General features: G+C 70.9%; 47 protein-coding genes and 2 pseudogenes (1 of these 49 only partly in view). 31 read left to right on the top strand and 18 right to left on the bottom strand.

The annotated features are described in order from the left end of the window. The 9 genes from ACIGXM_RS28750 to ACIGXM_RS28710 form a co-directional block, all read left to right on the top strand. Positions 1 to 573, top strand: partial view of a dihydroorotate dehydrogenase electron transfer subunit gene (locus ACIGXM_RS28750; RefSeq protein ID WP_396565861.1) — the 3' portion only. It extends 285 nt beyond the left edge of the window; 573 of the gene's 858 nt are visible here — the last part of the coding sequence; its start codon lies off the left edge, out of view; it ends in the stop codon at positions 571 to 573. Next, a complete protein-coding gene (locus ACIGXM_RS28745; protein ID WP_396565859.1) occupies positions 570 to 1,538 on the top strand; it encodes a dihydroorotate dehydrogenase in 969 nt (322 codons plus the stop codon). The genes ACIGXM_RS28750 and ACIGXM_RS28745 overlap by 4 nt, the downstream gene beginning before the upstream one ends. Before the next feature lie 17 nt (positions 1,539 to 1,555). Beyond that, positions 1,556 to 2,389 carry an orotidine-5'-phosphate decarboxylase gene (pyrF, locus tag ACIGXM_RS28740; RefSeq protein ID WP_396565857.1) on the top strand — a complete coding sequence of 278 codons (834 nt, stop codon included), beginning with the start codon at positions 1,556 to 1,558 and terminating at the stop codon, positions 2,387 to 2,389. Positions 2,390 to 2,655: 266 nt separating this feature from the next. Further along, positions 2,656 to 2,982, top strand: coding sequence for an integration host factor, actinobacterial type (gene mihF / locus ACIGXM_RS28735; protein WP_396565856.1), 327 nt, complete (start codon positions 2,656 to 2,658; stop codon positions 2,980 to 2,982). Between the two features lie 49 nt (positions 2,983 to 3,031). Then, positions 3,032 to 3,589 carry a guanylate kinase gene (gene gmk / locus ACIGXM_RS28730; RefSeq protein ID WP_396565854.1) on the top strand — a complete coding sequence of 186 codons (558 nt, stop codon included), beginning with the start codon at positions 3,032 to 3,034 and terminating at the stop codon, positions 3,587 to 3,589. Between the two features lie 58 nt (positions 3,590 to 3,647). Continuing rightward, entirely contained in the window at positions 3,648 to 3,914 is a 267-nt protein-coding gene (rpoZ, locus tag ACIGXM_RS28725) for a DNA-directed RNA polymerase subunit omega (RefSeq protein WP_035840778.1), read from the top strand. 141 nt (positions 3,915 to 4,055) lie between these two features. Further along, positions 4,056 to 5,258, top strand: a complete 1,203-nt coding sequence (coaBC, locus tag ACIGXM_RS28720; RefSeq protein WP_396565852.1) for a bifunctional phosphopantothenoylcysteine decarboxylase/phosphopantothenate--cysteine ligase CoaBC — start codon at positions 4,056 to 4,058, stop codon at positions 5,256 to 5,258. A 149-nt stretch (positions 5,259 to 5,407) separates the two neighbouring features. Then, the gene (metK, locus tag ACIGXM_RS28715) at positions 5,408 to 6,619 is read left to right on the top strand and encodes a methionine adenosyltransferase (protein WP_396565850.1); all 1,212 of its coding nucleotides are present in this window, start codon (positions 5,408 to 5,410) and stop codon (positions 6,617 to 6,619) included. Positions 6,620 to 6,774: 155 nt separating this feature from the next. Continuing rightward, positions 6,775 to 8,859, top strand: coding sequence for a primosomal protein N' (locus ACIGXM_RS28710; RefSeq protein ID WP_396565848.1), 2,085 nt, complete (start codon positions 6,775 to 6,777; stop codon positions 8,857 to 8,859). A 70-nt stretch (positions 8,860 to 8,929) separates the two neighbouring features. Here the strand turns inward: ACIGXM_RS28710 and ACIGXM_RS28705 are convergent, their stop codons facing one another. Continuing rightward, positions 8,930 to 9,475, bottom strand: coding sequence for a hypothetical protein (locus tag ACIGXM_RS28705; RefSeq protein WP_396565846.1), 546 nt, complete (start codon positions 9,473 to 9,475; stop codon positions 8,930 to 8,932). A gap of 203 nt (positions 9,476 to 9,678) precedes the next feature. Between ACIGXM_RS28705 and def the strand changes: the two genes are divergently transcribed. The 3 genes from def (at position 9,679) to ACIGXM_RS28690 (ending at position 12,730) form a co-directional block, all read left to right on the top strand. Next, positions 9,679 to 10,224 (top strand): peptide deformylase, encoded by a 546-nt coding sequence (def, locus tag ACIGXM_RS28700; RefSeq protein ID WP_396565966.1) that lies wholly within the window; start codon positions 9,679 to 9,681, stop codon positions 10,222 to 10,224. A 63-nt stretch (positions 10,225 to 10,287) separates the two neighbouring features. After that, the gene (gene fmt / locus ACIGXM_RS28695; protein WP_396565844.1) at positions 10,288 to 11,223 is read left to right on the top strand and encodes a methionyl-tRNA formyltransferase; all 936 of its coding nucleotides are present in this window, start codon (positions 10,288 to 10,290) and stop codon (positions 11,221 to 11,223) included. A gap of 55 nt (positions 11,224 to 11,278) precedes the next feature. After that, positions 11,279 to 12,730, top strand: coding sequence for an RsmB/NOP family class I SAM-dependent RNA methyltransferase (locus ACIGXM_RS28690; RefSeq protein WP_396565842.1), 1,452 nt, complete (start codon positions 11,279 to 11,281; stop codon positions 12,728 to 12,730). 63 nt (positions 12,731 to 12,793) lie between these two features. On the opposite strand, the gene ACIGXM_RS28685 is transcribed toward ACIGXM_RS28690, so the two are convergent. After that, complete coding sequence (locus ACIGXM_RS28685; RefSeq protein ID WP_396565840.1) at positions 12,794 to 13,273, bottom strand: TetR/AcrR family transcriptional regulator C-terminal domain-containing protein; 480 nt, start codon at positions 13,271 to 13,273, stop codon at positions 12,794 to 12,796. A 201-nt stretch (positions 13,274 to 13,474) separates the two neighbouring features. Here ACIGXM_RS28685 and ACIGXM_RS28680 point away from each other — a divergent pair, with 201 nt between their 5' ends. From ACIGXM_RS28680 to ACIGXM_RS28640, 9 genes are all read left to right on the top strand, one after another. Further along, on the top strand, positions 13,475 to 14,086 hold the full coding sequence (locus ACIGXM_RS28680; RefSeq protein ID WP_396565838.1) for an ATP-binding cassette domain-containing protein: 612 nt from the start codon (positions 13,475 to 13,477) through the stop codon (positions 14,084 to 14,086). Then, a complete protein-coding gene (locus ACIGXM_RS28675; protein WP_396565836.1) occupies positions 13,972 to 14,409 on the top strand; it encodes an ABC transporter permease in 438 nt (145 codons plus the stop codon). The genes ACIGXM_RS28680 and ACIGXM_RS28675 overlap by 115 nt, the downstream gene beginning before the upstream one ends. Before the next feature lie 76 nt (positions 14,410 to 14,485). Beyond that, the gene (locus ACIGXM_RS28670; protein WP_396565834.1) at positions 14,486 to 15,457 is read left to right on the top strand and encodes an aldo/keto reductase; all 972 of its coding nucleotides are present in this window, start codon (positions 14,486 to 14,488) and stop codon (positions 15,455 to 15,457) included. A 117-nt stretch (positions 15,458 to 15,574) separates the two neighbouring features. Then, positions 15,575 to 16,381 carry a methyltransferase domain-containing protein gene (locus ACIGXM_RS28665; RefSeq protein ID WP_396565832.1) on the top strand — a complete coding sequence of 269 codons (807 nt, stop codon included), beginning with the start codon at positions 15,575 to 15,577 and terminating at the stop codon, positions 16,379 to 16,381. Positions 16,382 to 16,437: 56 nt separating this feature from the next. After that, entirely contained in the window at positions 16,438 to 17,121 is a 684-nt protein-coding gene (gene rpe, locus ACIGXM_RS28660; RefSeq protein ID WP_396565830.1) for a ribulose-phosphate 3-epimerase, read from the top strand. A 61-nt stretch (positions 17,122 to 17,182) separates the two neighbouring features. Then, positions 17,183 to 18,142 (top strand): pirin family protein, encoded by a 960-nt coding sequence (locus tag ACIGXM_RS28655; RefSeq protein ID WP_396565828.1) that lies wholly within the window; start codon positions 17,183 to 17,185, stop codon positions 18,140 to 18,142. 545 nt (positions 18,143 to 18,687) lie between these two features. Further along, on the top strand, positions 18,688 to 20,658 hold the full coding sequence (locus tag ACIGXM_RS28650) for an ATP-dependent nuclease (protein WP_396565826.1): 1,971 nt from the start codon (positions 18,688 to 18,690) through the stop codon (positions 20,656 to 20,658). After that, a complete protein-coding gene (locus ACIGXM_RS28645) occupies positions 20,655 to 22,409 on the top strand; it encodes a UvrD-helicase domain-containing protein (protein WP_396565825.1) in 1,755 nt (584 codons plus the stop codon). The genes ACIGXM_RS28650 and ACIGXM_RS28645 overlap by 4 nt, the downstream gene beginning before the upstream one ends. A 136-nt stretch (positions 22,410 to 22,545) precedes the next feature. Next, positions 22,546 to 23,994 (top strand): NF041680 family putative transposase, encoded by a 1,449-nt coding sequence (locus tag ACIGXM_RS28640; protein ID WP_396565823.1) that lies wholly within the window; start codon positions 22,546 to 22,548, stop codon positions 23,992 to 23,994. A 639-nt stretch (positions 23,995 to 24,633) separates the two neighbouring features. Here the strand turns inward: ACIGXM_RS28640 and ACIGXM_RS28635 are convergent. Beyond that, positions 24,634 to 26,445, bottom strand: a complete 1,812-nt coding sequence (locus ACIGXM_RS28635) for an AAA family ATPase (RefSeq protein ID WP_396565821.1) — start codon at positions 26,443 to 26,445, stop codon at positions 24,634 to 24,636. Positions 26,446 to 26,805: 360 nt separating this feature from the next. On the opposite strand from ACIGXM_RS28635, the gene ACIGXM_RS28630 reads away from it, so the two are divergent. Then, entirely contained in the window at positions 26,806 to 27,477 is a 672-nt protein-coding gene (locus ACIGXM_RS28630) for a fascin domain-containing protein (RefSeq protein ID WP_396565820.1), read from the top strand. Positions 27,478 to 27,649: 172 nt separating this feature from the next. Here ACIGXM_RS28630 and ACIGXM_RS28625 read toward each other — a convergent pair whose 3' ends face one another. Continuing rightward, the gene (locus tag ACIGXM_RS28625; RefSeq protein ID WP_396565818.1) at positions 27,650 to 28,000 is read right to left on the bottom strand and encodes a hypothetical protein; all 351 of its coding nucleotides are present in this window, start codon (positions 27,998 to 28,000) and stop codon (positions 27,650 to 27,652) included. A gap of 77 nt (positions 28,001 to 28,077) precedes the next feature. Between ACIGXM_RS28625 and ACIGXM_RS28620 the strand changes: the two genes are divergently transcribed. The 3 genes from ACIGXM_RS28620 (at position 28,078) to ACIGXM_RS28610 (ending at position 30,684) form a co-directional block, all read left to right on the top strand. Next, positions 28,078 to 29,031, top strand: coding sequence for an NADP-dependent oxidoreductase (locus tag ACIGXM_RS28620; RefSeq protein ID WP_396565816.1), 954 nt, complete (start codon positions 28,078 to 28,080; stop codon positions 29,029 to 29,031). Between the two features lie 213 nt (positions 29,032 to 29,244). After that, positions 29,245 to 30,096, top strand: a complete 852-nt coding sequence (locus ACIGXM_RS28615) for an IS5 family transposase (protein ID WP_396565814.1) — start codon at positions 29,245 to 29,247, stop codon at positions 30,094 to 30,096. 81 nt (positions 30,097 to 30,177) lie between these two features. Then, entirely contained in the window at positions 30,178 to 30,684 is a 507-nt protein-coding gene (locus tag ACIGXM_RS28610; RefSeq protein ID WP_396565812.1) for a hypothetical protein, read from the top strand. 146 nt (positions 30,685 to 30,830) lie between these two features. Here the strand turns inward: ACIGXM_RS28610 and ACIGXM_RS28605 are convergent, their stop codons facing one another. Next, positions 30,831 to 31,106, bottom strand: coding sequence for a hypothetical protein (locus tag ACIGXM_RS28605; protein ID WP_396565810.1), 276 nt, complete (start codon positions 31,104 to 31,106; stop codon positions 30,831 to 30,833). A gap of 116 nt (positions 31,107 to 31,222) precedes the next feature. Here ACIGXM_RS28605 and ACIGXM_RS28600 point away from each other — a divergent pair, with 116 nt between their 5' ends. Both ACIGXM_RS28600 and ACIGXM_RS28595 read left to right on the top strand, forming a co-directional pair. After that, a complete protein-coding gene (locus ACIGXM_RS28600; RefSeq protein WP_396565808.1) occupies positions 31,223 to 31,834 on the top strand; it encodes a hypothetical protein in 612 nt (203 codons plus the stop codon). After that, positions 31,831 to 32,355: a hypothetical protein gene (locus ACIGXM_RS28595; RefSeq protein WP_396565806.1), complete on the top strand. Its 525-nt coding sequence runs from the start codon at positions 31,831 to 31,833 to the stop codon at positions 32,353 to 32,355. Before ACIGXM_RS28600 ends, ACIGXM_RS28595 begins: the two co-directional genes overlap by 4 nt. A gap of 709 nt (positions 32,356 to 33,064) precedes the next feature. Here the strand turns inward: ACIGXM_RS28595 and ACIGXM_RS28590 are convergent. Beyond that, positions 33,065 to 33,238, bottom strand: a complete 174-nt coding sequence (locus tag ACIGXM_RS28590; RefSeq protein WP_396565805.1) for a thioredoxin family protein — start codon at positions 33,236 to 33,238, stop codon at positions 33,065 to 33,067. A 113-nt stretch (positions 33,239 to 33,351) separates the two neighbouring features. Here ACIGXM_RS28590 and ACIGXM_RS28585 point away from each other — a divergent pair, with 113 nt between their 5' ends. Further along, on the top strand, positions 33,352 to 35,490 hold the full coding sequence (locus ACIGXM_RS28585) for a CHAT domain-containing protein (protein WP_396565803.1): 2,139 nt from the start codon (positions 33,352 to 33,354) through the stop codon (positions 35,488 to 35,490). Positions 35,491 to 35,689: 199 nt separating this feature from the next. Here the strand turns inward: ACIGXM_RS28585 and ACIGXM_RS28580 are convergent, their stop codons facing one another. Beyond that, positions 35,690 to 36,016, bottom strand: a complete 327-nt coding sequence (locus ACIGXM_RS28580; RefSeq protein WP_396565801.1) for a transposase — start codon at positions 36,014 to 36,016, stop codon at positions 35,690 to 35,692. A gap of 185 nt (positions 36,017 to 36,201) precedes the next feature. Between ACIGXM_RS28580 and ACIGXM_RS28575 the strand changes: the two genes are divergently transcribed. Next, on the top strand, positions 36,202 to 36,393 hold the full coding sequence (locus ACIGXM_RS28575; protein WP_396565799.1) for a hypothetical protein: 192 nt from the start codon (positions 36,202 to 36,204) through the stop codon (positions 36,391 to 36,393). A 51-nt stretch (positions 36,394 to 36,444) separates the two neighbouring features. On the opposite strand, the gene ACIGXM_RS28570 is transcribed toward ACIGXM_RS28575, so the two are convergent. Continuing rightward, a complete protein-coding gene (locus ACIGXM_RS28570; RefSeq protein ID WP_396565797.1) occupies positions 36,445 to 37,599 on the bottom strand; it encodes a tyrosine-type recombinase/integrase in 1,155 nt (384 codons plus the stop codon). A gap of 95 nt (positions 37,600 to 37,694) precedes the next feature. On the opposite strand from ACIGXM_RS28570, the pseudogene ACIGXM_RS28565 reads away from it, so the two are divergent. Next, positions 37,695 to 37,859 (top strand): annotated as a pseudogene (locus ACIGXM_RS28565) (pirin family protein); the annotation flags it as partial. Positions 37,860 to 38,568: 709 nt separating this feature from the next. Continuing rightward, on the top strand, positions 38,569 to 38,814 hold the full coding sequence (locus ACIGXM_RS28560; protein WP_396565795.1) for a P-loop NTPase fold protein: 246 nt from the start codon (positions 38,569 to 38,571) through the stop codon (positions 38,812 to 38,814). Between the two features lie 223 nt (positions 38,815 to 39,037). Here the strand turns inward: ACIGXM_RS28560 and ACIGXM_RS28555 are convergent, their stop codons facing one another. The 10 genes and pseudogenes from ACIGXM_RS28555 to ACIGXM_RS28510 all read right to left on the bottom strand — a co-directional run. Further along, positions 39,038 to 40,048 carry a carbohydrate kinase gene (locus ACIGXM_RS28555; RefSeq protein ID WP_396565794.1) on the bottom strand — a complete coding sequence of 337 codons (1,011 nt, stop codon included), beginning with the start codon at positions 40,046 to 40,048 and terminating at the stop codon, positions 39,038 to 39,040. Then, on the bottom strand, positions 40,045 to 41,034 hold the full coding sequence (locus ACIGXM_RS28550) for a zinc-dependent alcohol dehydrogenase family protein (protein WP_396565792.1): 990 nt from the start codon (positions 41,032 to 41,034) through the stop codon (positions 40,045 to 40,047). The genes ACIGXM_RS28555 and ACIGXM_RS28550 overlap by 4 nt, the downstream gene beginning before the upstream one ends. Further along, on the bottom strand, positions 41,031 to 41,867 hold the full coding sequence (locus ACIGXM_RS28545) for a carbohydrate ABC transporter permease (RefSeq protein WP_396565790.1): 837 nt from the start codon (positions 41,865 to 41,867) through the stop codon (positions 41,031 to 41,033). Before ACIGXM_RS28545 ends, ACIGXM_RS28550 begins: the two co-directional genes overlap by 4 nt. Continuing rightward, positions 41,867 to 42,820, bottom strand: coding sequence for a carbohydrate ABC transporter permease (locus tag ACIGXM_RS28540; RefSeq protein ID WP_396565788.1), 954 nt, complete (start codon positions 42,818 to 42,820; stop codon positions 41,867 to 41,869). Before ACIGXM_RS28540 ends, ACIGXM_RS28545 begins: the two co-directional genes overlap by 1 nt. 86 nt (positions 42,821 to 42,906) lie before the next feature. Beyond that, positions 42,907 to 44,253, bottom strand: coding sequence for an ABC transporter substrate-binding protein (locus tag ACIGXM_RS28535; protein WP_396565786.1), 1,347 nt, complete (start codon positions 44,251 to 44,253; stop codon positions 42,907 to 42,909). Positions 44,254 to 44,334: 81 nt separating this feature from the next. Continuing rightward, a complete protein-coding gene (locus ACIGXM_RS28530; protein WP_396565784.1) occupies positions 44,335 to 45,096 on the bottom strand; it encodes a DeoR/GlpR family DNA-binding transcription regulator in 762 nt (253 codons plus the stop codon). A gap of 446 nt (positions 45,097 to 45,542) precedes the next feature. Beyond that, positions 45,543 to 55,631: a hypothetical protein gene (locus tag ACIGXM_RS28525; RefSeq protein WP_396565782.1), complete on the bottom strand. Its 10,089-nt coding sequence runs from the start codon at positions 55,629 to 55,631 to the stop codon at positions 45,543 to 45,545. Then, positions 55,628 to 56,017 carry a WXG100 family type VII secretion target gene (locus ACIGXM_RS28520; RefSeq protein ID WP_396565780.1) on the bottom strand — a complete coding sequence of 130 codons (390 nt, stop codon included), beginning with the start codon at positions 56,015 to 56,017 and terminating at the stop codon, positions 55,628 to 55,630. The genes ACIGXM_RS28525 and ACIGXM_RS28520 overlap by 4 nt, the downstream gene beginning before the upstream one ends. Then, positions 56,010 to 56,444 carry a YbaB/EbfC family nucleoid-associated protein gene (locus tag ACIGXM_RS28515; RefSeq protein ID WP_396565778.1) on the bottom strand — a complete coding sequence of 145 codons (435 nt, stop codon included), beginning with the start codon at positions 56,442 to 56,444 and terminating at the stop codon, positions 56,010 to 56,012. Before ACIGXM_RS28515 ends, ACIGXM_RS28520 begins: the two co-directional genes overlap by 8 nt. A 21-nt stretch (positions 56,445 to 56,465) precedes the next feature. Next, positions 56,466 to 57,429, bottom strand: a pseudogene (locus ACIGXM_RS28510) (hypothetical protein); the annotation flags it as partial.

Below are 57,429 nucleotides of genomic sequence, written 5' to 3'. Positions count from 1 at the left end.
GCCCCGCTCGGCACCCCGTTCCCGCTGCCGGAGGGGCCGGCCACCGCGCTGCTGGTGGCCGGTGGCTACGGCGCCGTACCGCTGCTCGCGCTCGGCGAGGCGGTGCTGCGGCGCGGCGGCCAGGTGGGCGTCATCCTCGGCGCCGCCCGGGCCGACCGGCTGTACGGCGTGGAGCAGGCCCGGGCGCTCACCCGGGACGTGCTGGTGGTCACCGAGGACGGCTCGCTGGGGATGACCGGACGGGTCACCGACCCGCTGGCCCAGGCGATCCGGGCGATCGACGCGACCGTGGTCTACGGCTGCGGCCCGATGCCGATGCTGCGCGAGCTGAGCCGGATCGCACTCGACGCCGGGGTGCGCTGCCAGGTCGCGGTGGAGGAGGCGATGGCCTGCGGCACCGGCATCTGCATGACCTGCGTGCTGCCGGTGGTCGGCGAGGACGGGGTGAGCCGCTTCGTCCGCTCGTGCACCGAGGGGCCGGTCTTCGACGGTGGCCGGGTGCGTTGGGACGACCGGGGACGGGTGCCCGACGACCTGGAGGGGGCCGCCGCGATGGGAGGAGCGGGCCGATGACCACCGAGGCGCTCCGGCCGCAGGACGTCGATCTCAGCGCCCCGCTGGGCTCGCTGACCCTGCCCAACCCGCTGACCACCGCCTCCGGCTGCGCGGGCTACGGGCGGGAGCTGGCGCGGTTCGTGCCGCTGGACGAGCTGGGCACGGTCACCACCAAGACGATCATGCTCCATCCGCGGTCCGGCCTGGCCACCCCGCGGATGGCCGAGACCCCCTCGGGGATGCTCAACGCGATCGGCCTGCAGGGCTCCGGCATCGACGCCTTCGTCCGCACCGAGCTGCCCTGGCTGGCCGAGCGCGGCGCCCGGGTGCTGGTCTCGATCGCGGGGGAGCGGCTGGAGGAGTACACCGCGGTCGCCGAGCGGCTGAACGGGCGGCCGGGAGTGGTCGGGCTGGAGCTCAACATCTCCTGCCCCAACACCGCCGACCGCGGCCTGCTCTTCGCCGCCAATCCCGCGACCTCGTACGACGTGGTCCGGGCGGTGCGCCGGGTGGCCGACCCGGACCTGCCGGTCTACGCCAAGCTCTCGCCCGACGTCGGCTCGATCACCGAGATCGCGGCGGCCTGCGTGCAGGCCGGGGCGGACGGGCTGTCGATGGTCAACGCCCCGCTCGGGATGGCGATCGACCCGGCCACCCTGCGCCCGGCGCTGGCCGGCGGCACCGGCGGGCTCTCCGGCCCGGCGGTGCGCCCGATCGCGGTCCGCTGCGTCTACCAGGTGCACGCGGCGATGCTGGCCGGGCGGATCCCGCAGGTGCCGATCCTCGGCATGGGCGGTGTCCGGACCGGCCGGGACGCCCTGGAACTCACCCTGGCCGGGGCCGGCGGAGTGGCGGTCGGCACCGCGCTCTTCCACGATCCCGCGGCTCCGTCGCGGATCCTCACCGAACTGCGCGCCGAACTCGCGGCCCGCGGCTTCGCCAAGTACACCGACGCGGTGGGGTTCGCCCACCGCCCGCTCTGAGACACGGAAAGGCCCTCATGACGACCACCTTCGGTTCCCGGCTGCGCCACGCGATGGACAGCCGCGGCCAGCTCTGCGTCGGCATCGACCCGCACGCCGCCCTGCTCGCCGCCTGGGGGCTGGGCGACGACCTGGCGGGCCTGGAGACCTTCAGCCGGACCGTGGTCGAGGCACTGGCCGACCGGGTCGCCGTGCTGAAGCCGCAGGCCGCGTTCTTCGAGCGGTTCGGCAGCAGGGGCGTCGCGGTGCTGGAACGGACCGTGGCGGACGCCCGGGCGGCCGGGGCGCTGGTGATCATGGACGCCAAGCGCGGCGACATCGGCTCCACCATGGCCGCCTACGCGGAGGCCTTCCTGGCGCCGGACAGCCCGCTCTTCTCGGACGCCCTGACGGTCAGCCCCTACCTCGGCTTCGGCTCGCTGCAGCCGGCGGTGGACCTGGCCCGGTCCAGCGGCTGCGGGCTCTTCACGCTGGCCCTGACCTCCAACCCGGAGGGCTTCGAGGTGCAGCGGGCGACCGGCCCGGACGGGGTGAGCGTCGCGCAGGGCGTGCTGCGCCGGCTGGCGGCGGAGAACGCGGGTGCCGAGCCGCTCGGTTCGTTCGGCGCGGTGGTTGGCGCGACGCTGGCCGACGCGGGGGTGGACCTGACGATCAACGGGCCGCTGCTGGCCCCGGGGATCGGTGCCCAGGGCGCGACGATGGCCGATCTGCCCCGGGTCTTCGGCGCCGCGGTGCGCGACGTGGTGCCCAGCGTCAGCCGGGACGTGTTGCGGCACGGCCCCTCGGTCACCGCGCTGCGGGAGGCCGCGCAGACCTTCGTCGACGATGTGAGGGCCGTCACATCGGCTTGACGAACGCCGCCCAAACCGGGCCGTTTTCTCCCGAAAAGTCCTGGCCTACCTGTGCTGACCAGGACTTTTCGGCTTCTTTTCCTGACGTGGGCGCGCAATCCGGGTAGTGTCCGGCGGTAGGGGCTCTCAGCAGTGTGTTTCCCGTTGCTCTCGCAGGTCAGAGCGGCTAGGTTCCACTGCGGCCGAAACCAGACCGGCGACGGTGGGCCCCTGGCACCACCAATGTCCTAGCACTTCAACTCCTTCCAGACCCTGAGGTGAACGGCGTGGCTCTTCCGCCCCTTACCCCTGAACAGCGCTCCGCCGCGCTGGCCAAGGCCGCCGAGGCTCGCCGGGAGCGCGCCGAGGTGAAGAACCGGCTCAAGCACTCGAACGCGTCCCTGCACGAGGTGATCAAGGCCGGCAAGTCCGAGAACGAGGTCATCGGCAAGATGAAGGTCTCCGCGCTGCTGGAGAGCCTGCCGGGTGTCGGCAAGGTTCGGGCCAAGCAGATCATGGAGCGCCTCGGGATCAGCGAGAGCCGCCGGGTGCGCGGCCTCGGCAGCAACCAGATCGCCTCGCTGGAGCGGGAGTTCGGCAGCACCGCGTCCTGACGCGGCCCCGGTGGTGCCGGGTCCGTCCAGGATCCGGGATAATCGGTGCATGAGTGAACGTCCGCGGCTGACCGTGCTCTCCGGCCCTTCGGGGGTCGGCAAGAGCACGGTCGTCGCCCATATGAGGCAGCAGCACCCCGAGGTCTGGCTCTCGGTGTCGGTGACCACCCGGCACCCGAGGCCGGGCGAGAAGGACGGGGTCCAGTACCACTTCGTCGACAACGACGAGTTCGACAAGCTGATCGCCAACGGTGAACTGCTGGAGTGGGCGGTCTTCGCCGGCAACCGGTACGGCACCCCGCGGTCCGCCGTGGAGCAGAAGCTGGAGCGGGGCGAGCCGGTCCTGCTGGAGATCGATCTGCAGGGCGCGCGCCAGGTGCGCGAGTCGATGCCCGAGGCGCAGCTGGTCTTCCTGGCGCCGCCGAGCTGGGACGAGCTGGTCCGCCGGCTCACCGGCCGGGGCACCGAGCCGCAGGACGTCATCGATGAGCGGCTGGCAGCGGCCCGGGTCGAGCTGGCCGCCGAGCCGGAGTTCGACAGCACCCTGGTGAACACCTCGGTCGAGCAGGTGGCGACCGAACTGCTAGCCTTGCTCGGTGTAGCCTGATGTGATCTTTGCGATCAGATCAGATTCTTTCTTTTCCACCCTTTCGGAAGGTTTTCGCGTGTCCTCTTCCATGACCGCGCCCGAGGGCATCATCAACCCGCCGATCGACGAGCTGCTTGAGGCCACGGACTCCAAGTACAGCCTGGTGATCTACGCCGCCAAGCGCGCCCGTCAGATCAACGCGTACTACTCGCAGCTGGGCGAGGGTCTCCTGGAGTACGTCGGCCCGCTGGTCGACACCCACGTGCACGAGAAGCCGCTGTCGATCGCGCTGCGCGAGATCAACGCCGGCATGCTCACGGCCGAGGCCGTCGACGCCGCCTGAGGTCTCATCGCAGGGCCCGCCGGACCACCGTCCGGCGGGCCCTGCGGCGTTCGCGCCGACTGTTCCCTTGGTCACGGTGCGCGACCGATCTGAGTGATCGTAGGCTGAACGCGAATCCCAGCGGAGGAGTGAGCGAGCCCCATGAACCAACCCCGTGTCGTCCTCGGAGTGAGCGGCGGGATCGCCGCCTACAAGGCGTGCGAGCTGCTGCGCCGGTTCACCGAGTCCGGCCACCAGGTCACCGTGGTGCCCACCGCGGCGGCGCTGCACTTCGTCGGGGAGGCCACCTGGGCGGCGCTCTCCGGCCGACCGGCGGCCACCGAGACCTGGGAGCGGGTGCACGAGGTCCCGCACGTGCGGATCGGGCAGCAGGCCGACCTGGTGGTGGTCGCGCCCGCCACCGCCGACCTGCTGGCCAAGGCCGCCCACGGGCTGGCCGACGACCTGCTCACCAACACGCTGCTGACCGCCCGCTGTCCGGTGGTCTTCGCGCCCGCGATGCACACCGAGATGTGGGAGCACCCGGCCACCCAGGAGAACGTCGCCACCCTGCGGCGGCGGGGCGCGATCGTGCTGGAGCCGGCGGTGGGCCGGCTCACCGGGGTGGACACCGGCAAGGGCCGGCTGCCCGACCCGGAGGCCATCTTCGAGGCCTGTCGTCGGGTGCTGGCCCGCGGCGCCCTCGCCGCCGACCTGGCCGGCCGGCACGTGGTGGTCTCGGCCGGCGGCACCCGGGAGCCGCTGGACCCGGTGCGCTTCCTGGGCAACCGCTCGTCCGGCAAGCAGGGCTACGCGCTGGCCGTCACCGCCGCCGCGCGCGGCGCCCGGGTCACCCTGCTGGCCGCCAACACCGAGCTGCCCGACCCGGCCGGGGTCGATGTGATCAGGGTCTCGACGGCGCTCGACCTGCGGGAGGCCGCGTTCAAGGCGGCCGCCGACGCGGACGTCGTGGTGATGGCCGCCGCGGTGGCCGATTTCCGGCCAGCCGAGTACGCCGCGGGCAAGATCAAGAAGGTCGAGGGGGTCGAACCGGCGCCGGTCGCCCTGGTCCGCAATCCCGACATCCTGGCCGAGCTCTCGGCGCACCGGGCGCGCCCTGGCCAGCTGGTGGTGGGCTTCGCCGCGGAGACCGACCAGGTGCTCGCCAACGGCCGGGCCAAGCTCGCCCGCAAGGGCTGTGACCTGCTGGTCGTCAACGAGGTGGGAGTCGACAAGGCGTTCGGCGCCGACACCAACGAGGCGGTGCTGCTGGGCGCCGACGGCAGCGAGACGGCCGTACCCGAAGGGCCGAAGGAGGCGCTGGCCGACGTGGTCTGGGACGCCGTCGCCGCTCGACTGGCGTGACCGTAGATTGAGACGGTTCTGCTCGTCGGAGCAGAGGGAGTGTCGAACGCGTATAGCTGACCGTTACACTCCAGGAATCAAGTCTTTCCGGATGCCCCGGCCCGGCCGGGAGCGTTCAGTCAGCAGCCGCTGCAACCCCAGGGAGCGCTGTGTCTCGCCGCCTGTTCACCTCGGAGTCCGTCACCGAGGGACACCCCGACAAGATCGCTGACCAGATCAGCGACACCATCCTCGACGCCCTGCTCAAGGACGACCCGACCTCCCGGGTCGCCGTGGAGACGCTGATCACCACGGGTCTGGTCCACATCGCGGGCGAGGTGACCACCAAGGCCTACGCGCCGATCGCGCAGCTGGTGCGCGAGAAGATCCTGGAGATCGGGTACGACTCCTCGAAGAAGGGCTTCGACGGCGCCTCCTGCGGCGTGTCGGTGTCGATCGGCGCGCAGTCCCCGGACATCGCCCAGGGTGTCGACTTCGCGCACGAGGCCCGCGTCGAGGGCGATGACGACGACCTGGACAAGCAGGGCGCGGGCGACCAGGGCCTGATGTTCGGTTACGCGTGCGACGACACGCCCGAGCTGATGCCGCTGCCGATCACCCTGGCGCACCGGCTCTCCCGCCGGTTGTCGGAGGTCCGTAAGAACGGCACGATCCCCTACCTGCGCCCGGACGGCAAGACCCAGGTCACCATCGAGTACGACGGCGACCAGGCGGTCCGCCTGGACACCGTGGTGATCTCCTCGCAGCACGCGAGCGACATCGACCTGGACTCGCTGCTGGCCCCCGACATCCGCGAGTTCGTGGTGGAGCCCGAGCTCAAGCGGCTGGCCGAGGACGGCATCGAGCTGGAGATCGGTGACTACCGGCTGCTGGTCAACCCGACCGGCCGGTTCGAGGTCGGCGGCCCGATGGGTGACGCCGGTCTGACCGGTCGCAAGATCATCATCGACACCTACGGCGGCATGGCCCGCCACGGCGGCGGTGCCTTCTCCGGCAAGGACCCGTCCAAGGTGGACCGCTCGGCCGCCTACGCGATGCGCTGGGTCGCCAAGAACATCGTCGCCGCCGGCCTGGCCAAGCGGGCCGAGGTCCAGGTCGCCTACGCGATCGGCAAGGCCGAGCCGGTCGGCCTGTTCGTGGAGACCTTCGGCACCGAGACCGCGCCGGTGCTGGAGATCCAGAAGGCCGTCACCAAGGTCTTCGACCTGCGCCCGGCCGCGATCATCCGCGACCTGGACCTGCTCCGCCCGATCTACGCCCAGACCGCCGCCTACGGCCACTTCGGCCGCGAGCTGCCGGACTTCACCTGGGAGCGCACCGACCGCGCCGAGCAGCTGAAGGCCGCCGTCGCGAGCGCCTGATCCGCTGATCGCACGGGCGGCGGTCACCCCTGGTACGGGGTGGCCGCCGCCCGTGCGTGTCGGTGCGGTCTGGTACCACTGGATCCATGAGCAAGACCGGCCGCAGTGAAGGGAGCGCCTCGTCGCCGGCCGGGCCCGGGGGAGGGGACGGTCCGATGAGCGGTGAGCACGACGACGCTCCGGGCGGCCCGCCCGAGCAGCTGGCGCTGATCCGGGAGACGGTCCGCCGGGCCAAGCCGCGCACCTGGCGCGGTGCGCTGCCGGCCGCCGAGCTGCCGGTGGCCCGAGTGCTGGTGGACAAGGGGCTGCTCCACCTGGACCAGTTCTTCGACTACGCGGTGCCCGCCACGATGGCCGAGGACGCCCAGCCCGGCTGCCGGGTCCGGGTGCGTTTCGGGGCGCGCGTGGTGGCCGGGCGGCGCGAGGGTGGTGAACTGCACGACGGCTTCATCGTCGAGCGCCTGGCCGTCAGCGACTACCCCGGCCCGCTCGCCCCGCTGGCCCAGGTGCTCTCGCCGGAGCGGGTGCTCACCCCGGCGCTGCTGCGGCTCAGCCGGACCATCGCCGACCGCTACGCCGGCACGCTGGCCGACGTGCTGCAGCTCGCGGTGCCACCGCGACACGCCAAGGCCGAGGCGGAGCCCTCACCCGACCCGCTGCCGCCGCCGGCGCAGCCGGAGCCGGGCAGCTGGCGGCGCTACCCGCAGGGCCCGGAGTACCTGGCCGCGCTGGCCGCCGGCCACGCCCCGCGCGCGGTCTGGACGGCGCTGCCGGGTCCCGACTGGCCGCAGGAGATCGCCCGGGCGATGGCCGCCACGCTCAGCGCCGGGCGTGGCGCGCTCGCCGTGCTGCCGGACGGGCGGGCAGTGGCCCGCGTCGACCGGGCGCTCGGCGAGCTGCTCGGCCCCGGGCGGCACACCGCGCTCAGCGCCGACCTGGGCCCCAAGGAGCGCTACCGCCGCTGGCTGACCGTCAGCCGTGGCTCGGTACGGGCCGCGATCGGCACCCGGGCGGCGGTCTTCGCGCCGGTCCGCGACCTCGGCCTGCTGGTGGTCTGGTCGGACGGCGACAGCAGCCACAGCGATCCGCGCGCGCCGCACCCGCACGTGCGGGAGGTGGCGCTGCTGCGGGCCGCCGAGGAGGGCGCGGCGGTGCTGCTCGGCGGGCTGGCGATGACCGTCGAGGGTGCTCAGCTGCTGCGCACCGGCTGGGCCCGGCCGCTGGCCGCCGACCGCGCGACGGTCCGGGAGACCGCGCCGCGGGTGCGCACGGTGGGGGACGCCGACCAGGCGCGCGACGAGGCCGCGCAGACCGCCCGGTTGCCGTCGGTGGCCTGGCAGGTGGCTCGGGAGGCGCTGCGCGACGGCCCGGTGCTGGTCCAGGTGCCACGGCGGGGCTACGCGCCGAGGCTGGCCTGCGACCGTTGCCGCACCCCGGCCCGCTGCGCGCGCTGCGTCGGGCCGTTGGAGGCCACGGGCGCCGGGCAGGCGCTGCGCTGCGCCTGGTGCGGGCTGGAGGAGGCGGACTGGCACTGCGTGGAGTGCGGGTCGTTCCGGCTGCGGGCGCAGGTGGTGGGTGCCCGGCGGACGGCGGAGGAGCTTGGCAAGGCCTTTCCGCAGGTGCCGGTGCGCACCTCGGGGCGGGACGCGGTGCTGGCCACCGTGCCGGGGGAGCCGGCGCTGGTGATCTCCACGCCCGGCGCCGAGCCGGTGGCGGAGGGCGGCTACGCGGCGGCGCTGCTGCTGGACGGCTGGGCGCTGCTGAACCGTCCCGACCTGCGGGCCGGCGAGGAGGCGCTGCGGCTCTGGCTGGCGGCGGCCTCGCTGGTCCGGCCGGCCGCTCAGAGTGGCGTGGTGGTGATCGTGGCCGAGCCGGGCGCACGGCCGGTGCAGGCGCTGGTCCGCTGGGACCCGGCCGGGCACGCCGGTCTGGAGCTGGACGAGCGGGCCCAGCTGCGGTTCCCGCCGGTCTCCCGGATGGCCTCGGTGACCGGGTCGCCGGGGGCGGTGGCCGACCTGCTGGCGCTGACCCGGCTGCCGGAGGGGACGGATCTGCTGGGGCCGGTCCCGCTCCCCGCACCCGGGGGGCGCGGTGAGGAACAGGAGCGTGCGCTGCTGCGCGTGCGCCCCGGGCAGGGCGGAGCGCTGGCGGCGGCGCTGAAGGCGGCGCAGATCGCCCGGGTGGCGCTGCGGACCGCGGAGCCGGTCAAGGTGCGGATCGACCCGCCGGACATCGGCTGATCGGCCCTCGACAAGCCGAGTGGGAAGTCGGCCAGGCCGACTTCCCACGTAGCAAAGCCTCGAGCGCTGGTCACCCTCGCAACTGGACCCCCGGCCGGCTGGCCTGCCGGGCGGCCGGGACGGATCGGGCCAGCTGGCCCGCGGCCGGCTCCTCCAACGCGGCGGCGGCGCCGGCCGGCTCCTCGTCCAGGCAGTCGTCGCGCGGCGCGGCGGGCGTCGGGACGGCGCCGGCCAGCGTGTTCCCGCCGGCCCCGAGCAGCTCGGTGGCCGAGCGCCGCATGCCGTAGCGGCGGTGCACCGCCTGCTTGGTGACCCCGAGGGCGGAGCCCACCGAGTCCCAGGAGAAGCCCAGCGCCCGGTCGAACTCGACCGCGGCGGCGACCAGGGTCTCCACGCTCTCGCGCAGCTCCTGGGCCAGCCGCACGGTCGGCGCCGGCGCCCGCCCGTAGACCACGAAGCCGCCGGAACTGCTGGGGCGCCGCGGGCGGTAGACGTTGCCCAGCTGCGCGGTCAGGGTGCGCAGGGCGTCCACCTGGCGGCGGACCCGCTCGATGTCGCGTACCAGCATGTGCAGGCTCGCCCGTGCCCGGGTGTCGTGATTGATCTGCTCGGCCATCGTGCTCAGGCCACCTTCCGTGCAAGTGATGGGGGCCCCGCGCCGGCCCGGTGAAACTCGCGGTCAATCCCACTTGACCAACGCCGAAGCGGCCTCGGGGTCACGCGTCGGGTCGATCCGGGATCTGCCGGATCGGCGGTCGGCCGGGTCCGGCCACGGCATAGACTGACGCTTTGCCCCGCCCGACTGAGGAGCCCGCCACCGTGCCGATCAAACCGATCCGGATCTTCGGTGACCCGGTCCTGCGCGCCAAGGCGCAGCCGGTGACCACCTTCGACAAGGAGTTGCGCGGTCTGGTCAAGGATCTGACCGAGACCATGCTGGCGGCCCCCGGGGCCGGCCTGGCGGCTCCTCAACTCGGCGTCTCGTTGCGGGTGTTCACGTACCACGTGGACGGGGTGACCGGTCACCTGATCAACCCGGACCTGTCGCTCTCCGAGGAGGAGCAGGACGGCCCGGAGGGCTGCCTGTCACTGCCGGGGCTGCGCTTCGACACCAGGCGCGCCTACGGTGTGGTGGCGCGCGGGTTCAACGAGTACGGCGACCCGGTGACCGTCGAGGGCACCCAGCTGCTGGCCCGCTGCATCCAGCACGAGACCGACCACCTGGACGGGATCATCTTCATCGACCGACTGGACCGCGAGGCGCGCAAGGAGGCGCTGCGCGCGATCCGGGAGGCCGACTGGGGCGCCGAGCCGGCCCCCGTGGTGCGGATCTCCCCGCACAGCACCTTCGGTGCGATCCGCTGAGCGGTCCGCCCCGTTCACCCCGACGTCCACTCCCCTCCGCCAGCTGCTGAAAGGTCCTGACCCTTGCGTCTCGTCTTCGCCGGAACCCCCGAGGTCGCCGTCCCCGCGCTGGAGGCGTTGCTCGCCTCCGACCGGCACGAGGTGGTCGCCGTGGTGACCCGCCCCGACGCGCCGGCCGGCCGCGGCCGCCGGCTGGTGGCCAGCCCGGTCGGCCAGCGGGCGGCGGAGGCCGGGATCGAGGTCCTCAAGCCCGCGAAGCCGAGCGAGCCCGAGTTCCTGGCCCGGCTGGCCGAGTTGGCCCCGGACTGCTGCCCGGTGGTCGCGTACGGCGCGCTGCTGCGCGAGCCGGCCCTGGAGATCCCCCGGCACGGCTGGGTCAACCTGCACTTCTCGCTGCTGCCGGCCTGGCGCGGCGCGGCCCCCGTCCAGCACGCGGTGCTGGCCGGCGACGAGGTGACCGGTGCCTCGACCTTCCTGATCGAGCGCGGCCTGGACTCCGGCCCGGTCTTCGGGATCATCACCGAGGACATCCACCCCACCGACACCAGCGGCGAGCTGCTCGACCGGCTGGCCCGGGCCGGCGCGCGGCTGCTCGGCGCGACCATGGACGGCATCGAGGACGGCACCCTGGAGGCCGTCCCGCAGCCCGCCCAGGGGGTCACCCTGGCGCCCAAGATCACCGTCGAGGACGCCAGGATCGAGTGGGCCCACCCCGCGTTGCGGATCGACCGCCTGGTGCGCGGCTGCGCCCCGGCGCCGGGCGCCTGGACCACCTTCCGCGGCGAGCGCCTCAAGCTCTCCGGCCCGGTCCGGCTGCTGACCGACCGTACCGAGCTGGCCCCCGGCGAGCTGGCGGTGGAGAAGAACAGCGTGCGGGCCGGCACCGGCAGCCACGAGATCGAGCTGGGCGAGGTCCAGCCGCAGGGCAAGAAGCCGATGCGCGCGGCAGACTGGGCGCGAGGCGTCCGGATCGAGAGCGGTGAGCGGCTCGGCGCCTGAACTCCCAGTCCGTCCTCCTTTTCCGCCTTTTCCGCAGCACCTTGAGGTAAGTCCCGTGAGCACCCCCAGCGCCTCGCGCACCCCGCGTCCGAAGGGCGCGCCGCGCCCGCACCGCCGTCCGAAGCAGGACCCGGCCCGGATCGTCGCGTTCCGCGCCCTGCGCGCCGTCGACGAGCGCGACGCCTACGCCAACCTGATCCTGCCCTCGCTGCTGCGGGAGGCCGAGCAGAAGCAGAAGCTGGACCGGCGGGACGCCGCGCTCGCCACCGAGCTGGTCTACGGCACGCTGCGGATGCAGGGCAGCTACGACGCGATCATCGCCGCCTGCATCGACCGGCCGCTGCGCGAGGTGGACCCGCCGGTGCTGGACGTCCTCTCGCTCGGTGCCCACCAGCTGCTGGCCACCCGGATCCCCTCGCACGCCGCCGTCTCGGCCACCGTCGAACTGGCCCGGGTGGTGCTCGGCGACGGCCGGGCCAAGTTCGTCAACGCGGTGCTGCGCCGGATCAGCGCCCAGGACCTGGACAGCTGGATCGCCCAGGTCGCCCCGCGGTACGAGGAGGACGCCGAGGACCACCTGGCGGTCGTCCACTCGCACCCGCGTTGGGTGGTCGCCTCGCTCTGGGACGCGCTCGGCCGCTGGCAGCCGGACGCCTCCGGGCGCAGCGCCGTCGAGGAGCTGCTGCGGGCCGACAACGAGCGCCCGGAGGTGACCCTGGTGGCCCGGCCCGGCCGGATCGCCACCGCCGACCTCGCCGCCGCGCTGCCGGACAGCTCGCCCGGCCGCTGGTCCCCGTACGCGGTGCGGCTCGCCGAGGGCGGCGACCCGGGCGAGCTGGCCGCGGTCAAGGAGAACCGGGCCGGTGTGCAGGACGAGGGAAGCCAGCTGGTCGCCGTCGCGCTGGCCAACGCGCCGCTGGACGGGCCGGACCGGCTCTGGTTGGACGGCTGCGCGGGCCCCGGTGGCAAGGCCGCGCTGCTCGGCGCGCTGGCCGCCGAGCGGGGCGCCGCGCTGGTGGCGTCCGAGAAGCAGCCGCACCGGGCCCGCCTGGTGGCCCGGGCGCTGGACGGCAACCCCGGCCCGTACACCGTGATCGCCGCGGACGGCACCAAGCCCGCCTGGCGGCCCGGGAGCTTCGACCGGGTGCTGATGGACGTGCCCTGCTCCGGCCTCGGCGCGCTGCGCCGCCGTCCGGAGGCCCGCTGGCGCCGCCGGCCCGAGGACGTCGCCGGCTTCGGCCCGCTCCAGCGTGACCTGCTGCGCTCGGCTCTCGCGGCGGTCCGGGTCGGCGGGGTGGTCGGGTACGCCACCTGCTCGCCGCACCTGGCCGAGACCCGTGCGGTGGTCGAGGACGTCCTGCGCGGTGCGCCGGAGGTCGAGTGGATCGACGCCCGGCCACTGCTGCCCGGCGTTCCCGCGCTCGGTGCCGGCCCGGACATCCAGCTCTGGCCGCACCTGCACGGCACGGACGCGATGTACCTCGCGCTGCTGCGCCGTACCGCCTGAGCCTGGGAGGGCCCCTCGGGCTTGTCTGACAATTCGCGCCCGGCGGGAATTGTCAGACGAGCCCTAGTTGACCGGGGTGAGCATCGCGGTCAGGATGCGGCGCAGCGAGCGGGCGAAGAGCTGGTCGAGGTCCGCCGGCGCCGCGCGGCCGGCCAGGTTGGCGGCCAGGTGCGGGTACTGGCCGGTGAGAGCGGCCCGGCCCAGGTATTCGGCCAGTTCGCGCTGCGCCTGCAAGCGGTCCTGGCCGGGGGAGACGCCGCCGTGCTCCCACTCGGCGAACTGGCAGACGAAGCCGCTGAACAGCGCCATCGCCTCCAGCTTGGCGCTGCCGTCGAGCTCCGTGGGGGCCAGCACGGCGAGGAAGTGGTCCAGGAAGCGCAGCCCGTTGGGGCCCAGGGTGGGCCGGGTGATGACCAGTGAGAGCGCCCAGCGGTGCCGGCGCAGGATGCCCAGCTGCTGGTGGGCGAGGGCCGTGAGGTCGGCCCGGACGTCCCCGGAGGGTTCGGCGGGCAGCTCGTACTCGGCGACCACCGAGTCCAGCATCAGGTCGAATCGGGCGAGCCGCCACCGGCCGGCGGGGGAGCGGCAGCGGTCCGGCGGGCGGCTGTCCCGTGGGCGGAAGAGTCACTGGACGGCACGAGAAGATCACCTCGGTCCCCATCCTGGTGACGTACGGCGTACGTAGTACTGGCATGGCCCTGCCGCTCTTCTACGTACGCTGTATCTGGAGAATCGAGGGTCGTCATGTCGCGAACACAACTCGTCATCGCTGCCGAGGGGTTGGGCAAGACCTACGGCAGGTCCCGAGCGCTGGACGGCCTGGACCTGGCCGTCCCGGCCGGGACGGTGTACGGCCTGCTCGGTCCGAACGGTGCCGGCAAGACCACGGCCGTCCGGGTGCTGGCCACGCTCGCCGCGCCGGACACCTGCTGGGCCGGGGTGGCCGGCCACGACGTGGTCCGGGAGCTCGACCTGGTCCGGCGCAGCATCGGCCTGGCCGGACAGCACGCGGCGGTGGACGAGGGCCTCACCGGCCGCGAGAACCTGCACCTGGTCGGCCGCTTCCACCGGCTCGGAATCTGGTCGGCGGTACGGGAGTTGACCGACGACGGCAGCACCGTGCTGCTCACCACCCAGTACCTGGACGAGGCCGACCGGCTCGCCGACACGGTGCTGGTGCTCGGCCGCGGCCGGGCCGTCGCCGAGGGGCCGCCGGAGCGGCTCAAGGAGTGGTCGGTGTCGTGGTGCTGCTGCCGCTGGTCGGGGTCGGGCTGCTGGCCGGCTGGCGGATCCACCGCAGGCTGCCCGACGCGCTGGTCGCCTTCGGCTTGTTGGTGCTCTTCCGGTTCGTGCTGACCTGGCTGGGGACCTGCCTGGGGCTGGCTGCCGGTCGGGAGGAGCTGGCGGGCCAACTCGCCGTCCTCACCTTCCCGGTGGCGATGGTCACCAACGTCTTCGTGCCGACCGGCGGGATGCCGGCCTGGCTGCGGCTGGTCGCCGGGTGGAACCCGGTCAGCACGGTGGTCGCGGCTGTCCGGGAGCTGTTCGGCAACCCGGCCGTGGGCGGGTCGACCTGGCCGCTGCACCACCCGGTGCCGGCCACCCTCGGCTGGGCGGTGCTGCTGCTGGCCGTCTGCGCCCCGCTCGCGGTTCGCTCGTACGGCGCAAACGGACGCTAGTCCACCCATCGCCAAAGGTAGTTGATGGCAGGTCAGGCTGGACAAAAGGGCCGGTGCGGGCGGAGGGTGATGCCTTATGGAGTTCACCCACCTCGGCCGCACCGGCCTCCGCGTCTCCCGCTTCTGCCTGGGCACGATGAACTTCGGCCCGCACACGTCCGAGGACGACGCGCACCAGATCATGGACACCGCACACGAGCAGGGCATCAACTTCTTCGACACCGCCAACGTCTACGGCTGGGGCGAGAACAAGGGCCGCACCGAGGAGATCCTCGGCAGCTGGTTCGCCGGTGGTGGCGGCCGCCGCGAGCGGACCGTGCTGGCCACCAAGGTCTACGCCGCGATGGGCGAGTGGCCCAACGAGAGCGGGCTCTCCGCACTCAACATCCGCCGCGCGGTGGATGCCAGCCTGCGCCGACTGCGGACCGACCACATCGACCTCTACCAGATGCACCACGTCGACCGGGCCACGCCGTGGGAGGAGATCTGGCAGGCGATGGAGGTGCTGGTCGCCCAGGGCAAGATCCTCTACGTCGGGTCCAGCAACTTCGCCGGCTGGCACCTCGCGCAGGCCCAGGAGACGGCCAGGGCGCGCAACTTCCTCGGCCTGGTGAGCGAGCAGTCGCTCTACAACCTGCTGGTGCGGGACGTGGAGCTGGAGGTGCTACCGGCCGCCGAGCACTACGGCCTCGGCGTGATCCCGTGGTCCCCGCTGCACGGCGGGCTGCTCGGAGGGGTGCTGCGCAAGGAGCGCGAGGGCGTCCGCCGGGTCACCGGCCGGTCCGCCGAGGCACTGGAGGGCAAGCGCGAGCAGCTCCAGGCGTACGAGGACTTCGCCGCCGAACTCGGTCACGAGCCGGCCGACATCGCGCTGGCCTGGCTGCTCACCCGGCCCGTGGTGACCGCACCGATCGTCGGGCCGCGCACCCTGGAGCAGCTGCACGGGGCGCTGCGGGCGCTGGACGTGGAGCTGGACCAGAAGGCGCTGGACCGGCTGGACGAGATCTTCCCCGGCCACCGGCCCGCGCCGGAGGACTACGCCTGGTGAGCACGGGGTCCGCGAGCGGGCGTTCGTGAGTACGTGAGCGGCGTGCGCCGGGCCGCCCGGCGACGTGCAGGCGGCGCACCGACACCGATGACGTCGAGGAAGGAGCGCGACCGGGAGATGGACGTTCGAGGGACGGGCGTCGTGCACGCCGACCCGCGGCTGGCCGCCGTCTACCAGGCCGGCAACGGGATACCCGCCGAGTCACTGCGCGGCTGGGCCGAGCTGATCGCCGGCTACGCCCCGGCCGGGGCGACCGCGGTGCTGGAGGTCGGTGCCGGAACGGGCGTGTTCTGCGCCGCGCTGGCCCGTGCGCTGCCCGCCGTGCAGGTGGTCGGGGTCGACCCCGCGGCGCCCATGCTGGAGCAGGCCGAGCGGCTCCACGCCCACCCCCGGGTGCGCTACCTACCGGCCCGCGCGGAGGCCCTGCCGCTGCCGGCCGAGGGCTTCGACCTCGCGCTGCTCTCCCGGGTGGTGCACCACCTGTCGGACCGGCCGGCCGCCGCGCGGGAGCTGGTCCGGGTACTGCGGCCCGGCGGCCGGCTGGTGATCCGCACGACCTTCCGCGAGCGGCTGGACGCGCCGGTCTACGACTACTGGCCGCGGCTGCGGGAGACCGACGCCGCGCGCTTCCCCTCCGAGGGCGAGGTGCTGGACGACTTCACGGCCGCCGGCCTGGCGGTCCACCGGATCTGCTCGCACCGCGCGCCGGTCGCCAGCGGCCTCGGGGAGTTCCGGGACCGGCTGGCCCTGCGGGCGGAGTCCAAGTTCGACGCGCTGAGCCCCGCCGAGTTCGCCGCCGGCCTGGACCGGCTCACCGCGGCCGCCCGGGCCCAGCGACCGCCGCGGCCGGTCGAGGAGCGCTACGACCTGGTGGTGCTGGAACGCCCGGCCCGGCGCGGAGGCCGACCGCCGCTCGGGAGATGATGGGGGCCGGGGCGACCGCGGTGGTGGCCCGAGCCAAGTGGTGAAGGTATTCGGAAATGGCACAGATCAACCCCAGCATGCTCTCCGCGGACTTCGCCCGCCTCGCCGAGGAGGCCGAGGCGGTGCGTGGGGCCGACTGGCTGCACGTGGACGTCATGGACAACCACTTCGTGCCCAACCTCACCCTCGGCGTCCCGGTCGTGGAGGCGCTGGCCCGGGCCACCGACATCCCGCTGGACTGCCACCTGATGATCGAGCAGCCGGACCGCTGGGCGCCGCAGTACGTCGAGGCGGGGGCCGGTTCGGTCACCTTCCACGCGGAGGCCGCCGCGGCGCCGGTGCGCCTCGCCCGGGAGATCCGCGCCAAGGGCGCCCGCGCCTCGATGGCGCTCAAGCCCGCCACGCCGATCGAGCCGTACGAGGACCTGCTCTCCGAGCTGGACATGATCCTGATCATGACGGTCGAGCCGGGCTTCGGCGGCCAGGCGTTCCTGGACATCATGCTGCCCAAGATCCGCCGCACCCGGGAGCTGATCGCCAAGCACGGCCTGGAGCTCTGGCTGCAGGTCGACGGCGGAGTCTCGGCCGCCACCATCGAGCGCTGCGCCGAGGCGGGCGCCGACGTCTTCGTGGCCGGCTCGGCGGTGTACGGCGCCGCGGACCCGGCCGAGGCGGTCCGCTCGCTGCGCGCCAGCGCCGAGGCAGCCACCGCCAAGGCACCCTGGGCCTGCGCGCACTGAGCCGTGGGCGGTCCAACACCGCCTTGGGTGGTTCAGCACCGTACTGGGTACCGTGACGATCATGAGCAACCTTGACCTCAAGCCCGTCGCGACCCTCTGCGGCGGCGACGCCAGCACCGGCCCGGTCCGCGAACTGCTGACCGGGCGCACGGTGCGGCTCGGCGAGAGCACCCAGGTCCGCCGGCTGTTGCCCAACCTCGGCCGGCGGATGGTCGGCGCCTGGTGCTTCGTCGACCACTACGGCCCGGACGACATCGCCGACGAGCCGGGCATGCAGGTCCCGCCGCACCCGCACATGGGCCTGCAGACCGTCAGCTGGCTGCACGAAGGCGAGGTGCTGCACCGCGACAGCCTGGGCAGCCTGCAGACCGTCCGCCCGCGCGAACTCGGCCTGATGACCTCGGGCCGGGCCATCTCGCACTCCGAGGAGTCCCCGCGCGAGCACGCCCGGCTGCTGCACGGCGCCCAGCTCTGGGTCGCCCTGCCGGACGCCCACCGGCACACCGCCCCCACCTTCGAGCACCACCCCGTCCTCCCCGAGGTCACCGCCGCCGGCCTGCACGGCACGGTGATCCTCGGCGAACTGGACGGCGCCACCTCTCCCGGCACCACGCACACCCCACTCGTCGGCGTGGACCTCACCCTCACCGAGGGCAGCACGACCGCACTCCCCGTCGAGCCCGCCTTCGAGTACGCGGCCCTCGCCATGACCGGCTCCATCGAGGTCGACGGCGTCCGGGTGGAGCCCGGCTCGCTCCTCTACCTCGGCTGCGGCCGCCGCGACCTGTCCCTGCACGCCCGCACCGACGGCTCCCTGCTCCTCCTCGGCGGTGAACCGTTCGAGGAGCGGATCGTCATGTGGTGGAACTTCATCGGACGCTCGACGGAGGAGATCGTACAGGCACGATCTGACTGGATGGAAGGGTCCAGGTTCGGCGAGGTACTCGGCTACGACGGGGAGCGGCTGTCCGCACCCACGCTGCCCTCGGTGCCGATGAAGCCGCGGGGAAGGGCTGGCTGACCTGGGCTTATGTTCCTATGGCCCTGGTTCACGGCGCTCTCCATGGAGGCGGGTCGGATGCGGTGGAGCCTCACAAGGGGGCTTCACTGCGAAGGACCTGCAGGCCGCTCGAGAGTCGGCTCGCCGCAGTGCGGGAGTCGTGAGTACGGCTATCTGTCACAGGGTTTAGTCAGACCAATGCTGACCAATGCTGACCTTCCTGATGATGCGTCAGCTAAATAGGTTTAGACCACTGGGCGCGGCTGCTCCGATGTTTGGCACCAGCCTGGCTTGGAGTCAGTGGTGACCGACAGTAGTGGCTGGTTGGGCTTGGGGGCTGATGGAAGCAGCCGTCGCGGCGGGTTCACGGCCACGGGCATACGGGGGCTCTCGGTGGCTGCGGCTCAACCATGTCGTCGGCCTCCGGTTGTCGTGATTGGCCGTCAGGGTCACAAGCCGCTCGACTGCACCTTTGTTCTTGGCAAACCTGCTGCGGAGAGCAGCGGAGTGTGCCAGCCTGCTTCTCCTGAGACTCATCGGGAACATGAGTACGGAGGAGAGTCTTGGTGGACGCTACCGGCATGTTCGTGAGCAGGTTGACGGTCAAGAACTTCCGTTCATGCCGCGACCTCACAGTCGAGCTGCAACCGGACATCACCCTTCTGGTAGGGGAGAACAACTCGGGGAAGTCGAACGTCATTGAGGCGTTGCGCCTGGCTACCACACCACTCAACCCGAGGAGCGGTCGCTGGTTTGATGAGGCGGACCGCGCACATGGCCGCGAGGACCATGATGTCGAGTTCGGTGTCGAGCTTGACGGGCTCACGACGATGCAGCAATCCCAGTACATCGCGGCGCTCGACGTCCCGACGAAGCGCGCCTACCTTGGCACCACGTTTCGATCCAGCGGTTCCGGGATCCGGCAGAGACGCCCGATATTCACTGCCGGTTTCACTCAGGGGCCCGACGCGGAGCCCGAGCTTCGTGAACACATCACTCACGTCTACCTCGCTCCTCTACGCGACGCACAGCGTGAGCTCGGTTCGGCTGACGGTAGCCGGCTCGTCCGAGTGATACAGCAGTTGACCAACGACGACGAGCAGGCACAGTTCCTCTCAAAGGCCAACATCGCCTTCAAGGAACTGCGTGATGACCCGGTTCTCGCGAAGACGTCTCAGGCGATCCAGGGGCATCTGAGCGGGCTGACGCAGGCCGTGCGAGGGCAGTTTGTTGATGTCAGCTTCCACGACTACGAGCTCAGCAGACTGACCCGCTCCCTTCGCGTCAAGATGGCCGAGCACGGCATCGATCCGGCAGACCTGGCTGACTCGGGACTTGGCTACGCCAACCTGCTGTACATTGCCACAGTCATCTTGGAGCTCTCCAAGGCCAAGGACTCGGAACTCACGCTGTTCCTCGTTGAGGAACCGGAGGCCCACCTTCACCCGCAGTTGCAGGCGGTCCTATTGGACTACTTGCAGGAGCAAGCCCGCTACTCGGCTCGTGACGACACCCAGGGTCGGGCTGGCCGCATCCAGGTCGTCGCGACCACGCACTCCTCCCACCTGGCGAGCGCAGTGGGCATCGACAATGTAGTGGCCCTTCGGACACAGGTCGCTGTCGACGAGACGACAACTGACTCTGGCGCTGTGAGCATCAGGCGCAACACCACTCAGGCGATTCCCCTGCGCCGACTCCCGTTGGACGAAGATAGCCGACGTAAGATCGACCAATACCTCGACGCGACCCGGGCAGGAATCCTCTTCGCTCGCAAGGTCATACTCGTGGAGGGAATCGCCGAGGCTGTTCTCCTGCCAGTGATCGCCAAGCAGTGCCTCTACAAGGGCGACGATCCGCAGTCCAGGAGTAGACGGCGTGACTTCCAGGCGGTCACGATCGTCAATGTTGGCAGCGTCGACTTCCGCCCGTACATTGCTCTCCTCCTGGGCGAGGTCAACGGCTGTCGACTGCTGGATCAACTGATCGTTGTTACCGACGCAGACCCGGAGATCCCCGGCGAACTCGAGGCAGCTGCCGACGTTCGCATATCACCAGACGGGGCGGAAACGCCGAGAGATGCCGAGAGTGACGGAGGAACTTCCGAAGCCAACGACCGAGACGACGACTCCATCGCGTACAACCGACGTGCAGATCTGGAGGGCATGGCGCTCGAACTCGGTGCCGCGGACCGGCTGATCGTGGCCGAGGCAAGCCACACCCTGGAGGCCGACCTTCTCGCTCCGGCGGGGAACGACATCATCCTCGGCGAGGCGTATCTCAAGCAGCACCCACGATCCAAGAAGCACTGGGACGCCATCATGGCGGAGGAAGACCCGGTGTTCGCCTTCTACAAGAGGCTGAAGGCCAAGACCAAGAGTAAGAACAAGAAGCCCTTCATCAGTAAGGGCGAGTTCGCCCACGACGTCGCCCTGCTGCTGAAGGACGGCAAGCCCTTTACGACGCCGGCGTACCTGAAAGAGGCAATCGACCGCGTGGTCTCGAACCCCGGCGGTCCGGCCGGTGGAGCCGACCAATGACCCTCACCGACCAGCAGCAAGAGTTGGTTGATGCAGTAGCCGAGAGCACGTTCGTCACGGCATGCCCGGGGGCTGGCAAGACGCGCGCCGTCGTCGCGCGCTACGTTCGACGCACCCGTGAGGAGCCGCGCAAGGGCGTCGCACTGGTGTCGTTCACCAACGCGGCGATCGACGAGGTACACCGCCGCTGTGCGGACCAGCGCGAGGCCACCCAAGCCCCACACTTTGTGGGAACCTTCGACAGCTTCGTGAGCCGTTTCCTCGTGGCCCCGCTATACCGCACGGTGTTCGGCGTGAGCCCGCGCCTGATCCAGTCCTGGAATGACGTCAATGCGTCCCGCTTCCGTTTGGCCGGCAACGCCCAGGTACCTGACGTTCAGCTCTCCTGGTTCGACTTCGACGTTGAAGGGCACGCCACCCTGTGTCCGGACAGGGTCCCAACCCGGGCGGGAAACGCACTGATCGGACTCCTCACCACGACTCGACGCCAGGAAGCAGAGAACCGTGCGGGCGCCATATACCGGGCGCTTATCGAAGCGGGCACCGTCAGCTGCGACGCCGCACGCTTCCTGGCACGCTCCTGGATCACGGATCCCACGATGAGAGGGATGATCGAAGCACTCGTCGCCAACCGCTTTGCCGAGGTAATCGTTGACGAGGCTCAGGATTGCGGGGAGGAGGAACTCGTTGTCCTCCAGTTCTTGATGGGCTGTGGCGTTCCAGTCCTCATGATCGGCGACCTGGATCAAGCTATCTATGAATTCCGACGCGCCATGCCTGAAATGGTGAAGACGTTCGCTGGCCAGCTGCCACGCCAGCTCTCACTGAGCGACAACTTCCGTAGCACTCCGGCGATCTGTGCACTCAATGCAAGCTTGAGAGCTGGTGACCAACTCGACATCGCCCGGGGACCATGGGCAAGCAGCGAACTGGCTATCCAGGTAATCGGCTATCGCCAGTCGACTGACATCGCATCGCAGGTCCGCGCAACAGCTGAGGAGTACGGGTTTACCGCAGAGCTGACCATCACGCTCTCCCACGGCAGCGCCGATGCCATGCGTGCCGTAGGAGTAAGTACGGTTGACGCGGTCGGTAACAACCGCGTCGCCGCGATTGTCGACGCTGGCCAAAAGCTCAGAGCCAACACGGACGGAAGCCTCCGGGTTGCAGCATTGGAACGAGTTGAGCGTGACCTCGTCGAGGCCGCGGTCGGGACCTTTGGCCCTTACTCGCTTGATGCTGTCCTGGAGCGCCACGGCATTGACCGCCGCTGGCTGCGCGACACCACTGTTCGCCTATGCCAAGTTCTGGATCCGGAACAGATGACGGCCTCCCAGTTCAGCGCGACCGTTAGATCGCGCCTGGCGGAGCTTGCCTGGCCCTCCAATCTGACAATCAACACTGCTCTGTTCAGGGCACCGACAGCCAGTGACTGGGTGGCCCTGAAGGGTGCCGGCGCGCCGAGCGTGCTGCCCCACTCCACCGTGCACGGTGTAAAGGGACTCGAATTCCCAGTGGTGGCGCTGACACTCCCAGCGAAGCTGCGGAAACACGAGGCAACAGGCCGCACAGTCCTCGACGACTGGGAATACGGCTTCGCTACCGAGGCGAGGCGAGTGCTCTACGTTGGGGCCTCTAGAGCAGAGCAGTTGCTGATGCTCGTGGTGCCTAACGGCCAACTCGAGCGGGTCACGAAGTTGCTCTCTCGGGATGCGGTGCCTTACCAGGTCAGGCCCCGATCGACTGCATAGCAGCAGCTTAGCTTGGCGTTTAACCTCGCGCGTCACTCGACCGGCTGAGGTCTCCGGGATCCGGGCGCACGTGGCGCGGCCGTTCTTCACGCTTCGAGATGTCGAGTAACGAAGCTTGAAGGAACGGCCGCTGCGTATGAGTCTCCCAGCCGAGGTGCCCGCAGGTGGGGCATTGGACCTCTTGTCCCGCTTTCGGGTTGAGCTTTACGACTGCCTGTACGCCCGCCAGGACGCGCTCTTCGAGCTCGCTGATGCGGTGTTGTGCGCGGACGGGCCGGTGAAGACGCTGGTCGAGCTGTCGCTGGCGTTTGAGCACCGGCGCGGGCACGGTGCCCTGTACGCCGCCCTGGACCGGGGCTGGTGCGAACCGAGGCGCTTGCGCCGCACTCTGGCCGCCCTGCCGCTGCCGAAGGCGGCCGATGGGCGGATCGTGCTGGCCGTGGACGTGAGCAACTGGCTCCGCCCCGACGCTGCGACCAGCGACGACCGGCTGTTCTGCCATGTCTACGGACGTGGGGACCGCAAGACGGACCAGTTCGTGCCCGGCTGGCCGTACTCCTTCGTCGCCGCGCTGGAGTCCGGCCGCACCTCGTGGTGCGCGCTGCTGGACGCCGTGCGCCTGGGCCCCGCGGACGACGCGACCGCCGTTACCGCCGCCCAACTGCGCGACGTCGTCGAGCGGTTGACGCAAGCCGAGCACTGGCGGCCGGGTGATCCCGAGATCCTGATCGTGATGGACTCCGGTTACGACGTCGCCTACCTCTCCCACGCCCTGGCCGACCTCCCGGTGGTGCTGGTCGGGCGCTTGCGCTCGGACCGCGTCATGCTCCGCGACGCCGGACCCGCCCGATCCGGCCCGAAGGGCGGCCGCCCCCGCCGCCACGGCGGTGTCCTGACCTTCGCCAAGCCCGACACCTGGCACCAGCCCGACGTCACCACGGCCACGGACACCACCCGCTACGGCAAGGCCGAGGCGATCGCCTGGGACCGCATGCACCCCCGACTCGTCCACCGCGGCCCCTGGCTGGACCACGCGGAAGAAGAACTACCCATCCTGCACGGCACGTTGATCCGCCTCAAGGTCGAACACCTGCCGGGCGACCGCGACCCGAAACCGGTCTGGCTGTGGTGCTCGGCCACCGGCGCGGCGCCCGGCGACGTGGACCGCTGGTGGCAGTCGTTCCTCCGCAGATTCGACCTGGAGCACACGTTCAGGCTGATGAAGCAGACGCTCGGCTGGACGGCCCCGAAGGTCCGCCACGCAGACACCGCCGACCTGTGGACCTGGCTGATCATTGCCGCCCACACCCAGCTCCGCCTCGCCCGCCCCCTCGCCGAGGACCTCCGCCGCCCCTGGGAGCGGCCGGCGGCCGAACCCCGCCGCCTCACCCCCGCCCGAGTGCGGCGCGGGTTTCACAACATCCGCGTGACGGCGGCCTGCCCGGCGGCCGTGCCGAAACGATCCCGGCCGGGCCCCGGACGGCCTCCCGGCTCGAAGAACAAGCACCGGGCCAAGCGCCACGCCGTCGGCAAGACGGTCAAACGCGCCGAGTCGATCAAGGAACACCAAGCCCGCCGACCTTAAACGTCAAGCTTAGAAGCCGTTGTCGTACCGAACTTGATCGGCGGGTTTCCGCAGTTCAGGCATGATGCCGACATGGCGAGGCATGCTCGGGCGTTGGGTTGTCTCGTTGGTGGAGGTGCCGGGATGGCGTCGGTGGTGGGTCTCCTGGAGGAGCGGGAGCTGGCCGCGCGTGAGCGCGTGGAGGAGCTTCGGGAGGTGGCGGACCGGGTACTCGCTGAGCTCGCCGAAGCGGAGACGGCCTGGCACGAGTGGCTGATCGCCCGGCAGCGCGTTGGCGAGGTTCTGTCCGGGCCGCGGCCCGGACAGGCAGGTGAAGCTGGCCCGGGAGCCGGTGAGTCTTCCGGGTCGGAGCCCGCGACGAACGCGCCCGCCGAGGTTCCCCTACGCGGGCCGCGCGATCGGGCTCGATCGTCCCGGTGTGGCGTCCCGCGCTTTCCATGGACGCGCTCGCTCCCCACTACCAGCACATCCTCGCCACTCTCACCGAACAAGCATCCGGCGGGAAGCCAGTGATGTCCTGTCAGGAGATCGCTGCCGTACTCGGACTGGAGCCGTTTCCGGCAAGTGTGGAAGGAGTTCGGTCGAAGATGAAGCGGCTGGCCGACCGGGGCTGGGCCGACGAGCCCACCCCGGGACGGTTCACGCTCGCCACCGGGCCAGCCGGCGGCTCATGAGTATCGTCATCGAACACAGCACCATCTGCTCATGCAGGGCGGGGCAGCTCGTCCTCGCGTGATCGCCAACGAAAGAGCAACCGATGCAACCGATTGTCCTATTCGACCTAGACGGCCTTTTGGCCCGGGCGTACGGGTCGGTCAGCGCGTCGGTGGCCTGCACCAGGCGGTGCCGGGCCGCACCGATGTCGACCTGTAACTCGTCCGCGCCCAACTCCAGCAGCAGCGGGCCGCGTTCCTTGACCGACATCGGTTCGCGCAGGGCGCGGCGCAGATAGGTCACGGTGACCTCCGGTGCCCCTCGGCCGCGGGTTGCCCGCGCCGCCTCCCGCAGGACGTCCACCCGCCAGGCCTCACCGTCGGGTTCGGCCAGCAGCAGATGGGCCGCCACCAGAGCGTGGGGCGCCCCCTCGCGCCGGAGAAGTTCGGCCGTCTGGGCGTGTCCGTCGGCCAACTCCATCGGCCCGAAGAGGGTTTCGGCGATCGCGGCGCCGACCAGGGGATGCGCGAACCGCGCCGGTTCACCGGGCGCCAGCACCCCGATCCGCTGCAACCGGCGGCCGAGCTCCCGGGCCCTCGCCTCCCCCAACCCCGCCAGCTCGGCCGCGACCTGCCAGCCGGCGCCGTCCCCCAGCACCACCAGGGCGCGGACCAGCAGGCGGACCGGCTCCGGCTCGCCCGCCAGGCGCTTGACGACGGTGCCCGCCAGGATCCGGCCCCGGTACTCCTCCACCACGGAGGCCTGATCGCCGGTCGGCCCGACCCCGCTGTCGGCCAGCGTCCGCAGCAGCTCGCGCAGCAGCAGGGGATTGCCCCGGGTCGCCTCGGCGCAGGCGGCGGCGAACCGCGGATCGGCGTCCCCGCCCAGCCGGGCCCGCACCAGCGAGGCCACACTGTCGGCGGCGAGGGCCGGCAGCTCGACGGGCCGGCAGTGCGGCTGGGCGGCGATCTGCTCCAGCAGCGGCTCGGCCCGGGTGCCGCTGTCCGGGCGGGCGGCCAGCACCACCAGTAACGGCAGACCGCGCACCCGCCGGGCCAGGTACTCCAGCCATCGCACCGACGGCACGTCCGCCCAGTGCGCGTCGTCGACCACCAGGGCGAGCGGCCCGTCGTCGGCGACGTGCACCATCAGCCAGTACAGGCTGTGCAGGACACCCAGCGACGCCTCCGGCGACAGCCCCGGCCCCCCGTCGACGCCGGCCACCCGCAAGGCGTACGAGGCCAACTCCGCCGGCCCCGACAGCAGCCGCTCCCGCCCGGCGGAACCGGCCCGGGCCAGCAGCGGTTCGACCAGCTGCCGTAACACCGAGAAGGCGAAGTCCTGCTCCAGCTCGCCGCCGTCGGCCCGCACCACCCGCATCCCACCGGCCTGTTCGGCGCCCGCCCAGGCGTTCAGCAGCGAGGTCTTCCCCATCCCCGCACCGGCCCGCACCAGCACCACCGCGCCCCGGCCGGCCCGCGCCTCAGCGGCCGCGCGCTCCACCACGGCGAGCTGCTCGGTCCGGTCGAGCAGCACGGCCGCATCCCGGCCTCGGTCGGCCGGCGGGTCCGCCGGCTGCCCGGCTCGACGGGCCGCCAGCAGCGCGTCGGCAGCGGTCCCCACCAGCCCCAGGGCCGACACCAGTTGCTCCACCGTGCGGCGCTGCGGGCGCCCGCGACGGCCCCGCTCCAGATCCCTGACCGACCGGGCGGACAGTCCCGCCGCCTCGGCGAGCTCCTCCTGGGTCAGCCCGGCCGTCCGACGACACTCCCGCAGCATCTCGCCGAACTCGCTCAACGGTCCACCGCCGCACGCGCCCGGCGCGACCTCCGTTGTCCGACCAACACACCCTCCCCTGGTGTCCAGACGTCACAACAAGTCCCGCACCCGGAAAGGCACCCGGCAGGGCAGGAGTGTCGAAACACCGAACCCTACCCGTCAGTAGGGCGGCCGGGCGACCCCTCCGCGATCTTCGGGCCGGACGTCGGTCCTTCCGGTGGGACGCGGGTCTTTCCGGTCCTTCGTCCCGCTGTTCTTCCTGGTGCACGAACCGGCTCAATGGTCTGCTCTTGTGGCAGCTGAACCGGTGGGCCGACAGCTCCACGCCCGTCGGCGCGGTCCGTGCTCCCAACACCCCAACGTCCAAGAGGAGTCAATATGTTGCGAAGCATCGCGCTCAGGATGTCCACCACCACCGGCGCCGCCCTCGCGGCGCTCGGCCTCTCGGTGGCCGGCCTCGCCGTCCTGCCGCCGGCACCGGCCTTCGCGGCCACCGCCACCCACACCACCGGAGGACCCACCTCCAGCCTGGGCCAGGTGATAGCCCAACTGCGGTCCCAGCGCCCCCAGCACGTGACCCGCTCCCTCCAGCCCGCGGACTCCAACAACGGGATCGTCTGCTCCACGCACAACACAACCATCCGCTCGGTGCAGAACGGCCAGTACGTCACCACGCAACTCGACTACACCGGTGACCAGTACGGCATGCTCCGCGCCCACATCGGCACCCCCGGCCCCTGGGAGCAGTTCAACATCTGCCTCAACACCACCACCAACACCTACACCATCCGCTCGGTGCAGAACGGCCAGTACGTCACCACGCAACTCGACTACACCGGTACCCAGTACGGCATGCTCCGCGCCCACATCGCCACCCCCGGCCCCTGGGAGCAGTTCACCTTCGCGCCGACCGGAAACGGCTACTCCATCCGCTCAGTGGCCAACGGAAACTACGTGACGGCCCAGATGGGCTTCTCCGGCAACCAGTACGCCGAGCTCACCGCCACCGACACCGCCGCCGACCCCGGCTCCTGGGAACAGTTCCAGTAGCCGCACCGCCGGGCGGGGGCCGGTGACCCGACCGGCCCCCGCTGATTCCGGGAACCGTGGCACCCGCTCCGACCCGGGCCGGAGCGGGTGCCACGGCGGACGAACCGGCCCGTACGCCGACAGACGCGGGAAGGACTCTTGGGCGGTCGCGGTCTCGACCGAGCCGAGCCCTTCACGCTCGGCGAGCAGGCTGGAAGTCCTCATCCCCGCTCAGGAACGCAACGGTCGCCGCGGTGAAGGCTTTCGGCTCGGCATGGTGGATCAGATGCCCAGCCGGGATGATGATGATTCGCCCTCCGGGGATGAACAGTCGCCAGGTGTCGGCGGTGTCCACGGTGATGCCGTAGCCGACGGCCGGCGCGGTGGGGCGGGTGCTGTACCGGTCGGCGCGGACGACCTGGCCGTCGGTGTCCGCTTCCGCGAGCGCGGTCAGCAGCGCCTGCTCGACCTGCGCGGTCGCTACCTTCCCCCCGCTCAGCTCCGGCAGCGGCTGGGGCGCCAGCCGCTCGTCCGGACCGGCCACCGGTGCGACGCCGGAGGCCCCGGACACTATCCAGAACGTCGCACCCGCGTCCTTGACCCGCTTCCGCGCCGGGCATCATGCGCACGGTGCGCTTCCACGAGAACGGCGAGCCCGTCGACGTCCTGCGCCTGGAGACCGTCCCCGTGCCCGAACCGGGGCCCGGCCGCATCCGTGTCGCCGTGCACGCGTGCGGACTGGCCCCGGCCGACTGGGCGCTGTGCCGCGGACTCTTCCCCGGGAGCCTGCCGCGCGGCATCGGCTGCGAAGTCTCGGGCACCGTCGAGGCCGTCGGCGCAGGCGTCACGGACGTGGCCGTCGGCGACCGCGTGTTCGGTACCGCCGACTTCGCCGGCCAGCCGAGCGCCGGCGCGGCGGACCGCGCCGTGCTGGACCACTGGTTCGCCGTGCCCGAGGGCCTGGACCTCACCCGGGCCGCCGCGCTCCCGATGGCGCTGAGCACCGCATCCTGGCACCTCGCGCGACTCGGCTTGGCCGCGGACCGCACGATCCTGGTCAACGGTGCCGGAACCACCATCGGCTACGCGGCCGTGCAGATCGCCCTCGTCCGCGGGGCGCGGGTGATCGCGACCGCCGGGGAGACCTACACCGAGCAGTTGCGCTCCCTCGGAGCCACGGTGGTCGGCTACGGCGAAGGCATGGCCGAGCGGGTCAAGGACCTCGGCGTCGGCCAGGTCGACCTCGCCTTCGACACCGCGCCGCCCAATGGCGCCCTGCCCGAACTCGTCGAGATCGTCGGCGGCGATCCCAAGCGTGTGCTGACCTGCTCCGACCTCGCCGCGGCACCGGAGATCGGGGTGCGCGACACCTTTCACGAAGACCCCGCGAAGCGGACCGACGACGAACTCTTCGGCGTCTTCCCCGAGTTCGCCCAACTGGCCGCCGAAGGCAGGTTCACCGTGCCGGTCGCCGCAACCTTCCCCCTCGCGGACTGGCGCAAGGCCCTTGAGATCAGCCTGACCGGGCACGCCCGCGGGAAGCTCCTGCTCCTGCCCGCCGTCGGCGCCGACTAACCGGAGAGACCACCCGGGCTCGAGACATTCACCGCACTCAGAGCGAGCCCGACCGCAGGCCGACCCAATGGGCGGGTCGCCGCCCGAGAATACGACGCCCCCGGAACAAGACCGACCGGCGATGGGCACTGAAGGGCTGGGGCGGGCAGCAACGGGCACGCGGCCCTACGCGATCATGGAGTTCTCTACGTTCTGTGACCCCGAAGGACAGCCGTGCCCGCGCTGCCATCCTGCCTACTCGAACCCCTCTGGGACCAATTCGCCGCACTGCTGCCCACACGACCGGAGTTCGCTGCGGGCCACCCACTCGGCTGCCACCGCCGCAGAGTCCCCGACCGAACCGTGTTCGAACACGTGGTGCTCGCACTGGTCCACGGTTCGGGCTACGAGCGCCTCGCCAGCCACGGATGCTCGGACCGCACCATCCGTCGAAGACTCAAAGAGTGGGCGGAGCAAGGCATTTCCGAGGCCGTCCACGCTCTCGCGCTCCAGGCGTACGACCGCATGATCGGCCTGGAACTGTCTGAGATATCCGTCGACGGCTGCATCACCAAGGCCCCGTGCGGCGGCGAGCGTGCGGGCCGGTCCCCGGTCGACCGCGGGAAGCAGGGCCTGAAACGCTCGATCGCCACCGAGGCCCACGGCGTCCCGCTCGGCCTGGTCGCCGCAGGGGCCAACCGCCACGACTCGCCTCTTCTCGGGCCGACCCTCGAGGCCGCCATCGGGCAGGTCGGGCCCCTGCCTCAGGACGTGAATGTCAACCTCGACCGGGGCTACGACAACAACAAGTCCCGAACTCTGCTTCAGGAGTTGGGCTTCACCGGTGAGATCGCCCGTTTGGGCGTACCCGCCCCCATCCAGGCCGACAAGCGGTGGATCGTGGAACGAACGCACTCGTGGATGAACGGCTACGGCAAGCTGCGGCGCTGTACCGAGAGGAACGGCGCGGTCGTCGAGTTCTATCTCCACCTGGCCGCCGCACTCGTGGCGCTCCGCATGCTGATCCGCCGCGCCACCACCCGCTATCGGTTGGGCGGCCGCCCCACCACACGGCGCCTCAAGTGAGCCATTTGCCGGTCGATCTAATTAGCCCCCAGTGGGCTCGATGTTGTGCTCGTCGCCCGTTGGGCTGCGGCGTGTCGCTGTTTGACCTCGACCACCGGGGGCACGATCGACGGCATGACGAGGAAGAAGGGCCCGCAGAAGCCGGAAGCAGCCGTCATCGACCGCAACACGGCACTGTGGCGGGTGGCGAAGGCGTACCGCGACCGGACCCACTTCATCGCCACGGTTTCCCCGGGGATGGCTGGCGAGGTCGCCCAGCGGCTGGAGGGCCTGCGCGGGTGGGAGATGCTGTTGGACAGCGGGGGCGGCGCGATCCTGGCCACTTCCTCCTCGGGGTTGGTGGAGGTCACGGACAAGCTCAGCGCCGTGGAGAGCGCGGGAGTCGTCCTGGCCTCGAAGAGCGTCGATTCGGCGGAGCTGGGTGACCGGCTCGGCCAGGAGATCCCCGAGGGCAAAGACCTGTTCGTCATCGGCGATGCCGACGACGGCGAGCTGATGGTGTGGCCGACCCTATTCGTGGATGCGCTCGATCTGGTCGACCCGGTGGCCGCAGCGCAGATGCGGGCGCAGATGACGCCTCTCGACTGACCACCCTGCGCCACCACAAGCATCCCGGCCGTCCTTGAACGGCCAGTCGGCCATCCAATGGGGTGTTCCGGGACGGCTGGGAACTGTGCTGGCGGCGTAGCTCGCTGAGGTCGCCCCGACGTGAAGGCGCGGCTGATACCAGTAGCTCACCCCCGCTTTAGCGCTTCCTCGCACCCCCGGCACCGCCTGTCCTCCAGCTCCGGCGGGTACCACGGCTCCCGGAATCCGGCCCGGTAGTGGGAGTGCACCAGGGGATCGGTAGAGATCCCGCACAGCGTGGCCGGCAACGGGTCCTCGGGCACCTCGGGATCTGAAGCTGCGGCGTGGACGGCCCGGAAGAAGGCGGAGTCCAGGTCGTCAGCGTCGAACCCCTCCTCGACCTCCAGCAGCACGATCAGGCCCATGCCTCGACGGTCCGCCATCACCACCGAGATTGCATCCGGGAAATCCCTCGCCGCGGTGTGCGGCCGGTCTCGATACTGGGCCGATGTCACCACGCCGACCGAAGAGCGAGACCACCGGGTTCCAGTGGCTCGCGGTGCCCGAGAGCTACCGGGCTCTGGTGGTCCGGAACCGGGTCGATCAGCAGTTCCTCGCCATCCAGCAGCAGCATGAGCGGCTTCAGGACTACTGCGGCCGGGCCAGCGGTCGCGGCCTGTCGCAGCTGTCCGGGGCGCAGATCGCGCTCGGCACCGCCGACGTGGAGTTCTTCCTGGCGGCCGTCCGGAAGATGCGGCGGGTCTGCGAACTTGTACGGAAGAGCCGGCTGTTGATCGGGGAAACCTTGAAGGCGCCACTCAAGGCGTTCTGCGACGTGGCGGACCACGTGACCAATGTCCGGAACCTCCAGGACCACATGGACGAAGCCGCCGCGAGAGGGGAAGGCGGGGTCGGATACGGGATCACCGGGGACCGCATGACCATCTCGCACAACGGGGTCGTGGTCGACACGCTGACGCTCTACCAGGCTGCCGAGCAGCTGCACGCGGCGATCCGGGCGGTGGTCGATCCGATCGCCGCGCTCGATGTCCACGGCGGCTATCCGATCATCGACCTGACCGGCGGACAACCGCCAAGAGGGCCAGGAACGACCGAGTCGGAGGGTTCGTTCCACTCGCAGCAGCCGGACCATGGGAAAGCAGGCCGATGAGTAGCGCGCGCGAAGTCCTCGACGGACTCACCTTCTCGAAGGAGCCGTCAGGCCAGGTGGAGCCGGACGGAAGCGATGCCTTCTGCTTCCGTAACGAGCTGTGGCGGCTTAAGGGATGGGCGTACGAAGAAGGACCCGAGTGGGACCGGTTCCCGGACTGGATCGACCCTGACGATTGCAAGGCCGTCGTACAGCGCGCCGCACTTACCGAGATCTGGCTGGACGAGGCCGGCGCCTTCGAGCGGCTGAGCCGGGAGAGCCACCCTGGGATGGCCCTGTTTCGCCTTGTGCAGCGCGCGGACGGCGCCAAGGGGGACCACGTCGCGTACGCGTCCTCGGTCCCGCTGATCGGCCGCTTCTGGGACGCTACCGGCCGCTGGGGCGGTGGCCCCTGCTGGCCGCTGCACACCCCTGCGTACTTGCAGCGCTTCGACGTGAGGATCGTCGCGGTGTTGGTGGACGAGAACCAGGAGCCGCACCAGCCCAACCAGTACCCCCGCTACTCCCCGGGCCAACGGTAGGCGCCAGACTTTCCATCTGGACCGCAAGGCGTACCCGACCCCCGGGGCGATCATCCCCAACAGCGCCATCGGCAGCACCGCAGGCGCGGAGTAACGCACTCGGCGGAGTTCGACGCGCCTATTGAGCCGCCGCAGCCTACCGTGACCTGGTCCGATTTCGTGACGGATATCGAGCTGGAACGGGACACCCTGCGTCGAGCGCTGCCGCTCGTCCCGTTGACGGCCACAGGCGAGATGGCGTGGCCAGCCTTTTGGGCGCGCTGATGGTCGATGCGCCAGTTCCAGCGGTTGAGCGCGAAGACCACGTCGTCGGCCAGGCCCTCCCGCCAGCCCCACCAGGGGATGATCTGCTGCCCGGGGATGTTGGGGTCGGGCTCGGTCAGCTTGGAGAGGTGGAGGTGGAGTATTTCGCGCTCCACTGGCCCTGGACGTGATCACAGACGAGTTCGCACGCTTGCAAGCCCTGCCGAACCCCGGCTGACCAGCGACAACGACCTACCCGACGAGCACCCGCCATTTTCCGGAGCCGTGGAACCCGGCGCCCACCCGACGCGACAGCCGGGCCCTCGCCATGCCTGTCGGCGGAACGCCGAGCCCGGCCAAGCAGAAACGGCCCGCCAGCCATGCTGACGAGCCGTCATGCAGGATCGAGGCTAGACAAACCCTATCGTCCCAGCTCAGAAGCACTCTCTTGCGCTCTGGTGAGCAGTCAGATCATCACCTCGCGAGAGCCAGAGGCTAGAGGTAAGTGCCACAGTGCGATCTGGCGCCCCGGTCCACACCAGGCGGCCCAGAAGTCGACAAGGACGTGCTTGTCCCTGGCAAGTACGGCGGAGGCGAAGGTCTCGTCAGTGGCAGCGAGGGTGGCTCCAGGATTTCGCACGCCCGACGGTGTGGTCGCCCGGGCCCATAGGCGGAGGCAGCTTCCTTGGACGTCCAGGGCGCCCTTCAAGAACAGCCCACAGCGGGCAGCCGACCTTCAGTAGGCTCACAAGCGTGACGACCGAGGACCTCCCCCATCCCCCGCCCCAGTTCCTATACGCGGTGGTTTTCGAACGTCACCCGGACGCTCGCACCCCCGAGAATCCTCCGATTACGGTCGACCAACTTGCGACCGATGACCGGGCGGTCGTTCCGCATGGCCTTGCCCGCGATGCGGCTCGGGCTCTGCCGGGCCTGTGGTACTGCCTGCACCTGCCAGGGTCTCCAGCTGATCTGCGTAAGCTGGCCGCTTGGCAGGTTCAAGGCCTGTATCAACTGGCCCGCGGCCACAACATCGTGCTCCTCACCTTGAAGATGTTCGAGAAACACCAGTTCTCCCGGACTTGGCGGCCAATGCTGGCCGTCTGCCCGGATGACCTCGCGAACAGGACCCGCCAGCGCGCTGAGGCGCTGGGCTTCGAACTGCCCACCGCCACGTTCTCCGAATTGTCGGACGACTCGCTCGCCGCCCACTGGAACGGCATTCACCAGGCAGTCTCACCCGACAGTGCCATGCCCGGTGGGGCACCGGCCCTGACGCGGCGCCTCGACCTGGCCGCGACGGAACTCCCGCAGCGACTGCTGGCCCGGCAGGCCGGCTGGCCAAGCGAGCAACCGACCGATGAGGATCAGCTGACGCTGGTTCGGCAGGCCCGTGAAGGCCGCGCGACGATGGCTGTCACGGCGCGACTTGAACTTGACGGCAACGACAGCGCGGCCGACGCCCTCCTTCCTCGACTTGCCGCAGAAGCTGCACAGCTGGGCCTGCCGGTGACGCTGGCCCTGCCCGGCGTCGCCCCCGCCTACACGCGTGGGGCATACGATCCCCGCCTTCGCGCCCAGATCCGGCCAACCCCTGAGGTGGATGCCGCGGACGTCTGGGCGCCCGACATGACTGATCGTCCGAACGCCCTGATCGAGCGGGCCGCGATTGAGTTTCTGACGACGAGCCGGAGCGTCGCTGACGGCGGAATAGGGCTGACGCTGCGTTCGGTCCCGCCGTCCGCGTTCACGGCACTGGCCGAGCTGGAGAAGCACTTCGTCGCCGCGAAGTCGGACCAGCCCTCTTCGGTGCGTAAGCTGCTCAGCCGGCTGAACGCCGCAGTACGGCCACTGCTCACCGAACCAGTCATCGAAGCCATCAAGTGCGCCTCCCATCTGACCATCTTCACCAACTTTCCGCTGGGAGTCGTCACTCTGCCGGGAGACACAGCTCCTCTTGCGGCACGGCTGCCCGTCACGTACGAGCCACTGCTCCCGCTGACCCGCGCGCTCCAAAGGGACTTCACCGCGCCCAGCAACCTCGACTGGAGCAACGGGATCCGCGTCTTGATCGCCGAGTGCATCCCGGACAGCGACCCCGTGGGGCGCGCATCACGGATCGGCTGGCGCGACGCCCAGAACTCGCTCCGCACCGCCCAGAACGTGAAGATCGTCGTACGGGAGACCCCATCCGTGGAAGCTCTTCGCCAGGCCGTGGACGAGCACGCCCCCGACATGCTGATCCTGAGCGCCCACGGCCGAGTGCGTGACAACGCCGCGGGCCTGATGATTGGCGAGCAGTCCCACCTCACCCTGGGCCTAGAGCGGCCGCCGGCGGTCATCGCGCTCAGCGCCTGCCACGTGGCCCCGCGGGGCGCCGGAACCGTCAGCGTCACCGACTTCCTACTCCACGAAGGGGCCTGCGCGGTCCTGGGCACCCAGGTTCCCGTGGACGTCCGCCGCAACGCTGTCTTGATGTCGCGCTTCCTCGGGCACATCGAGGAAGGCATCACCGACCGGCGCTACGCCACCCTGCTGAACCTCTGGCACAACGTCCAGATGAGTAGCACGCTGAGCGACATCATCATGAGCACACCGTCCCTCACCAAGTGGGCCACCACCCCGGGCCCCAGCGGGGTACCTCCAGTCAACGAGTTCATGAACCGGTCACCGCGCCGACTGCGCGCCCCGCACATCTACCAAGACAGCGAACAGCTCCTCGGGGAGATCGCCGACGAGGCGGGGTGCGGTCCGCAGGTTCGTAACTGGTTCCGACGCCCCGGCTACGTACCGGAGTCGCTGTTCTATCTCTTCGCCGGCCGTCCGGAGCGGATCCACATCTCGCCGCTCCTCGAGCGCATCCCTGGTGTGAACCGATCACCAGGACTCTAACCTCGCGCTTTCACGAAGCTGACTGTCCGGCAGGTGGTCAGCAAAGCGGAAAGTGCGAGGCTAAGGAGCTACGGGTGATCTCGGCATAGCCCGGAAGCCGGGCGCGGCTTGCCCCGTGCCTGCCCCTCCTCTTGCCCGCGGCGAAAGTCCCTGGTCACTGCCGGGGCGGTGTCGGCCGTGCGCACCGACTGCGAGTCGATCAGCCCCGCGCCCGGCGCGGCACTGCGGCCGTCGGCCTCGCGGAGCCGGCCGCGCAGCGCGTCGTGGATGCGCTGGACGGTGCCGTCGTCGTGCCACCACGTGAAGCACCAGTACACGGTGGGCCAGGGGGGAAGTCCTTGGGTAACTGCCGCCAGGCGCACCCGGTCCGCACCACGTAGAAGATCGCGTCCACGATCCGCCGCCGCGGGAGCTTCTCCCGCCGCACGCCCTTCGGCCCCACCCGAGCCGCAGGCAGTAGCGGCTCCACCAGAACCCACTGCTCATACGTCAGATCCAACAGATACCCGCCCCCGGAACCACTCACATGAGGCTAAACGACCCCACCAGCCCAGGGATACGGCAGATCTCAAACACGGTCTGAGATGGTGGCGGTAGTGGCCTGCAGAAGCGCTCCCTTGAATTGCCTTACCACGTGATGACGGTCTGGCCAAACCGCTTGCTCTCGCTTATATGAGTCTCCGCTCAATTTCGGTTATGAGGAGGTGCTCCATGGCTGAGCAGTTCATGAGCGTCAAGCAGACGGCTGTGAACCTGAACATGTCTGTTGCGTGGGTGTATCGCGAGGCGCCGCGAGTGGGGCTCATCGCCTATCGGTTCGGTAGCGGTCGGAATGCGAAGCTGCAGTTCAAGGTGGCCGAGGTACAGTCATGGGTCAGGCAGCAGCGTCTGTCCGGCAATTAGGATCTTGATGGTTGTCCTGGGGGCCGCCGCAGGGCAGCCCCCAGCACGTGCCTATGCGGCGAGGCCGAGGTCAAGAACCTCAGCGGCGCGGCTGATGGAGCCCGGCATCAGATGGCGGTAAGTCTTGAAGGTGACGTCGACGCTGCGGCGGCCCATCCATTCGGCGACGTCGGTGATGGGGATGTTGTGGCTGAGGCAGTTCGAGGCGAAGAAGTGGCGCAGGCTGTAGAGGACCATGCCGTCGGGGACGTCGAGTGCGCCGGCCCTCTTGATGCGTTGCCACTGGTTGTCGAGGTAGTAGTGCGGGAAGGCCTTGCTGAGGTCATTCGGATGGCGGAGGAGGTAGCCGTCGGCAGTGCCGTACTTGTCGGCGTAGCACTCGATGGTGTGCTTGACGCGGGCCGGTAGTGGCACGTCTCGGTACTCGTTGGGCTTGCGGTGCTTGAGCGGTCCGTAGGTCTTGGTGGTCTGGTTGACCTGTTCGGTGATGCGGTAGACGTCGTCGGCGACGATGTTGTTGATGTTGACCGCGAATGCTTCGCCGTTGCGGAGGCCGCAGCCGCTCATGAGGTCGGCGATGAGGAGGAGGATGTCGTCGCCGGCGGTGCGGATGGTTTGAAGCTGTTCCAGTGAAGGGATGACGGCGCGCTTCGGGTCGTACTGCGGCGGCTTGACGCCGTCCAGCGGGTTCTCGTCGTAGATGCCGAGCCGGTGGGCGTCGAGGAGGATCGCCTTGAGCTTGTCGAAGGTGTTCGCCTGGGTGGCCAGGCCGACGCCGTTGCGCTCCAGGCCCTGAATGAAGGCGTCGACGACTTTGTGGTCGAAGGTGCCCATCCGGCGGCTGCGGAAGGCCGGAAGCAGATGGTGCTCCAGGAGCGAGTCGAGATGGCGCACCGAGGACTCGGCGAGATCCCGTTGGCCGGCCTTCCATTCTGCGGCGTACTGCTCAAACTGCATCGTGCCGTACTTCTGGATGCGCTCGGCCCTGCGGAGGCTCTGCGGTGCGGTTTTCTTCTCGTTGTAAATCTCGGTCAGGCGGGCGATGGCCCGATCCTGGGTGGTGAAGCCGGACTCCTCCACCTGTCGTCCGATCACGCTCCGGTACCGAATCTTGTACTCGTGAGGGCACTTGGACCACCGCGACGGGTGGTGCTCGCACTCCTTGAAGAAGGCGCCCATGCCGTAGGCGAGCTGCTTGGTTGCCATGGTCTCGTTGACCCCCGGATGCCAATGCTGACGGTTTGCTGACCGTCGAGCATCCGATGGGGTCCTGACCTGCGAAGAAACGGCAGATCCGTGATATGTGGTGGAACTTCATCGCCCGGACTGATGAGGATGTCAGGCAAGCGCGGGAGGACTGGATGACCGGCACCCGCTTCGGCGAGGTGCACGGCTACGATGGCGATCGACTAGCTGCTCCCGAGGTTCCCCAACTGCCCCTGAAGCCACGGGGAAGAGTGCGCTGAGCCGCGACGATGCACCCAAGAAGCAGTGCGCTGAGTTGCGGTTGATCGCGGTCCGGATGGTCAGCGATCAACCGCTCTGAGGAGACGTTCGTGTCGCCGAACGATGGCTCCGATGGTCGACCGTGAGTCTCGGGTGTGGCCATCTGTAACCGGGTTTAGTCAGACCAGTGCTGACTCAATGCTGACTTGGCTGATTGTCAGTCAGTTCTGAGTCAGTGATCACGCGCTCGACGCGGCGCTACCTCGGCCGAGGCGAGCGTCGGCCGACACGCGCCAGGCGGGGATGCTGCCACCGAGCCGCAGGCGGTGGGGAAGCTGCGGATGAGAGTGGCTGGTGCCGTACGGCGGATTTGTATGTTGTCTACAACCATCAGGGCGAGGGTGGCGGGTGACCTGCGCCAGTCGTAGCCGTGCTCGTGGCTGTGCACCCCGAATGAGCGGTGGAGCTTCTCTTGGCAGACGCGCCCTCTCCTTCAAGAGCAACTCAGCGAACCGCCGTCCGTCATGACCAGGATGCACGAGGATATCCGGCATGCTTCCCTGTCCTTCTTCAGCGATGACCCTGTGAACGGTTCGCCCTCCTCTCCGGATCTGTTGGGACGCCGGGCCTACGCCCGCAGTGCCGCCGGTCTCGTGCGCCGGGCCCGCGAACAGAGCGAGTCGAGCGTCCTGGCCCTGGTCGGGGCCTGGGATCTGGAAAGTCCTCCGTGTGATCATCGACGCGCTCCGCGACGAAGCCCAGAAGACCGAGTCTTGGCTGATCGCGGAGGTCAATCCGTGGCTGTACGCAGACCTGGACTCACTGACAACAGGGCTTTTCGCCGAGATCCGTGCCGCGCCGCCCAAGCACAAACGGTGGTCGACGACCCGCGAGCGCATCGGCAACTTCGTCCAGAACATCGCCCCGTTGGGCTCGGTTGGCGTTCTGTGGGGCCTGAACGCGGGGCGCCCATGAGCAGCTGATGACCAGCCAGGCACCCAGTAACGCGAGGCGTACCTGTTGCAGGCCCGTCAGTACGAGACCGTCACCATCCCCGGGCAGCCCCAGGCCCGAGGGACCGACGAACCCGCGGCATTGCGCTGAGCCACAGCGGGGGCGGGAGCGCAGACTTGTTCCCTGTTCGTCAAGTCGCGCTGGTTCCTGGTGCCCGCACAGCGGGCAGCGGGCCGGACGGTCGTCAGCGAGCCCGTCCGGTTCTGGCGCCGATCGACGGCGTCAACGCCGCCAACTCGGCGCGGGTCGGCGGTTCCGCGCTGAAGCGGGCGCAGGTGAGCGCCGCCGTGCGACCGGCGCGCTCCATGGCGGTCACCAGCGCCTCGGCCGGCTGCCGCGCGCTCGTCGCGCTGACGAGCCCGGAACGCCCCGCGCCCAGCAGCCCGCTCTCCAGGAGCCCGCTGATCAGGCCGGACATGAAGGCGTCACCGGCCCCGATGGTGTCGACGACCTCGACCCGGGTGGCGGCCAGGTCGTGGCGCCCGTGCCGCCAGTAGGCGCTCGCCCCCTTCGCGCCCTCCGTCAGCACCACCAGCAGGGGCCCGCGATGCGTCCAGGAGGCGGCGACGGCGTGGGCGTCGGCCCCCGGATACAGCCAGTCCAGGTCCTCGTCGCTGACCTTGACCACGTCGCTGAGTGCCACCAGCCCCTCCACCCGGGGCCGCTCCTGCTCCGGACCGCCCAGCAGCGCCGGCCGTAGGTTGGGATCGTAGGAGATGGTGGCGGTCGCCGGAGCACCGTGGACCACGGCCCGCACCCGGGCGGCCCCGGGGGCGAGCAGGGCGGCGACAGAACCGGTGTGCAGATGCCCGAAGGGTCGCTCGCCGTTCTGATCACCGGTCAGCCCGGTGGGTGGCGATGGCAGGTCCCAGTGGACGTCGAAGGTGTACGTCGCCCTGCCCTCGCCGTCGATGACGGCCGTCGCGGTGGAGGTCCGCCCCTCGCCGACCGAGCCGGGGGTGAGCGACACGCCCGCGCGTCCCAGGTGGTCGCGGATCATGGACCCGTACTCGTCGTCGCCCAGTCGCGTGGCGAGCTGGACGTGGTGGCCGAGCCTGGCCAGGCCCAGGGCGGTGTTGGCGGGACTGCCGCCCGGATGGGTGCGCCTGCCGCCCGGGGAGTCGACCACGTCGACAAGCGCTTCGCCGACGACCAGGACGGGCGGGGACGGGGCGGACGAGGTGTGCTCGATCACGGCGTGACCAGGATCTTCCGGCCCAGGCCCGCCTGGAAGCGCTGGAGGGCTGTGGCGTAGTCGGCGAGGGGGTGGCGGTCGCTGATGAAGACCTGCGGGTCCAGCACCCCGGCGGCGAAGAGCGCGGCCGCGCGTTCGTAGCTGTGCAGCACGGCCATGGAGCCGGTGATGGTGATCTCCTGGTTGTAGATCCGGTACGGCTCGATGACGGCACGGGCCGCGTAGGCGGCGACGCCGAACTGCAGGTAGGTGCCGCCCCGGCCGACCCGGCCGAGCGCGTCCTGGATCGCGTGCTCGTTGCCGGTGGCGTCGATGACCACGTCCCAGCCACGCGGCTGGTCGAACTCCGCGGCGCTGGCGGCTGTGCGGGTGCAGCCGAGCTGGCGGGCCGTGGCCAGGCGCTCGCTGTTGAGGTCCACGACGTCCACCGAGGCCGCCCCGGTGCGCTTGGCGAGTTCCAGCATCATCAGGCCCATGGTGCCGGAGCCGTAGACGAGTACGCTGGACCCGATCCGGCTGCGCAGTACGTCGTAGCCGCGCACCGCGCACGAGAGCGGCTCGATGAGTGCGGCGTCCTCGACGTTGACGTGCTCGGGCAGGCGGACGCAGTTGGCGGCGGGGGCGACGGCGTACTCCGCCGCGGCGCCCGCGGTGGTGACGCCGATGGCGGCGTACCGCTCGCAGAGGTTGTCCCGGCCGAGGCGGCAGTAGTGGCATTCGTGGCAGTACAGCGAGGGGTCGACGGCGACCCGGTCGCCTATCGTCAGGCCACTCACCCCGGCGCCGAGCGCGACGATCTCCCCGGCGAACTCGTGGCCGGGTACCACCGGCAGGCTGGGCGCGAACTCGCCCTCCAGGATGTGCAGATCGGTGCCGCACAGGCCGCAGGCCGCGACCTTCACCACCACCTCGCCGGGGCCGGGCGCCGGGTCGTCCACGCTCTCGATGTCGATCACGCCGGGGGAGCTGATGACGACTGCCTTCACTTGACGGCTCCAAGGGAGAGGCCCTGGACGAGCTTGTCCTGGGCGGCGAAGCCGGCGGCGAGCACCGGCAGGGAGACACAGACGGCGGCTGCGCAGACCTTGGCCAGGAAGAGCCCCTGGCTGGTGACGAAGCCGGTGAGGAAGACGGGCGCGGTGCCGGCGACCACGCCGGTCAGGACTCGGGCGAACAGCAACTCGTTCCAGCTGAAGATGAAGGAGATGAGAGCGGTCGCCGCGATGCCGGGAGCGGCCACCGGTGCCAGGACGCGAAGCAGCACCGCCGGTAGGCCCGCACCGTCGATGGCGGCCGCCTCCAGGATCTCCTTGGGCACCTCCGCGAGGAAGGACCGCATCATCCACACCGCGATCGGCAGGTTCATCGAGGTGTAGAGGATGACGAGCAGCCAGATGTTGTCCAGCAGACCGGTGTTCTGCGCGATCAGGTAGACGGGCAGCAGCCCCGCCACCGCGGGGAGCATCTTGGTGCTCAGGAAGAAGAACAGGGTGTTGGTCCACTTGCGGACCGGCCTGATGGACAGCGCGTACGCGGCCGGCGTGGACAGCGCCAGCACCAGGACGGTGGACAGCACGCTCGCGGTCATCGAGTTGATCAGGGGAGGCCAGGGGCTCACTCCCGTGCCGGCACCGAAGAAGTCACGGTACCCCTGCAGGGTCAGCGGGGCGGCCAGGCTCGGCGGGTTGGTCGCGGCGGCCTGTTCGCTGTGCAGCGAGGTGAGCACCATCCAGGCGAACGGGAGCAGGAACAGCAGGCCGACGAGCCAGGCGGCCAGGCCGAGCAGGCTGTTGGTGCGGCGCACCCGCGTGGTGGTCATCAGCGGTTCTCCTCTCGGAACAGGGACAGCACGGTCCGCAGCGCCAGGGTCGCGATGACCGTGGTCAACGCGACCACGATCACGCCGTCCGCCGACGCCTGGCCGTAGTCGTGCCCCTCGTAGAACGTCCGGTAGACGGTGTACGGCAGGTTGGCGGTGCCCAGGCCGCCGGAGGTCAGGGTGAAGACCGCGTCGAAGTTCTGCACCACGTAGATGCTGCCGAGCAGGGCGGCCAGCTCCAGGTAGCGGCGCAGATGCGGCAGGGTGATGTAGCGGAAGACCTGCCAGGCGTTCGCACCGTCCACTCGTGCCGCCTCGACGGCGTCCAGCGGGCGGCTCTGCAGCCCGGCCAGCAGGATCAGCATCATGAACGGTGTCCACTGCCACACCAGGGAGGCCTCCACCGACAGCAGCGGCAGGCTGGACAGCCAGTCCGGCTGCGGTGCACCGCTGCCGCCCACCGCCCTGAGCAGGCCGTCGAACAGCCCGTAGGAGGCGTTGTACAGCGCGTGCTTCCACAGCAGCGCCGAGGCCACCGGCACCACCAGGAACGGTGTGATCAGCATCGTGCGCACCAGGCCGCGGCCTGGGAAGCGGCGGTCGAGCAGCAGCGCCGTGCCCAACCCCAGCAGCAGGCTGACGGCGACGACCGTGGCGGTCAGTTCGACGGTGGTGAGGATGGACGTGCGCAGCGCCGGGTCGCTCAGCGCGTGGGAGTAGTTGGTGAGCCCGCCGAACCCGCGATCCGCCGGGTCCAGGGCGTTCCAGCGCATGAAGGAGATCGCCAGGGTGCCCACGAACGGCAGCTGGGTGACCACGATCATGAAGACCAGGGCGGGGAGCAGTGGCGCGCGGCGCGCCCAGGTCCCGCGCGGGCGCCGCTCGGTGGGCTCGGTGCGGCCGCGGCCGAACACGGATGCTTTCACGGAGTCGGGTAGGGAGGCTGTGCTCATGTGAGTCCCTGGAGGTGCGGGAAGCCACCGGCTGCGAGGCAGGATCAGCCGGGGGCCGCCGGGTGGGGGCCGTTGCCTGGCGGCCGTTACTTGGCGTGCGTGGTGCCGACCTTCTCGGCGAGGCTCTGGCCGGTGGTCAGCGCCTGGTCCACGCTGGTCCGGCCCGCGATGGCGGAGCTGATCTGCTGGGACACCTGGGTGCCCAGGTCCTCGAACTCGGGGATGCCGACGAACTGGATGCCGGGGGCGGGGCGGGGCTGGACACCGGGGTTGTCCGGATCGGCCGACTTCAGGGCGTCGAGCGTGGGTTGGGCGAAGGCCGATGCCGAAGCCAGGTACTGGGGATCGGAGTAGGTGGAGGTCCGCTTGCCGGCCGGTACCCGGGACCAGCCCAGCTGGGTGCCGACCAGTTGTTCGTACTGCTTGCCGGAGGCCCAGGAGATGAACTTCCAGGCGTCGTCCTGGTGCCGGCTGGCCTTCTGCAGCCCCCAGGCCCAGGTGTACAGCCAGCCGGAGTCGGCCGTCTGGTCCACCGGGGCCGGTACGTAGCCGATCTTCCCCGCGACCGGTGAGCCCGACGCCTCCAGCGCGCCGGCGGCCGAGGTCGCGTCGTACCACATGGCGGTCTTGCCCTGCTCCACGTCGTTGAGGCACTCGGTGAAGCCGGCCTCGGGCGCGCCGGCCTCACCGTGGGAGCGCACCAGGTCCACGTAGAACGATGTGGCCTGCTCGAAGGCCGGGCTGGTCAGTTGGGCGTGCCAGTCCTTGTCGAACCAGGTGCCGCCCATGGTGTTCACCACGGTGGTGAGCGGGGCGATCAGCTCGCCCCAACCGGGCTGGCCCCGCAGGCAGATCCCCTTCATGCCCGGCTGGGCGCCGTCCACCTGCGCGGCCAGTGCGGCGACCTGCTGCCAGGTGGGGTTGCTAGGCATGGTCAACTGCTTGGCCGCGAAGACGTCCTTGCGGTACATCAGGAAGGACGACTCGCCGTAGAACGGCTCCGCGTACATCTGGCCGTCGACCGTGAGCGACTTGCGGATGCTGGGCAGGATGTCGTTCTGGTCGAAGGCCGAGTCGGCGTTCGCATACGGGGTCAGCGACGCCAGCCAGCCGTTCTTGGTGAAGAACGGCGTCTCGTAGTTGCTGATGGTCGCCACGTCGTACTGGCCGGACTGGCTGGAGAAGTCCTGCGTGATCTTGTCGCGGACGTCGTTCTCCGGCAGCACCGTGAAGTTGACTTTGATGCCGGTGGACCTGGTGAAGTACTGGGCCGTCAGTTTCTCCAGATCGACCATCTGCGGGTTGTTCACCATCAGCACGTTGATCGAGTGCGCGCCGTCGGCTCCGCCCGCCCCGCCGGCCCCGCTGCAGGCGGATGTGACGGTGATGCTCAGCAGGGCGGCGCCGACCGCGAGGGTGCGTCTGGGGATCATGGGTGCTCCTCTTTCGAGATCATGCCGGAACGGTCGGCCGGCGGCGTGCGCGCAGCCGTGAGGAGAGGGAGTGAGTGGGGGTCAGGCCCGGATGACCTTGGGGCCGAGCAGGGCGTAGCGCTGCGCCTCGACACCGGGCAGCCCGGTGTCCGTGACGATCGCCTCGAAGTCACCGACACCGGCGAACCGGCAGAAGCTGCTGGCGCCGAACTTGGTGTGCACGCCCATGAACACCCGCCGACGGGAGACCTGGAGCGCCTTGGCCTTGACATCGGCTACGACCGGGTCGGGCGTGGTCAGCCCCGTCTCCCGGGAGATGCCGTTCGCGCCGACGAACGCGAGGTCGATGACGAAGCCGCTCAGCATGGTGCAGGCCCAGGAGCCGACCGTGGCGAGCGTTCGGGACCGGACCCGGCCGCCGAGGAGCAGCACCGTCAGGTTGGTGGACTCGGCCACTGCGGCGGCGGTGGTCAGCGAGGCGGTCACCACGGTCAGCGGCCGGCTGGCCGGCAGCAGTGACGCCAGGAGTTGCGGGGTGTAGCCCTCATCGATGAACACCGTCTCCGCCTCGCCCAGCAGCGTGACGGCGGTGGCCGCGATGCGGCGCTTCTGGTCGACGTTGAGGGTGGTGCGTCGCGCCAGATCCGTTTCGAACCCCGCGCTCTCGACCGGGTACGCCCCGCCGTGGGTGCGGTGGAGCAGGCCCCGGTCCTCCAGCACGCGCAGGTCACGGCGGACGGTCTCCTGCGCGACGCCCAGGTCCTCGGCGATGCGGGTGACCTCGATCCGGCCCTGTTGGCGCGCCAGGGCGAGGATCCGGTGCTTCCTCTCTTCCCCGCGCATCGCAGGCCCCCTCGTCAGTGTCTTCGTGGCGGACCGTTCGGGCGTGGTGAGCCCGATTGGTGTCTGTTCGAGATTTATACCGGTCCCGCGCAGTACCCGGAGTGCCCGAATCCACGTACAAACTGTCCGATGATTGCCCGCCTGTAGATCGTTTGGCCTGGTCAAAGCCGGAGCGGTGCCCGAACAGGCGACTTGACTGCCCGAATGGTGTTGGCTTGCCCGATAGCGGGCGGAGTGGCGAGAGACGTGGCTCCGGGAGCCCCTGTCGGGACCGTTCGGTCGTTCAGGGGTTCAACGTCCCTTGGGGGCTCTTGCGGGAATACGTTGAAGGCCTGAACCAGGACTGACTCCTGGACACGATCGGACGCCTGAGGGGTGGGGGCGCGGGCAGGGCGGTGCCCGCCACCGCCCCCCACAAGTCGCCTGCCGGGATCGGCTGGAGGGCGTCAAGGCCTGGTCGGATCCGGCGTGGCGGGGGCTTCGGGAGGTGGTGGGGCCGGGTGCTGAGGGGTGGGGGGCGGCAGTGTGACGACGGCGTGGTTCGCACCTGCGGGGGAGGGCCCGCGGGTGAGCGGGACCGGGGCGATGGTGAGGCCGCCGGAGGCAAGCAGGATCGGCCCGTCCGCCGGTAGCTCCGGCTCCGCGGGATGGCCGGCCGGCGCGGTGCCCTCTGCGTCGGTGACCGGCTGAGCCCGGTCCGCACCGAGTTGCGGGGATTGGCCGGAGTTTGACTCGCCGTCCTCGGTGCCACCGCCTCGCCCGGTGACGGTTACCCGCAGCGGCCGACCACCGGTGGGCGCGGCCGCCGGTTCGGGCCCGGCGATCCGGGCCGGCGGGGATTCCACGGCCGCGAACTGCCCCGGGCTCAGCACGGCCGGGGCCGGGACGAACACGGAGCCGTCCGTGGCCGGCGGCTCCGGCGAGGATGAGTGCTGCGGTGCGGCGGGCGTGGTGAGACTGCCCAGGATGGAGACGCGGGAGCCGAAGGGGTCGTGGGGGCCGGTGGAGACGGGAGACACCGGCGACAGCTGGGAGAGGTCCGACAGGATCGAGCCGTGCAGGCTCGACACCTCGGAGGCGGCGTCGGAGGGTGCTTGGCGGGCGGAGGGGGCTGCGGGAGTGGGCCCGGGGTGTGGGCCGGTGTCGACCGTGATGGGGGGTTTGGCGGGGCCGTTGGCGGTGGCGGGCGTTGTGGTGGTGTCGGTGGTGTGCGTTTCGGGGGGCGCGGCCGGCGGCTGGTGGACGGTCGGGGCTGCGGAGGTGGGCGCGGGGTTCTTCGGGGCGCTGGGAGGTGGCGCGGTGGTGTTGTCGGCCGCCTCAGGGGCGTTTGGGGGGCTGCTGGTAGCGGGGGCCGTGGGTGTGGCCTTCGTGGTGGTGGAAGTGGGTGCGGTGGTGTTGTTGCTGGTCGCGGGTGCGGTCGCGGGTTCGCTGGTAGTGGCGGGGCGTGTGGTGGTGGGGGGTGTTCCGCTGTCGCCGGTGGTGGATGCGGGAGCGGTTGCCGGGTTGCCGGTGGCGGGGGCCGCGGCTGTGGGACGCGCGGTGGCGGGAGGCGTGGCGCCGGAGCCACCGGTCGCGGGTGCGGGCACCGCGCCGCTGGTGCCCGCGGGGGCGTCCGCAGGCGCGGCTGTCGGGGCGGAGTCGGGGTCCGGGCGCTTCTCCGACCAGTAGTACAGGTCGCCGTCGGTCGGCACGGCCTCGCCGTACGGCCCGTTCCTGTCGGCCTTCTGCGTGGTGAACCGCACCGGCTGGCTCATGAGCGCCTGCGGGCCCTTGAGTTCGGCCTTGCCCGCCTCGGTCGGCTCCTTGCCGTGCGGGATGCCGCCCACCGGCAGGGGGCGGCTGGGCACTTCAGGGGCGTGGGTGACCGGGGTGGTGCGATCGCCGCTGCCCTGTCCGGCCAGACTGACAGGACTGAAGGGGATGTTCACCAGTGGCTTGTTGGTCAACACGGAGAGGTCCGCTGGGTTGCCGCTCCAGGTGTAGCCCTTGGTCGCGCTGGTGCTGGAGGCGTCCTCGGCTTTGCTGGTGAGCTCGTCCTTCCCCTTCTCGCGGCTGTTGAACTCCTGGGCCGGCCCGGTCGGGTCCATCCTGACCACCAGGTGCGTTCGGCCATCCGTGCTGAGTGGGACGGTGTGGTAGGCGGATCCGGGGGTGTTGAGCTCGTGGAAGACGGCCGGTAGGGACTGCGGGGAGAACACCTGGCGGACCGCCGCCTGCTGGGCCGCCGGCAGCGGCTGCTCCTGCTTCAGCTGGTCGCCGTCCGGCAGACGCGGGTCGTGGCTGTGGGACTGGTGGAACCGGTGAACGGTGTTGTACGCCGACTGCGGCAGGACGGCGTGTGCCGTTTTGCTCGCGGCCGAACCGAGCAGCCCCGCGCCCGCGCCGATGGCGGTGGACACCGCCGCACCCGTCCGGCCCACGACGCCGTCGCCCCACGGGCGTGGCGTGTTCAGCGCGTGGACGGCGTTGTCCGCCAGCCGGCTGGAGTTGCTGAAGCCGACCATGTCATGGCCATCGGCGAGTTGCTGCCGCCAGTTGCTGACGTCGGCCCCGTGCGGGCCCACCGGCTGGAGCGCGATGCCGTCCCCCGGGTGGGAGCCCGCCGCGCCACCGGCCGGTTGCGGTGCCTGTGGCTGCGGTGCGTGCGGCTGTTCACCGGGCGCCGGCCGGACGGCGGGCGGATCGTGTTCCGCTCCGGGCTTCACGGTCAGCGGTTCGGGCACCCAGGTCTCCGTCCGCCAGCTCGGGTTGACCGGTGCGGGGTCTGCCTTGAGATTGGCGAACCGTCCGTTGATGTTCCGGCTGACCGACACCTGGAACCGCACGTTGTTGGAGAACTTGTGGTTGGTGCCGAAGCCGGAGGTCTTGTGGCTGATCTCGGTCTTCATCCCCGACTTGGCGCTGGTGGTGAGGTTGGCCTCGCCACCCGATGACGGGTTCCAGCCGAAGTTGTTCAGGTGGCGGAAGGTCTGCGGTGTGCGAAGGGAGAAGCGCCCGTTGACGTCAGCGCCCAGCGAGCTCGAGCGGCCGGAGCTACCGGTGACGGTCCGTGAGGAGGTGACCTCGCGGCTGATCTCGCCGTCCGACTCCACCTGGTCGTCGTGCCAGTCGGCTCCCGGCACCCCGCGCACCAGCGCCGTGGTCACCACGCGGTTGAAGCGGCTCTCGTCCACGTGGCTCCCGAGGATGCCCTTGCCCATCAGGTCGTCGAAGTTGGCGCCCAGGTTGTGCGGGGAGTAGGTGTCCGCGAAGGGCAGCGCCGCCTCCGGCACGGCACCCTCCGGCTGCGGACCGCGCAGCTGTTTGTCGATCTCGGTCAGGATCTCGTCACTACCGGGGAGGTGCGCGAACGCGCTGCCGCCGATGCCCTGGTTGAGCAGCGTAGCGGTGCGTGGGTCGGACGGCTCCGGATGCTCGGCGCCGCCGTCCAGCGCGCGTACGTCGCCATCGGAGAGCAGTACCTGCACGGTGTGCTCGCTGCGCTGCGGGTCGCCGTAGCTGGTCGCGCCCTTGTTGTCGGTGACCCGTCCGATGGTGGTGATGTCCGCCTTGGCCTGGTAGACGTGCCAGGTGCCCTTGGGAGTGGCGAACGTGCGTGTGGTCGAAGCCTCGTGCTTGACCGCGTCGCCGCCGCTGCGCGAGTGGTTGCCCTTGACCTTGAAGCCGCCCCTGACCTGGTAGGTGGACTCGTGGGTGTTCTGTGGTGTCTCGGGGAACTTGCCGAAATCCGGGCCGGCTCCGCCCTTCAGGCCACCGCTCCACTTGTCCTCGACGGCCGTGGAGGTCTTGGAGGTGCTCTCGATCGTGAGCTTGCCCTCGCCGGACAGGGTCTCCTGGTAGTGGAAGTCGCTCAGCCGGGTCCGTGTGGACAACCCGACGGTGCCCTGGTCGAGCAACCAGCCCACGTGCTCGTCGCCGGTGTTCGCCCAGCCGCCGTGCGACGCGTGGACGGCGCCGCGCAGTTGGCCCGGTCCGCTGAGCGCGTCCACCACCTCGGAGAGGTCGGACGGGGCGGCATCGCCGAGAACGCCGCGCCGCACCGACTCCGGGAGCCCGGGACGCTGGTTGAAGGCGCTGCGCAGCGCCTGGTCGACGCTCCTCTGGAAGCCCGGCTGATTGTCGACGTGCCGGATGAAGTTCGCCTGCGGCAGCGAAGCGGGTGCCGGATGCTGGGGTGGCGGGGTGTCGGACGGGGGTGCGGGCGGGTGCTGTTCCACGCGCAGCTGCCCGCTGTTCGGCTGGACGGTCCGGGTCTGCCCGGCGTGCGGGGAGCCCGCGCCGGTGTTCAGCACCGTGGTGGGGTTCTTGGGGTCCTCGCGGCCGATCATCACGTGATAGGTGGCCGGGTAGTCGAACTGGTCGGCCGGCCCCTCCAGACTGAACTCGTGCTTGGTCTCGGTGGACGCGGCAGTGGTGCTCTGGTGGCTCGTTCCGTAGGAGCCGTCGGCGTTGAAGTTGACGAAGGCCCGGTTGGTGTCGGGGTGGTTCTCCGAGGCGCGCAGGTTGATGCTGCCGGAGACCGTGTGCTTGCCGCCGTCGGTGGACACGTGGTCCCCGCCTGGGGTGCGGCTGATGCTGTTCTTCGTCGTGGAGGTCCGCGACCCCGTGTGCGCCCCCGGCCCCAGGTCGGCCTTGATCAGGATCTCGTGCGTCTTCGCGCCGAAACCCGGCAGGTGCGAGCTGTCCAGGGTGATCCGGAAGGCGCCGTCGATGAGATCGGGCCCGCCGCGGACCAGGGCGGACGGGGTGATCTGCTGGTGCAGGTCGTCGAGGTTCTTGATCGCCTGCGGGGTGACCCGGGCGTGGTCCGCGCCCGGGGAAGCGGCCGCACCCCTCGGCGGAGGCAGGAGACCGGGAGCCTGCCGGTGCAGCTCGGTGACGATGTGCTGCTCCAGCTCCGCCGAGCCGGGCACGCGCAGGTACGAGGTGCGGTGGCTGTCCAGTGGGCTCCGCAGCCCGGCGGCGTCCGGGGCGGGGGGTGGCGCCGGCTGGGTGAGTGCGGGCGGCGGGTCCGCGTGGACGGAGCGCGAACCGGCTTGCGTCGGGTGCTGGCCGGTCTGGGCCGAGTGCTCGCCCGTTCGGGCCGGGTGCTCGGTGCCTGGGCCGCCGAGCGGTTCGATGGGGATGTGGGTGGGGGGGTGGTTGGTGGGGGTGGGGGTGGCCGAGCTGGACCCGGCAGTGGCGTGGGCGGGGGCTTGGTCCAGGGTCCCGGCGTCGGTCGGGGCGGCCTCGGTCGGGGGATGCGGGACCACCCGGAGGGCCTGACCGGTGATCGGGTGGTCGATGGTGATCACGATGTCGCCGTCGTGCGGCTCCGCCGGCGGTTCGCTCCGGTCGACCCGGGCGCCGATCCGCTGGTCCTTCGTGTTGTGGAGGCCGTCGGCACCGGGGGAGAAGTGCTGCTTCGTCACGGTGATGTGGAAGTGCACGTCGGTGGCCACGATGTCGGCCTTGCCCTTGTGCTCGTGGCTGTTCGCCACCTTCACGGTGTGGCTGCTCTTGTCCTCGCGGTCGTGGCTGCCGCTGTAGGAGTAGCCCCCCGAACCGCCCAGCCACCTGGACTCCTTGTCGCCCGGGTGGGGCGACTTCCAGACCTGGCCCGTGGCACCGGCGCCCAAGCCGAAGCCCCGGGACGTCTTGTCCGCCTGGCTTCCCTTGTGCTCGGTCGAGGTGTTGGAGCCGAGTTCGACCTTGTGGTCGACGGTGTCCAGCACGGTGGAGCCGTGGGGTTCCAGGGTGAGGTGCAGATGGCCCGTACTGCCGTCGGAGAACCGCACCGGGGGCGAGGTCATGCCCCAACTCGACGCGTGCTCGAACTCGTTGACCACGTTCTCCTGCGTGAAGAAGTCGTTGATGGCCTGGTGCGCGGCGCCGTCGGGGTGCTTTTCCTTGGGAAGGGCGTTGAAGACCGCGTCCCGGGCCTCGCCGAGTCCGGTGACGGTGAGCGGTTGCCCGTGGGGGTGCGCACCGGGCCGCGGGGCGGGGGCGTGGTCCGCCGCGCCCCGGGGTGCCGGGTCCCAGCCCTCCCAGTTCTGTGGAGTGGTCCCTTCGGGTGCCCCACGGTGGGGGATCTCGGCGGTCACCGACGCCACGACCGGTGGTCGCTTGCCGCCGCCCAGCGACTCGCCTTCGTTGTCCACCACATCGACGTGGTAGTCGAACCGCGCGATGTGCGGGGCGGTCGGCCCGGTCAGTGTCAGCTTGTTGGACGTCTCGGTGGTCGACGTGACCGTGGTCTCGATCTCGTGGTTCGCCCCGCCCACGGTGACCGAGGGCGAAACCGTCGCCAGCAGGTGCGGATTGACCGGATGCGTGTAGGACGGCGCGATGCTGAGCCCGGACTGGGTGTAGTTGGCCTGGGTCTTGCGCGGCTCCGGCGTGTAGCTGGACTTCGCAGTCGACTCGATGTCGGTTTTGCCGTCGTTCTCGCTCTGCTCCTTGGTGGGCACATGCTGGGTCGGCTCCCAGGCGTGCGGCTGGACGGAGAGCTGCACCTCGTACGGCCGCCCCTTGACGGTGATCGGGAACCGCCAGCCGCCGCCGTCCGCCATCTGCGGATGCCGGGTGCGGAAGTTGCCTGGCGTGAGCTGGGAGTCCAGCCCCAGCACCACCGACCTCTCGTTGCGGTGGTCGCCGAGCAGCTCGTTGATCCGGCTCCGCACGGCCTCCGGGCCGGGCTCGCCGGTGATCTTCAGCCCGGCGAGGGAGCGGGTGTGCCGTTCGTCGACCGTGGCGGGCGGTGGCATGGCGGCGGGCTGCACAGTTTGCCGGGGCTGCGTGGGCTGGGACTGCGTGGGCTCGGGGTGTGTGGTGGGTGGGGGTGCCGGCTGGTGCTGGGTGCGGTTCTGCTGGGTGGTCTCCTGGGCAGTGGACGGCTGGTGCTGCTGTGCGGGTTCCTGGGGTGGGGTGTCGTGGGCTGTGGGTTGCTGGTTGTTCTGATGGGTGGGGCCCTGGGGCGTGGTCTGGTGGGCGGCCGGTTGCTGGGTGGGTTCCTGCGGCGTGGTTCGGGCCGCGGTGTCGTGAGGTGCGGGTGTCCGGCTGTTCTGGGCTGCGGGTTGCTGGTGCTGCTGGGTCGGCTCGTGGGAGGTGGACTCCTGGGCCGCCGTCGTCTGCGGTTGCGGGCGATCCTGCGGCGCCTGGTTCCGGTGGTTGGGGTTCTGCGCGGCGGCTGGGTGGTGTTGCTGTGCGGGTCCTTGGGGCGCGGGGTGAGACGTGGAGCCCTGAGCCGCCGGTGCCGGGTACGGACTCTCCAGGACGGGCGCGCGCTCCTGGGTGGGAGCGGTGCGCGGATACCGGGTCCGGGTGGGGTCGGAGACCGGGTCCACCCAGGTGTGCTGGTGCGACGTCGAGCGGGCCTGTGCGCGGGCGCGCTGCCAGCCCGGATCGTCCTCGACGGGGCGGGGGCCGGTGGTGCCGTCCGAAGCCGGTGCCACCGTGGTGCCGGCCCCCCTCTCAGGGCCCGCGGCTCCTGACGCGCCCGCGCCGGAGGCGGCCGATGCCTCGGGCAGCTGCCGCGGCGGCTGGTCGTGCGGGGTTGTGGCGTCCGAGGGCTTGGGTGCCGCATCGCCCGGGGCGTGACCGACCTCTGCCGGATGGGCGCCGGGGGCACGGACCGGCGGCTCGCCCGGCGGGTGGCGGGGGTCGTCGTGGCCGGCGGTCAGTGCGCCGAGCAGCAGCAAGTGGCGGTCGCGCAGACCGCCCTGGTCGAGACCGGGGTCGGTGGGTGGCTTCCGGAAGTCGCCGAGCAGGCTGCCGGGGACGTCGGCGCGATTCGGGTTCGAGGGATCCTGGGACTCGTCCCGGAGGCCCAGCTGGTGGGCGATCTCGTGCGCATACCTGGCCGGTGGGGCGCCGACCGGCCAGGCGCGCTGGTCCATCGGGCCGTTGCGGTCGGTCAGTTGCACGGTGAGGTGCGGCTTCCCCTCCGGGCCGACGGGCTCGACCGTGACGTGCAGCCGGTCGCGGTTGGGCAGTTGGTGGTTCGGGTCGTTGAAGTGCTGCTGGACACCCTGCTGGACGCTGGTGACGGTGTCGGCGACGTCCTTCGGACTGCCGCCCTGGAACGCCACCCGTACGGTCAGGTCGGTGTAGGCCGTGCCGCCGAACGTGAAGCGGCGCTGGTCGAAGCCGGAGCTCACGAAGAAGCGCGGCGCGGGGTTCCTGGTCGGACGGGAGCCCACCGGCCCCTGCCCGCCCGGCCCGGCGGGCGGGGGCGTGGTGGTCGGGTCGGCGGGCCGGGTGGTCGGATCGGTGGGGGTGACCGGTGCCTGGGCGGTCGCGGGTTCGTGCGGCGGTGCGGCCGGTGCGGGGTGTGGCGCTTGGGCGGCTGCCTCGGGGGGCGGCGCGACCGTCGACGGGGACACCGACCGGTGTGCTGCAGCTGGCGTGCCGATCTCCGTATCCGGCCCGGTGGTGTGCGCACTGGCAGTGCCCGGGGAGCCCGTTGTGCCGTTGTTCAGTGATGGGCGGGTGGGGGTGACCGGTGCGCCGGTGGGCCGCGGGCGAGCGGGTTGGGCAGGTTGGGCGGTGGGATCGGGTGTGGTGGTGCGGCCCGCTCCTGCCTGGGCGGGCTCCTGCGGGCGAGCCGGTGCCCCGGCGGGGCTGGGCGTTGCGGCGGACTCGCCCGGTCCGGGGCAGGCGGCTACCGGTGTACTGGTGGGCTGGGTGTTCCGGGCCGGTTCCTGGGTGTGGGCTGATGCCTGGCCGGGGGCCGGCGCGGTGGGTTCGACGGCCGGTTCGTGTGGGGCCGGCTGTGGCTCGGCGCTGTGCGCCAGGGGGGCGGACCGGGTGGGTGGGGCCTGCCGGGCCGGTTCGCCGGGTGCGTCCTGGGCGTGCGTGACCGGTGTGCGGCCGGGCGAGGCGGCAGCCGAAGGCGCGGTGCTGTGTGATTCCGTCGGGGCGGCCCCGGTGTTGCCGTTGTGCGGGGCTGGCGCGGTGGGTGTGGCGCTGTGGCTGACGGGCGGCGCGGCCGGCGCAGTGCTGGCCGGGGGCGCCGACGCCTGGGTGGCGGGCGGGCGCGCGCTGGTGGAGATCGGGGCGTGCGGCTCGGTGGGCGTTGCTGCGGCCTCACCATCGGCTTCGTGCCAGCCGGGTGCGCGTGGCGCCACGGCCGCGCCGCCGAGCCAGGTGCTGGACCAGGAGGGGACGGACCCGCTCCGCGTGGTCTGCCGGGCGGGCGGACCGGCGACGGTCGCCGTGCTCGGCACCTCCGGTGCCGGTTGCTCGCTGCGCGAGGTGGAGCCGGTGGCTGGTCGGTCTCCGGTGAGTGTGGTCTCGAAGCCGGCCAGCCCCGACGGCGTCTGCGACGGTTCGGCCGGTGAGGCCGCCTCCGGTTCGGTCGGGAGCTGTGGGGCGGGGTCGTCGCTGGCGGTACGGACCGTGGTGTTCTCGGGCGAGGAGTCGAAGGCACCGCCGGTGGCCGGCGGGGCGGATGACCCGAACGGGACGGCGTGGTCGTCGGTCGGCCCCGTGCGGGCGTCCTGGCCGGTGGTGACGGCCGGATTGTCCGCCGGCCCGGCGGAGTCGGGCTGGGAGCCGCCGCTCCCCGCACTTCGATCGCTGCCCGGTTCGTGTTCGCCGAGGCCGCCGGTCCCGTTCGCGCCGAAGCCATCTGGCCCGTGGGTGCCGAGGCCGCCCGGCTCCTTCACACCGAAGCCGGACGGGTTGTCGGCGCCTTCGGGCAGGTGCAGGCCCGGAGGGAGATGTACGTCGATCGGGCCCACTGAAGGCTTGGCACCGCCGCCGCCGCGGCCCTTGCCACCGCCCAGCGCCCCGCTGATCGCTCCGCCGGCGCCCGCCAGGGCGAAGTCGTTCGGCCCGCCGAAGATGCCGGACAGCACCGTGCTGCCGGCCATGCCGCCGGCTCCGCCGATGACGGCCTTGCCGATCAGCGAGTTCGCCGCTTTCTTGCTGATCGCGCCCGCTCCCGCGCCGATCCCCCCGCCGGTTCCCCCGCCGATCGCGCCGCTCTCCGCCGAGGACGCCACGGAGGACCAGTCCCACGTGGTGCGGTCGTGCATCAGGTGCTGGATCGCCTGGATCCCGAAGTCCATGCCGGCCATGAACGCCGCTCCGGCGGCGATGGAGGTCAGCAGCCGGCGCGCGATCATCGTGATCGCGACCCGTGCCGAGGTGACCGCGGCCGGGATCGCCTCCGGCGCCCAGAAGGACAGGTCGGCGATCTCGTTCGCCAGCCACACCAGCTGAGCGAGGATCATCAGTTTGGCGTGCTGGAGCTGTACTCCGGTGTTGCGTGCGGCCTGGGCCAACTGGCCTGCGGCACCGCCGATGTCAGGGGTGCTGGACTCCAGGCTCTGGGTGAACTGCTTGAACATGTCGGCGACCTGGCCGCCGATGTGCGCCAGCACGGCACGACCGGCGTCGCCGATCTGCTCGGTGAGCTCGATCAGCCGCCGCTCGGCGTCCTCCCAGGCCTCCGCCACGGCGGCCATGGCGTCCTCGTCGCCCTTGGGCCAGTGCGAGCCGGCCGCCAGGGAGGCGACCCAGGAGAGCGCGGGAGGGAGTTCGATGCTCACGGCTTCGCCGGCTTGCTCTCGTGCCCGCCGCCCTCGCTTCCTCCGGTGGGGAGGTGGTTGTCGCCGCCGCTGTTGAGGGACTGCGCGTGGGCGATGTTCTGGTCCTCCAGCGCGCGGTAGTTCCTGGACATGGTGTCGATGCCGTCGGCCGTCTGGTTCACGAGCTCGGAGGCCGCCGAGAAGCCCTGGAGGAGTTCGTCGCGGGGGCCGCCGTACACCTCGTAGAACTGCCGGCCGGACTCGTCGTCGCCCCAGCAGGGGCCGATGGCCGCCAGCCTGGAGGTGAGGCCGGTGCCGATGCCCTGGAAGTCCGAGGCGATCTCCCGGATGCGGGCCAGTGGCTCGCGCAGGCCCTCCGGGTCCACGGAGAAGGTCTGGTCACCCACGGATACCTCCGGCGTCGAGTCCGTTGTCGATGTAGTCGCGCACCTCGTCCGGCATGCCCGGGGTCTCGGGCAGCAGCGTCCGGGGATCGCCCCTGCCCTGCAGCAGATCGGCGACGCACGTGCCCGACGGCAGCTGGAGCCCGGAGAGCTGGGACACCTGCTCCAGCGCGTCGCGCCGGGCCTCGGCGATGGTCTTCAGCAGGGCCTCGGAGAGCTCCTTCGGGGTCAGCCGCCGGAACGCGCCCGTGGGAAAGTCGATCCCGGTGACGTCGCCCTGGGCGCTGACCGTCACCTTCACGGTCTGCCGGGGGGCGGTCGCCGTGCCGGTGACCTCGTTGATCCTGCGCCGGGTCTCGGCCGCGCCCTCGCGCTGCCGCTGGTACAGCGCGAGGAGCTCCTCGATCTCCTGGTCGTACTTCGAGCTCATGGTCCCTTCCCTGGCCGTGGGTCAGATGATGGCGCCGAGACCCTCGGAGTCCGAACTGCCCCAGAGATCGCGCTCCTGGACGAGCAGATCGGCGGCACCGCGGGCCGGGGCCTCCTCGTCCGCCGATTCGGCGGGCGGCTCCTCCTCCGGGTCGGGTGGGATGTCGTCGGTGGCGCAGGCGAGTGTGGCGCCGGCGAGGGCGGCGGCGGCCGGGCTGGCGGCGGCCTCGCCGGCGCGGTTGGGCTGCCAGGTGGTGAACGAGGGCTTGTTCGAAGCCGGTATCCCCCAGGTGTCCTCGTCAGCCGTGGCGGGGCCGTCCGCGGTGACGTCCGCCTCGTCCTCGGTGGAGGCCGCCCACAGCAGCGGCGCGAAGGCCGCGCCCGCGACGTCCCAGGCGACGGTCGAGTCGTCGTCACCAGCAGTGGGCGGAAGGGCGATTGCGGCGGCGTGCTCGGAGGCGTGCTCCCTCTCCGTCGGCTCCTCGGCCTCGGCCGCGTGCCCGGAGTCGCTCTCGGCCTGGACGGCGGCGGCCTCCTCCACGCTCTGGGAGCCGACGGTGGCCGTCCTCCGGTGCCTGGCGTGCTCCCCCTCGGGTAGGAACGGGCCGGGGAAGAAGGGCAGGGTGAGGCCCTCGCCGCCGGCGGTGGTGCCCGTTTCGGCGGTTTCGCCGTCGGCTTCGCCGGTCCAGGGTTCGGTGGTGTGCTCCAGGAGGCCGGAGGCGTCGCTGCGTTCGCCGCCCGGGGTGGGTGTCTGGGCGGCGGTGCCGCCGCCCGTGCCGGGAAGGTAGGGCATGCCCTCGCCGGCGGTGGCGGTCTCGCCGGTGAGGGCGCTCTCGGGGGCGGTGCTCTCGATGGGGAGGGTGAGGCCCTCGCCGCCGGCGGTGGTGCCTGTTTCGGCGGTTTCGCCGTCGGCTTCGCCGGTCCAGGGTTCGGTGGTGTGCTCCAGGAGGCCGGAGGCGTCGCTGCGTTCGCCGCCCGGGGTGGGT

The sequence above is a fragment of the Kitasatospora sp. NPDC052896 genome (assembly GCF_044547075.1).
Taxonomy (GTDB): domain Bacteria; phylum Actinomycetota; class Actinomycetes; order Streptomycetales; family Streptomycetaceae; genus Kitasatospora.
Note: the sequence above shows the minus strand (reverse complement) of the source record. Positions and strands in the feature narration are given on the sequence as shown.

Bases quoted from the DNA above. Each gene is read 5' to 3' on its own strand.
- ACIGXM_RS28745 (WP_396565859.1), top strand. From the start codon at position 570: ATGACCACCGAGGCGCTCCGGCCGCAGGACGTCGATCTCAGCGCCCCG.
- pyrF (WP_396565857.1), top strand. From the start codon at position 1,556: ATGACGACCACCTTCGGTTCCCGGCTGCGCCACGCGATGGACAGCCGC.
- gmk (WP_396565854.1), top strand. From the start codon at position 3,032: ATGAGTGAACGTCCGCGGCTGACCGTGCTCTCCGGCCCTTCGGGGGTC.
- coaBC (WP_396565852.1), top strand. From the start codon at position 4,056: ATGAACCAACCCCGTGTCGTCCTCGGAGTGAGCGGCGGGATCGCCGCC.
- ACIGXM_RS28710 (WP_396565848.1), top strand. From the start codon at position 6,775: ATGAGCGGTGAGCACGACGACGCTCCGGGCGGCCCGCCCGAGCAGCTG.
- ACIGXM_RS28705 (WP_396565846.1), bottom strand. From the start codon at position 9,475: ATGGCCGAGCAGATCAATCACGACACCCGGGCACGGGCGAGCCTGCAC.
- ACIGXM_RS28685 (WP_396565840.1), bottom strand. From the start codon at position 13,273: ATGCTGGACTCGGTGGTCGCCGAGTACGAGCTGCCCGCCGAACCCTCC.
- ACIGXM_RS28680 (WP_396565838.1), top strand. From the start codon at position 13,475: ATGTCGCGAACACAACTCGTCATCGCTGCCGAGGGGTTGGGCAAGACC.
- ACIGXM_RS28670 (WP_396565834.1), top strand. From the start codon at position 14,486: ATGGAGTTCACCCACCTCGGCCGCACCGGCCTCCGCGTCTCCCGCTTC.
- ACIGXM_RS28665 (WP_396565832.1), top strand. From the start codon at position 15,575: ATGGACGTTCGAGGGACGGGCGTCGTGCACGCCGACCCGCGGCTGGCC.
- rpe (WP_396565830.1), top strand. From the start codon at position 16,438: ATGGCACAGATCAACCCCAGCATGCTCTCCGCGGACTTCGCCCGCCTC.
- ACIGXM_RS28655 (WP_396565828.1), top strand. From the start codon at position 17,183: ATGAGCAACCTTGACCTCAAGCCCGTCGCGACCCTCTGCGGCGGCGAC.
- ACIGXM_RS28645 (WP_396565825.1), top strand. From the start codon at position 20,655: ATGACCCTCACCGACCAGCAGCAAGAGTTGGTTGATGCAGTAGCCGAG.
- ACIGXM_RS28640 (WP_396565823.1), top strand. From the start codon at position 22,546: ATGAGTCTCCCAGCCGAGGTGCCCGCAGGTGGGGCATTGGACCTCTTG.
- ACIGXM_RS28630 (WP_396565820.1), top strand. From the start codon at position 26,806: ATGTTGCGAAGCATCGCGCTCAGGATGTCCACCACCACCGGCGCCGCC.
- ACIGXM_RS28620 (WP_396565816.1), top strand. From the start codon at position 28,078: ATGCGCACGGTGCGCTTCCACGAGAACGGCGAGCCCGTCGACGTCCTG.
- ACIGXM_RS28605 (WP_396565810.1), bottom strand. From the start codon at position 31,106: ATGGCGGACCGTCGAGGCATGGGCCTGATCGTGCTGCTGGAGGTCGAG.
- ACIGXM_RS28595 (WP_396565806.1), top strand. From the start codon at position 31,831: ATGAGTAGCGCGCGCGAAGTCCTCGACGGACTCACCTTCTCGAAGGAG.
- ACIGXM_RS28575 (WP_396565799.1), top strand. From the start codon at position 36,202: ATGGCTGAGCAGTTCATGAGCGTCAAGCAGACGGCTGTGAACCTGAAC.
- ACIGXM_RS28570 (WP_396565797.1), bottom strand. From the start codon at position 37,599: ATGGCAACCAAGCAGCTCGCCTACGGCATGGGCGCCTTCTTCAAGGAG.
- ACIGXM_RS28545 (WP_396565790.1), bottom strand. From the start codon at position 41,867: ATGACCACCACGCGGGTGCGCCGCACCAACAGCCTGCTCGGCCTGGCC.
- ACIGXM_RS28540 (WP_396565788.1), bottom strand. From the start codon at position 42,820: ATGAGCACAGCCTCCCTACCCGACTCCGTGAAAGCATCCGTGTTCGGC.
- ACIGXM_RS28535 (WP_396565786.1), bottom strand. From the start codon at position 44,253: ATGATCCCCAGACGCACCCTCGCGGTCGGCGCCGCCCTGCTGAGCATC.
- ACIGXM_RS28530 (WP_396565784.1), bottom strand. From the start codon at position 45,096: ATGCGCGGGGAAGAGAGGAAGCACCGGATCCTCGCCCTGGCGCGCCAA.
- ACIGXM_RS28515 (WP_396565778.1), bottom strand. From the start codon at position 56,444: ATGAGCTCGAAGTACGACCAGGAGATCGAGGAGCTCCTCGCGCTGTAC.